The following is a 54,888-nucleotide window of genomic DNA, read 5'->3' on the forward strand; positions in this document are numbered from 1 at the left end:
GTCGCGGCGTTTCGCCCCCGTCGCCGGCGCCGCTTGCACGTCATGGAGGCGCTTGTAGAGCGACACTGCTACTCCTCACCTTCGGTTGTTGCCCCGCGCACGGCTCGGGATGACCTACCGGCGCTTCTTCTTGCCTTCGACCGGAATGAACAGGTCGGCTAGATCTTCCATCGACTTGGCCACGCCCGACTTGGGCGCGACGAGCACGACGGCCTCTCCCTTGTTCACCGCCTGGGGGACCACCACGTCGCTCGGGACCAGCGCCTCCGCCTGCACCCCGAGCGTGCGCTCCACCTCGCCCACGTCGAGCTTCACCTTGGAGTTCGCCCGGTTGAGGATGAGCTTGACCTTCTCCATCGGCGTGTTGAGCAGGCGCAACGTCTGCAAGCCGATCTTGACGTTCTTGATGTTGGGGATGTCCATGCCCGCGACGAGCAGGACGTCGTCGCTCTCCTCGATCAAGCCGAGCACCACGTCGTTGAAGTAGGCCGGCGTGTCGATCACGACGAACGCGCAGAACTGCCTGAGCAGCTCGACGATCCTGACCATCTCGGTCGCCCCGATCTGGTCGGCGAACGCCGGCTCCAGCGGTGCCGGCAGCACCCGCAGCCCGGACGGGTTGTGGGTGATGAGCAGGCTCTGCATCAGCGCGAGGTCGAGCCGGTCGAGCGCGGAGACCGCGTCGACGATCGTGTGCTGCGGCGCGAGCTTCAACATCACGGCGATGTCGCCGAACTGCAGGTCGGCGTCGATCAGCACCACTGGTCGCTCGCTCCGTTGCGCGAGCACTACGGCCAGGTTCGTGGCGATCACCGACTTGCCCGCGCCCCCCTTGGTGGAGAACACGGTGATCACCCGCCCGAGGCCCTCACCTTCGGCGAAGGAGGTGGGAACGGGGGCCGACACCGCCGGGGTGAGCGTGGCGGCCACCCGGGCCACGGCCTCGGCCAGTTGGCCGCTGTCGACGGGGGCCTGCAGCACGTCTTTGACACCGGCCCGCAGCGCCCGCTGGAGGAGCTCGGTGGTGAGCTCCGTCGTCACCATGATGGCGCCCACCTCCCGGCGGGCCGCCAGCAGCTGCTCCGCGGCCGTCAGCTCGACGGTGCCCGCGAACGAGGGACCGAGCACCACCACGACCGGCTGGCCGCTCAGCCGGGCGGTGAGGTCGCTCAAGGAGGGGAACGGCGTCGCACCCTGCCCGAGCTGCATGGCGAGCCGCGAACGCACGGCCTGGTCGGCGTCGACGACCACCACCGCGACCTGCGGCGCACCGCCACCGCTGACCTGGCCCCCCACGGGTCGGGGCATCGCCTCGCCCGGCTGACCCGAGAACGGACTGGTCACTCCTCGTTCCCCGCCGGTCCGTAGGGCGTCAACTGAGCCGGATCCTCGCCCGGGAGCGTCGAACCGATGGGGGCCGGCGGCGGCAGCGGTCGGGGCTGGTAGTCCTCGGCGACCAGGGTCAGGTAGATGCTCCCGCCCTGCTGGGCCATCGCGATCAGCTGCGCGGCCTGCGGGGGCACGTTGAAGGTGATGAGCCCGGTGTTGCCTGCCTGTGCCGCGCTGGCCTGGGTCCCGGTGGTACTGGCCTGCTCGCCCGGGGTCTGGAGGGCGTTCTGCCCGACGGCGAGGATCTGGACCTTCTGGTACAGGTACCGAGCGATCGAATCCAGCACGTAGGTGGCGGGCAGCTCGCCCGGAGAGGCGGCGGTCACCTTCGCCCCCTCCGTGTCGATGTCCTGGAAGACCAGGATGTTCACCTCGTCGCCAGGCTGTAGGAACCCGCCGACGCCACGCACCTGGTCGACCGAGACGGTGATCGCCACGTGATCAGGGTTCTTCAGGCGTGCCCGGAAGGTGACCTGCGCAGCAGCGGGATCCACGAACATCCCCTGGATGATCACCGCGCCCGCCGGGATGTCGAAGAGCGCCACCTTCTTGATGATCTCATCGGTGCTGGCGATGGCCGTCGACGGCTTGAACTCCTGGGGGATCTTCGAGGTCCCGATGGAGCCGTCCTCCACCGCCGTCTTCCCCGGGATCCCCCGCTTGATCGGCGCCTTGGCGGCGAACACGTCGACCCGCTTGGCGTTGTTGTTCGCCCGGTCCTCGATGCCGCGCACGTAGTTGAACAGCAACAGCGCGGCCACGACCCCGACGGCGATGGCGCCCAGCAGGATCAGCGTTCTCCGAGAGCTCACTCCGACCTCACTCCTCGTCCTTGGGCACGACCCCTGTCCAGCCTGCCCGTTCCCTGTCCGTGGTCGCCCGGTGCGGTGAGCCGCCGCCAGCGTCGAGCGCTGGGCGGGTCAGTACCCCCGAACCGCTTGCTGCCCCTATGTCGGCCGATTTCCCCGTAGGACTTAGTGGAACTCCCCGGAAAACCCCGAGAGCTCGACAGAATCCCGGGCGAACACTAGTCGATCCGGCCCATACGGGGTAGGGCTTCGACGCAGGGGGCGGTGTAGCTCGGCTCAGCTTTCCGCCGTGCTCGGTGGGTCGCCCGGTTCGGCCGGCTCGTCCGTGCCCGTCGCACCAACGCCTTCGGCACCGGCCACCTGCCCCTGCTCGGCGAAGTACTCCGCCCAAGCCTCCTGGCCCTCGGTCGCCTCGAACTCGGCTGCCCCGATGTAGTTGCCTTCTTCGTCGTACGCGTGCTCGCCGAAGTGCTCCTGGTACTCGGCGGCCACCACCCCACCTTCGGCGGCTTGCTTGATCGACAGGCTGATGCGGCGACGCTGGAGATCGAGATCGATGATCTTGACCCACAGCTCCTCACCCGGAGTGACCACCTGCTCGGGCAGGTCGACGTGGTGCGCGGACATCTCCGAGATGTGCACCAGCCCCTCGATGCCGTCGCCCACCTGCACGAAGGCGCCGAACGGGACCAGCTTGGTCACCCGCCCGTAGACCAACTCTCCCACCCGGTGGTTCGACGCGAACTCCTGCCACGGGTCCTGCTGGGTGGCCTTCAGCGACAGGCTGATGCGCTCCCGGTCGAGGTCGACGTCGAGGACCTGCACCTCCACCTCGTCGCCCACCTGGACCACCGAGCCGGGATGGTCGACATGCTTCCAGGACAGCTCCGACACGTGGATGAGTCCGTCCATCCCCCCCAGGTCGACGAAGGCGCCGAAGTTGACCACCGACGAGACGACGCCCTTGCGCACCTCGCCCGGCTTGAGGTTGTGGAGGAAGTCCTCCCGCTGCTCCTTTTGGGTCTCCTCGAGCCAGGCTCGGCGCGACAGCACCACGTTGTTGCGGTTCTTGTCGAGCTCGATGATCTTGGCCTCGAGCGTCCGGCCCACGTAGGGCTGCAGGTCGCGGACCCGTCGCAGCTCCACGAGTGACGCGGGGAGGAAGCCCCGCAGCCCGATGTCGAGGATGAGCCCGCCCTTGACCACCTCGATGACCGGGCCGGTGACGACGCCGTCTTCCTCCTTGGTCTTCTCGATGGCACCCCAGGCCCGCTCGTACTGGGCCCGCTTCTTGGACAGGACCAGCCGACCCTCCTTGTCCTCCTTCTGCAGGACGAGAGCCTCGACGCGATCACCCAACGAGACGATCTCCGCCGGATCGACATCGTTGCGGATCGATAGCTCGCGGGCCGGGATGACGCCCTCGGACTTGTAGCCGATGTCCAGCAGGACCTCGTCGCGGTCGACCTTGACGACCGTGCCCTCCACGATCTGCCCGTCCTCGACGTCGACCATGGTCTGGGTGTACGCCTCGTCGATCGACATGCCGCCCAGGTCGTCCTCGACGACCTGCCGGGGCACGTAGCGCCCCTCCTCGTCGAAGGTGCCCATCGACGATTCGTCGAGATCGGGCATCGTGCCGGTGAGGGTGGAGGAACCGTGATCTACATCGGGGCTGGTCTGGTCGGGCAACGGGATCTCTCTTCGGGACGGAACCGGTCGGGTGCTCGTCGAGCACATGGGACGTGGATGGAAGAGCGCGCCAGAGCGCGCACGGCGGGCCAGCGTAGCACCGCGCCGGCCGGATCCCGGCGGCCGGGCGAGCTCAGGGTCGGTGCGCGATGAGCAGCAGCTCCGGATGGTCCAGGTCGGGACGGTTGGCGGCGTAGGCGCCCGGGGTCACGGACCAGATGGACCGGACCGTCAACCCTGCTGCCACCGCGAGGAGTCGCAGCTCCCGCGGGGTGAAGCAGCTCGTCCAGAGCTCCGCGGCACGCTCCACCCCCGCGGGGTCTCTGATGCTGGTGCGCTCGTGGTTGACCCCGGCCTCCGCATCGAAGGTGTCCGACTCCTCGAGGAACCGGACCGCGAAGTACGCGGAGAATGCCGAGACGGCCACCGCACCACCCGGCCGCACCGCTCGGGCCATGCCCGCCAGGACCTCCCCGTCAGGGTCCACCCAGCCCGGCCCACCCAGCAGCGACGCGTCGTCGACGGGGCCGCCGGCGAGGCCGAAGGCTCCCTGACACAGCGAGATCGCCGCCTCGAACTCCCCGTCGAACGGCAGGGCCCGAGCGTCGAGCCGCTCGAAGGTCACGTTCGGCGGAGCACCCCGGCGCGCGAGGTCGACGAAGGTGGCGGAGATGTCGACCCCGTGCACGGCGATGCCCAGCTCGCCGAGCAAGTGAGCGTGCCGCCCGGGGCCACAGCCCACGTCGAGCACCCGATCGCCTGGCCGCAGGCCCAGCTGCTCGACCAGGAAGGTGACCTCCTGACGACTGCCCTTGGTGAACGAGTACCGCAGGTACGCCTCACCGAGGTGGTCGGCGAGCTCCTCGAACCAGTGCGACCCGCTCACGGCCGGCCACCGACGCCGCCGGCCGGAGCGTCAGAAGCGGTAGGCAGGGCACTCCCAGGTGGCCCGAGCCCAGTTCCAGGTCTTCGGCAGGTCGCCGCAGGCGTCTGCCGTCGCCACCGCTCTGAGGCCGTAGAACCCCGCCACGACGAGGGCCACGAGGAAGATGACGAACCAGACCGTGCTCCGTGTGTTCCTGTTCGGCACAGCCGCCCCCCGGTGCGCTGGGGATCGCCCGATCCACTCTCGTGGCGCGCATCGTACGCCTGACCGTGGCCTCGGGTGCTCATCCCTTGGCGTCGGCCCAGGTCGCGCCGTGGGTCAAGTTCACCTCGAGTGGCACCCGGAGGTCGAACGCACCACACATCGCGTCGAGCACCGCGGCCGTGACGGACTCCCGCTCCGCCGGGCGGCTCTCCACCAGCACCTCGTCGTGGACCTGGAGGACCAGGCGGGCATCGAGCCGCTGCTCCTCGAGGGCGGCGTCGAGCCGGACGAGCGCGACCTTGAAGATGTCGGCGGCCAGCCCTTGGATCCCAGCGTTCATCGCCTGCCGCTCACCTGCCTGGCGGATCCGGACGTTGCTCGAGCTCAGCTCCGGGATCTGCCGCCTCCGACCGAACAGGGTCTCGGTGTAGCCGCGCTCGCGGGCTTCGGCCACCGTGCGCTCCATGTACGCCCGCACGGCGGGGAAGGCCTCGAAGTAGGCGTCGAGGATCTCCTGCGCCTCGGAGGTGGAGATGCCGAGCCGCTGCCCGAGCCCGTAGGCCTCCATCCCGTAGGCCAGCCCGTACGAGACCATCTTGGCCTTCGACCGCTGGTCGAGGGTCACCGCCTTCGGGTCCACGCCGAACACCCGGGCCGCGGTGGCGGTGTGGATGTCCTCCCCGGACTCGAATGCCGCGATCAGGCCCGGATCCTCGGCGAGGTGGGCGATGCAGCGCAGCTCGATCTGGTTGTAGTCGGCGATGGTGAACTCGTAGCCCGGCGCGGGCACGAAGGCCTTGCGGAACGCCCGGCCGATCTCGCTGCGGACCGGGATGTTGTGCAGGTTCGGCGCGTCAGAGCTCAACCGCCCGGTCCGGGCCACGGTCTGGTTGAACGTGGCGTGGATGCGCCCGTCGGGTGCCACCTCGGCGAGAAGGCCCTCGCCGTAGGTGGAGCGCAGCTTCTCCACTTCGCGGTACTGCAGCAGGTGCTCGATGATGGGGTGCTCACCGAGCAGCTTCTCGAGGGACGCCGCGTCGGTCGAATAGCCGGTCTTGGTCTTCTTCTGCGGCGTGAGGCCGAGCTCCTCGAACAGCACCTGCCGGAGCTGCGGCGTGGAGTTCACGTTGAACTCGTGGCCGGCGTCGGCCCACACCTGCCTGCGCAGCCGCTCGCAATCGTCGACCAGGGAGTCGCTGAGCCGTCGCAGCTCGTCGACGTCGACCCCGATGCCCGCGATCTCCATCTTGGCGAGCACCCGGACCAGGGGCGTCTCGACTTCGTCGTTGAGCGCCCGCAGGCCGAGGGCGTCGAGCGTCGATGCCAGCGGGTCGACCAGGAACGCCAGCGCAAGGGCCCGCCTCCCCGCGTCGAGCCAGGCCGGCACCCCCCCGTCGCCGAAGTCCAGCTGTCCCTCGGCCGACCCGGCGCCCGCCGGCAGCCTCATACCGGTGAACCTTTCGAGCACCTCCGCCAGCGGATACCGCGACTCGGCGGGGTCGATCAGGTACGCGGCGATCATGGTGTCGAGCGCCAGCGAGCGCACGTCGACTCCGTAGGGAGCGAGCCCCCTCATCATCGCCTTGGCGTCATGGGTGGCGAGCGGCCGGCCGCCCCGACCGCTGAAGGTCGCCAGCGCATCCGTGACCGAAGGCTCGGCCAGCAGCGTCGCCGGCAGCCAGGCGACCTCGGCGGCAGCGGCATCGGTCACGAAGGCGATGCCTTCGAGGGGCGATCGCCCCTCGATACCGGCCCATGCCGGCGCCACGGCGAGGACCCCCGCCTCCGCTCGCATCGAGGCCAGCAGGTCCAGCGCCCCGGCGCGGTCCTCGAGCAGCCGGACCTCCGCCTCGAGCACGCCTCCGCCTCTCGCGCCCGTCCCCCCGATGGCCCGCTCCCCCAGCGCCTCGACCAGCCGGTCGAAGAGGGACCGGAACTCGAGGAACTCGAAGAGCTTGCGGACCTCATCGAGATCGACGACGCCGAGATCCAGCTCGTCCAGGTCGACGTCGAGGTCCACGTCGCACACCAGCTTCATGACCTCCGCGTTGCGGCGAACCTGCGCTTCGTGCTCGGCCAGGCTGGATCGCAGCTTCGGCGACAACTCATCGAGATGCGAGAAGATCCCGTCGAGGTCGCCGTAGGTGTTGACCAGCTTGGCGGCCGTCTTCTCCCCCACTCCCGGAACACCGGGGAGGTTGTCCGACGGATCGCCGCGCAATGCCGCGTAGAGCACGTACTTCGACGGAGGCACGCCGGTGCGTGACTCGATGCCGGCTTCGTCGTAGAGCGCGTAGTCCGAGACCCCTTTCCGGTTGTAGAGCACCCGTACGTGAGGATCCTCGACGAGCTGGTAGGTGTCGCGGTCGCCGGTGACGATCAGCACGTCGTGACCCGCGTCGCGGGCACGGGTGGCGAGCGTGGCGATGATGTCGTCGGCCTCGTAGCCGGACACCTCCAGGATCGCGATCCCGAGCTTCTCGACCACCTCACGCACCAGGCCGATCTGCTGTCGTAGGATGTCCGGCGCCGCCTCCCGGTTCGCCTTGTACGTCTCGACGACCTCGTGGCGGAACGTCGGCTCGGGCCGATCGAAGGCCACCGCCACCCGGTCCGGCCGGTGGTCCCTCATGAGGTTGATCAGCATCGAGGTGAACCCGTACACCGCGTTGGTGACCTGGCCCGAAGCGGTCGCCAGGTCCGTGGGAAGGGCGAAGAACGCGCGGTAGGTGAGGGAGTTGCCGTCGATGAGCATGACCGTCGACATCTCCGGTCAGCCTAGGCCGCCTCAGTGCGAGGTCGGAGGGGCGAGCTCCCCGGCGATGACCTTCTCGGCGATCGCCTTCATCGTCATCCGTTCCTGCATCGCCGTCTTCTGGATGAACGAGAACGCGTCGGACTCGGAGAGCGCGTACCGGTCCATCAGACGGCCCTTGGCCCGGTCCACCACTTTGCGCGTCTCGAGCTGGCCCTCGAGGGTCTGTGCCTGGTCATGGAGCGCCTTGATCTCGTTGAACCGACCGATCGCCACCTCGATGGCCGGGATGAGTTCGCTGCGCTGGAACGGCTTGACCAGGTAGGCGAGGGCGCCTGCGTCACGGGCCTGCTCGATGAGGTCCCGCTGGCTGAACGCGGTGAGGATCAGCACGGCCGCCCGCCGTTCGCCGGCGATCTCCCGGGCGGCGGAGAGCCCGTCGAGGCCCGGCATCTTGATGTCGAGGATCGCGATGTCCGGCTCGTGCTGCTTGACCAGCTCGACGGCCTCGTCACCACGACCCGTCTCGCCGACGACCTCGTAGCCCTCCTCCTCGAGGGTTTCCTTCAGGTCGAGCCGGATGATGGCCTCGTCCTCGGCGATGACGACGCGGGTCGGCACCGGCGTTCCCTTTCCCCTGTCGCGGTCCGTGAGTGGGCGCATCGTACTGGCTGAGCCGGTGGCGGCCGCTCAACGATTCCCGTCGGTGGCGATGAGCTTGTCGAGCAGCTCGTCCTGGGTGCCTTCCAGCCGCTCGATCGACGCCAGGAGCTCCGCCCGGTGCCGGCTCATGGCCTCCGCGTGCCGCTGGGCCTCCCGGTGTTCGCGCTCGGCGAGCGGGGTCTCCGAGACGAGGGACCGGAGCCTGGCCTCCTCGGCTTCGTCGACAAAGTGCGCCAGCTGCTCCTCCGCGACGGCGAGGTCGCGACGGAGCCGCTTGAGCTGCTCCGACAGCTCTGCCAGGCGCCGTTCCACCAACGAGCGGGTCACGTCGAAAAGTCTAGGACCACCTCTCCCGGCGGCCGGCGCAGGGCGGCCCGGCGCCCCCCGCTGCTAGCGTGAACCATCCTGCGGCGGTGCTGGAACCGGCATACAGGGCAGGCTCAAACCCTGCTGCCCGCAAGGGCTTGTGGGTTCGAATCCCACCCGCCGCACCATGGACCGACGCCGTCCCGCCCGCCGACCCCGTCGACGGATGCTCGTGCTCGCCGGCCTGGCCGGGCTGCTCGGCGGCCTGCTCGTGTACCGCCAGCGGGCGATCGACGCCAGCGCACGCCAGTTCCGCGCCATATACGACCAGCACGAGGAGCACGTTCCGGAGTCCTGAGCGGCGCCTGAGACGGACGCCACTGAAACCCCACGCTCACTCGGGGAGTCTCAGGGCGGTCGTCCGCGGAGAGGGGCCCTTGCATGATCGTGTTCACCTTCCCCGGCCAGGGCTCACAGAAGCCCGGGATGGGAGCGCCGTGGGTCGGGCACCCGTCCTGGGAGCTCGTCGGCGAGGCGAGCGCCGCCGTCGGCCGTGACATCGAGCACCTGCTGCTCGAGGCACCGGCCGACGAGCTCACCGAGACCCGTAACGCCCAGGCGGCCACCTTCGTGTTGAGCCTCGTGGTGCTCGACGCGATCGAGCGCCTCGGCGTCGAGCCCGCAGCCGTGGCCGGTCACAGCCTGGGCGAGTACACCGCGCTGGTCGCCGCCGGCGCGCTCGCCTTCGAGGAGGGCGCCACCCTCGTCGCCGAGCGAGGCGAGGCCATGCAGGCCGCGGGCCGCGAGCGGGCCGGCGGGATGGCCGCGGTCCTCGGCCTCGATGACGACGCCGTCGAGGTGGCCTGCGCTCGGGTGGACGGTGACGTGTGGGTGGCGAACTACAACGCGCCCGGCCAGGTGGTCGTCGCCGGTAGCCCCGAGGCGATCGACGACCTGGCCGCGCTGGCGAAGGAGGCGGGAGCCAAGAAGGTGCTGCCCGTGCCGGTGAGCGGCGCCTTCCACACCCCGTTCATGGCCCCGGCTCGCGAGCGCCTGCGCAAGGCGCTGGCCGCGACCGACGTACGGGACCCGGAGCTGCCCACCTACGCGAACGTCGACGCCGCCCCCCACACCGACGCCCGTGAATGGCTGGGGCTGCTCGGCGCGCAGCTGTGCAGCCCGGTGCGCTGGCGCCAGACCCTGCACCGCCTCCACGACGACGGCTTCGGCACCTACGTGGAAGTCGGTCCCGGCACCGTGCTCACCGGCCTCGCCAAGCGCACGGTCAGCGGCGCTCGGGTGCTGTCGGTATCGACGCCCGCTGATCTCGACCGGCTCTTGGAGGCCCTCGCCGCGCCGCCGGCCGGCGCCGTCGGCGCCCACGAGGGCGAGCACCTGTTCGCCACGGAGCGGCTGGTGGTGAGCCCGGCTGCGGGGCTGTTCTCCCCCGCCGGAGGCCTCGACCCGGGGCTGCGCCTGGAACCGGGCGATGTGCTCGGCACGGTCGGTGACCACGAGGTGCGCTCACCGTTCTCCGGCGTGGTGATGGGGGTGCTCGCCGTAGACGGGGAGCGGGTCACGGCCAGCCAGCCCATCGCCTGGTTGCGTACGAGCTGATGGCGGGCGCCGTGATCGTCGGTTGGGGCACCGCCCTGCCCGACCGGGTCGTCACCAACGCCGATCTCGAGGCCACCCTCGACACCTCCGACGAGTGGATCACCGAGCGGACCGGCATCAAGGAGCGGCGGGTGGGCGGCACGACCGCCGGGCTCGCCGTGGCCGCGGGCGCCCGGGCACTGGAGCGAGCGGGGCTGCACGGTTCCGACATCGACCAGGTCCTGCTCGCCACCACCACGCCGGATCGGATGATCCCCTCCACCGCCTCCGACGTGCAGCACGCCCTCGGCATCAAGGGGGGCGCGTCGGACCTGAACGCGGCCTGCTCCGGCTTCGTCTACGGCCTGGTGCACGCCCACGGCCTGATCGCCCTCGGTGCCCGCCGGGTGCTGCTCATCGGCAGCGAGACCCTGAGCAGGGTCACCGACTGGAGTGACCGCAACACGGCGATCCTCTTCGCCGACGGGGCCGGGGCGGTGGTGCTGGAGGCGACCGCGGGCGCCGGTCAGCTCCTGGGTTGGGACCTCGGATCGGACGGGTCGGCCCGGGACCTGCTCTACGCCGACATCGGCGGCTACCTGCAGATGGATGGGCGCGAGGTGTTCCGCCGAGCGGTGCGGGCCACGGTGGACTCTGCGCTGCGATCCCTGCAGCGAGCAGGCGTTCGGGCCACCGACGTCGCGCTCGCGGTGCCCCACCAGGCCAACATCCGCATCATCGACGCGGCCTGCCAGCGGCTCGGCATCCCGATGGAGCGAACGGCGACCGTGCTCCACGCCACCGGCAACACCTCCTCGGCGTCGATCCCCCTGGCGTTGGTTGATGCGATCGACCGGGGACGGCTGCACCGCGGCGACCTCGTGCTGCTCGTAGGGTTCGGTGCCGGGATGAGCTGGGCGAGTGCCGTGATCCGCTGGGAGGCCGACACGTGAACCGGGTGGTGCTGGTGACCGGAGGAGCACGGGGCATCGGGCTGGCGACGGCGCGAGCGTTCGCCGAGAGCGGAGCGAGCGTGGCGATCACCTACCGCTCGACCCCACCGGACGAGACGCAGACCGCAGGCCTGCTGTGCCTGCCGTGCGACATCACCCAGCCCGCCGAGGTGGAGGAGACCTTCGCCCGGGTGGAGGCGGAGCTCGGCCCGGTGGAGGTGCTCGTGGCCAACGCGGGCATCACCGTCGACATGCTCGTGCTGCGCATGTCCGACGACGACTTCGCCCGGGTGCTCGACACGAACCTGACCGGCACCTTCCGGGTAGCCAAGCGGGCCCTCCAGAAGATGATGCGGGCCCGCTGGGGTCGGGTGGTCCTGGTCGGCTCGGTCGTCGGCACCACCGGCCAGGCAGGCCAGGCCAACTATGCGGCGTCGAAGGCCGGTCTCGTGGGGCTGGCGCGGTCGCTGGCGCGCGAGTTCGCCTCGCGCCACGTCACCGTGAACGTGGTGGCCCCCGGCCCGATCACCACCGACATGCTGGCCGCCGTCGGTGACGACCGCCGCGAAGCCATCGCGGCAGCCGTGCCGCTCGGTCGCCTGGGCGATCCCGGCGAGGTGGCGGCGGCGATCCGGTTCCTCGCGTCCGACGACGCGGGGTACATCACCGGTGCCGTGCTCCCCGTCGACGGCGGCCTGGCCATGGGGCCGTGGTGACCCCTCGGCTCCCGTCGAGCCAACCGCCTACCATCACCTCCGTCGATCCCCGACGGAGCGCAGCCAACCAGAAACGGAGATCAGGGAACCGTGAGTGACGACACGTTCGACCGCTTCAAGAAGTGCGCCGTCGAGGTGCTGGCCGTCGAGGAGGACCAGATCACGCCCGACGCCCGCTTCGGCGACGACCTCGACGCCGACAGCCTGGACCTGGTCGAGCTGGTGATGGCCCTCGAGGAGGAGTTCGACATCAGCGTCGACGAGTCGGAGCTGGACGGGATCGAGACCGTCGGCCAGGCACTCGAGCTCGTCCAGTCGAAGCGCTGATGGAGGCCTCGCCGGCACGGGACCGCCGCCGCGTCGCGGTCACCGGCGTCGGGGTCGTCTCGCCGTGCGGTATCGGCGCCGAGGCCTTCTGGGCCGGCCTGCTCGGCCCGCCGCCGGAAGGCGAGCGCCGGGTGTACGACTTCGACCCCGCCCGGTACTTCGACAACCCCAAGGAGGCTCGGCGCACCGACCGGTTCACCCAGTTCGCGCTGGCCGCCGCAGCAGAAGCGCTCGAACAGTCCGGCCAGCCCGAGGCTGCGCCCCTCCGGCGAGGAGTCTGGGTCGGCACCGGCGTCGGGGGGCTCATCACGGTGGAGGACCAGGTGGTCGTCCGTCATGAGAAGGGCGCGCGGCGGGTGTCCCCGTTCCTCGTGCCGATGATGATGGCGAACGCCGCAGCCGCGGCCATCTCGATGCGCTATGGCTGGCAGGGCCCGTGCGAGACCACGGTCACCGCGTGCGCTGCCGGGACCCACTCGATCGCGAACGGCGCCCGCCTCATCAGCAGCGGGCGCTGCGACGCGGTGATCGCCGGCAGCAGTGAAGCGGCGATGACCGCCACCGGCATCGCCGGGTTCACGAACATGACGGCGCTGTCGAGCTCCGGCGTGTCACGCCCCTTCGACCGCGACCGGGACGGGTTCGTGATGGCCGAGGGCGGCGCGGTGCTCGTGCTCGAGGAATGGGAGTCAGCGCAACGCCGGGGCGCCACCATCCTGGCGGAGGTGCTCGGCAGCGCCAGCACCGCGGACGCCCATCACATCACGGCGCCCTCCCCGGACGGGAGCGGCGCCATCGCCTGCATGCAGCTGGCCTTGGAGGATGCCGGGGTCGATCCGTCCGACGTCCGCCACGTGAACGCCCACGGCACCTCCACCCCGCTGAACGACGCGGCCGAGGCCGAGGCCATCGCCAAGCTATTCGGCACCCCGGGCCCGCCGATCACCTCCATCAAGGGCGTCACCGGTCACTCGCTCGGGGCGGCAGGTGCGCTGGAGGCCGTCTCGGTGGTCCTGTCGATGGTGAAGGGGCTGCTACCGCCCACCGCCGGCTACGAGCACCCCGACCCGGAGCTGCCCCCCATCGACGTCGTCCACGGCGAGCCCCGCCCGTGGCAGCCCGGACCGACCTTGTCGAACAGCTTCGGCTTCGGCGGCCACAACGGCTGCCTGGTGTTCGGGCCGCCTGATCGCCCTCAGGGCTGATCGCTCGGGCTTCGCCCCGACAGGTAGCCCTCAAGGCTCAGCAGCCAGACCTTCTTGCGCGGGTCGTCCCCGTAGTTGCCGAGCACGCCCCCGCTCCGGATGACCCGGTGGCAGGGAACCACGACGGCCAGCGGGTTGGTGGCCATCGCCGATCCCACCGCCCGAGCGGCGCCGGGACGGCCGGCCCGCGAGGCCAGCTCACCGTAGGTGACCACCTCGCCGTAGGGCACCGAGACCAGCTCGGTGAGCACGGCCCGGCGGAAGCCGGTCATGGCCGGCCAATCCAGCGGCACGGTGAAGGAGCTGCGCTCCCCCGCGAAGTACTCCTGCAGCTCGCGCTCGGCGAGGGCGAGCTGGTGAGCGGCGGTGGGCGACCCGTTCCGGCCACCCCGACCACCGCCGAAGGTGACCGAGCGCAGGCCTGAATCGGTGGCCTCGAGGGTCAGCGGGCCGATGGGGGTCGAGATCGTGGAGACGGCGCGCACGCTGGCACGGTAGCCTGGTGGGCCGTCTCAGGCGTCGACGAGCACGAAGAGCAGGTCCGCCTCACACGCCGTAGCCCCGCCGACCGATGCCCGCCCGTGGCCCTTGCCCGCCCGGGCGGACATCCGGCCGAGCTCCACCTCCAGCTCCAGCACCTCGCCGGGCGTGGCCTGGCGCCGGAAGCGCACCCCGTCGACCCCACCGAACAGCGGGAGCTTGCCGGTGTGATCGTCGCCGGCCAGCACCGCGTAGGCCCCCAGCTGGGCGATGGCCTCCACCATCAACACGCCGGGCAGCGTCGGTCGCCCCGGGAAGTGGCCGGCGAAGAACCACTCCTCGCCGGTGAGGCGCCAGCTCCCCGCGGCGCGGACACCCGGCTCCAGGGAGACCACCTCGTCCAGGAACAGGAATGGAGGCCGGTGAGGCAGGACGTCGATCGGGGCCGGGTGGGTGGCCATCACCCGGCCGCGAGCGCCTGGGTCAGCCGCACGGGCGTGTCCTTGGGACTGATCTTGTACCAGGCCTCGGCGATCCGACCCGACTCGTCGATCAGGAACGCCGAGCGGATGATCCCGAGATACTTCTTGCCGTACATGCTCTTCTCGCCCCACACGCCGTAGCGCTCGGCCACTGCGTGGTCGGTGTCGGCGAGCAGCGGGAACCCCAGCGAGTACTTCTCGTCGAACTTCTTCTGGCGCGCCGGCTCGTCGGGGCTGATGCCGACGATAGCGGTGTCGCCGATGTCACCGGCGACGTCCCGCAGGCCGCACGACTGGGCCGTGCATCCCGGGGTGTCGGCCTTCGGGTAGAAGTACACGAGGACCTTGCGTCCCTTGAAGTCCGACAGCTTGACCTTGTTGCCGTGCTGGTCGACCAGCGTGAAGGCAGGGGCCTTGTCCCCGGGTGCGAGATGCGTGCTCATGGCCCGAACCTAGCGCCCGGGCGTCATCGACCCGAGATGCGCGCCCCGCAGGCGCCTGTGGGGAGCGCCCGGTGGGCTCCCCACAGGCGGACGATCCTGCGCTGTCAGGCCGGGGCGGGCACCTCCCCCTTTGCCACCTTCTTCAGGGTCGCGCCCGCGCTGACCTTCACGGCCTTGCTGGCAGGGACGTTGATGGTCTCGCCGGTCTGGGGGTTCCGGCCGGTCCGAGCGGCGCGCTGCACCTGCTCGAAGGACAGGAATCCGGGCAACGAAAGCTTCTCGCCACCCTTGGCGACGACCTGCTGCACGACCTCCTCGAACCCCTTCAGGGTCTTCTCGACGTCGCTCTTGGAGACGCCGGTTCGCTCGGCGATCTGGGCGACCAACTCCGCTTTGGTCATGATGATCCTCCTCATGGCCCGGCACCGCCGGCGGCGCCGGCAGGGGTGGAACCGGGCTGTTCGAGTCCGCTTCACGGGCCCCACCCGGAGACCAGCATGACCAACTCCGAGCCGCGAACGGTGGATTTCCGCCGTTCGCGGCTCGGAGGGCTCACCCGGCGTGGTTGATCAGGTGGCGGGCCGCTCGCCGGAAGTAGTCGAGCACCAGCGCCTCGTCGTCGGGATCGAGCCCACCGTCGCGCACCGCCGACTCCATGTGCAGGTACCACGCGGCCGCCTCCACCGGGCCGATGGCGAAGGGCGCGTGGCGCATGCGCAGTCGCGGGTGGCCCCGCTGCTGGCTGTAGGTGGCGGGACCGCCCCAGTACTGGACCAGGAATGCCGCCAGGTGCTCCCGTGACTCCCGCAGGTCCTCGGGGTAGAGCGGACGCAGGACCGGATCGGTCGCCACCCCGCCGTAGAACCGCTCCACCAGCGCCTCGAACCAGGCTCGGCCCCCCACCCGCTCGTACAGGCTCCCGGCGACGAACTCCTCGCTCACGGGCGCGCACGGTAGCGTGCCGGCCGATGGGGGCCTCACCACCGACCACGATCGACCCGCGGTCGGAGGCGTTCCGCGCCAACCGGGAGGCGATGATGGCCCTGCTCGACGAGGTACGCGCCGCCGAGGCCCGGGTGCTCGCCGGCGGCGGCGATCGCTACGTCCGGCGCCACCGCCAACGGGGCAAGTTGCTCGTGCGAGAGCGCATCGACCTGCTCGTGGACCGCGACAGCCCGTTCCTGGAGCTCTCCGCGCTGGCCGGCTGGGGCACCGACGACCCGCTCGGCGGGGCGATGGTCACCGGCATCGGGCAGATCGCCGGGGTCGAGTGTGTGATCAGCGCCAACGACCCGACGGTGAAGGGAGGCACCTCCTCCCCCACGACCATCGCCAAGTCCCTGCGGGCTCAGGAGATCGCGCTCCGCAACCGCCTGCCGGTGGTCAACCTGACCGAGTCCGGTGGCGCCGACCTCCCCAAGCAGGCCGACGTGTTCGTCCCGGGCGGCGCCACCTTCAAGAACCTCACCCGCCTGTCGGCCGCCGGCATCCCGACCGTCACCCTGGTGTTCGGCTCGTCGACGGCCGGTGGGGCCTACGTGCCGGGCATGAGCGACTACACGGTGTTCGTGGAGGGGGGCGCCAAGGTGTTCCTGGGCGGCCCTCCCCTGGTGAAGATGGCCATCGACGAGGACGCCGACGAGGAGCAGCTCGGCGGCGCCGAGATGCACGCCCGGGTCTCCGGCCTCGCCGACTTCCTGGCCGCGAACGAGCACGACGCCCTCCGCCTGGGCCGCACGATCGTTCGACGGTTGGGCTGGCGGAAGGCTGGTCCCCCACCGAGGGGTCCGGGCGCGCCGCCGCGCCTGGACCCCGAGGAGCTGCTGGGGGTCGCGCCGGCCGACGTGCGGATCCCCTTCGACGCCCGGGAGGTGCTCTGGCGGGTGGTCGACGACAGCAACTTCGACGAGTTCAAACCGCTCTACGGGAGCCAGCTCGTGTGTGGCTGGGCCGAGCTGTGGGGCTACCCCATCGGCATCCTGGCCAACAACGGGATCTTGTTCTCCGAGGAATCGCAGAAGGGTGCGCAGTTCATCCAGCTGTGCAACCGCAGCGACACCCCGCTGCTGTTCGTGCAGAACGTCACCGGGTTCATGGTGGGCACCCGCTACGAGCGAGGCGGGATCATCAAGCACGGCTCGATGCTCATCAACGCGGTCTCCAACTCCCGGGTCCCCCACCTCACCCTGATGATCGGGGCCTCCTACGGCGCCGGCAACTACGGGATGTCCGGCCGGGCGTACGACCCCCGGTTCGTGTTCAGCTGGCCCAACCACCGCAGCGCGGTGATGGGCCCGAAGCAGCTCGCGGGGGTGATGTCGATCGTCCAGCGGGCCGCGGCCACTCGGGCCGGGCGGGACTACGACGAGGACGCCGACCGCACGATGCGGGCGGCGATCGAAGACCAGATCGAGCGGGAGTCGACCGCCCTGTTCGCCACGGGTCGCCTGTGGGACGACGGCATCATCGACCCCCGCGACACCCGCACCGTCCTGGGCATCGCCCTGTCCGTCACCCACTCCGCTCCCGTGCAGGGCGCGGAGGCCTTCGGCGTGTTCCGGATGTGAGATGAGCCGCATCGACACCCTGCTGATCGCCAACCGGGGCGAGATCGCCGTGCGCATCATCCGCGCCGCCCGGCGCCTGGGCATGCGCACCGTGGCCGTGTACGCCGAGCCGGACCGCGACGCCCTCCACGTCCGTGCCGCCGACGTGGCCGTCCCCCTCGGAGGCTCCTCGGCCGCCGAGTCCTACCTGGACGTCCGCAAGATCGTGGCCGCGGCCGAGCGCACCGGCGCCGGCGCGGTGCACCCCGGCTACGGGTTCCTGGCCGAGAGCGCGCCGGCCGCGGCCGCGGTCGAGGCGGCCGGCCTCACCTGGGTCGGCCCCCACGTCGAGGCCATCCGGCTGATGGGAGACAAGCTGGAGGCCAAGCGGGTGGCTGCCGGCGTCGGGGTCCCCACGCTTCCGAGCGCCGCGCTCACCGGCGACACCCCGTTCGTGCTCCACGAGCAGGCCGCGGCGGTCGGCTACCCGCTGCTGGTCAAGGCGGCCGCCGGCGGAGGGGGCAAAGGCATGCGGCTGGTCGAGACCCAGGACGGGCTGGCCGGCGCGGTGGCGACGGCCCGCCGGGAAGCACAGGCCTCGTTCGCCGACCCGCGGGTGTTCGCGGAGCGGTGGCTGGTCGGCCCGCGGCACATCGAGGTGCAGGTGGTCGCCGATCGCCACGGCCACATCACCCACCTGGGTGAACGCGAGTGCTCGATCCAGCGCCGGCACCAGAAGCTCATCGAGGAGGCACCCTCCCCCGCGGTCGACCCGGCCCTGCGCCGACGCCTGGGGGAGGCCGCGTGCGCGCTGGCCCGGGCCATCGGCTACGACAGCGTGGGCACCGTCGAGCTGCTCGTGGACCCCGACACCGGCGAGTTCTTCTTCCTGGAGATGAACACCCGCCTCCAGGTCGAGCACCCCGTCACCGAGGAGGTCACCGGCGTCGACCTGGTCGCCCTCCAGCTCCGGGTGGCCGAGGGTGAACCGGTGGTCCGCGATCTGTCGGACGCCGCCGCCGAGGGGCACGCCATCGAGGCCCGGCTGTACGCCGAGCGGCCGGGAGCGGGCTGGCTGCCCGCCTTCGGGACCCTCCATCGCTTCCGCTGTCCGGATGAGCTGGTCCGCTGCGATGCCGGCGTCGACGACGGGAGCGAGATCAGCACGTTCTACGACCCCCTGCTGGCAAAGGTGATCGCGCACGGCACGACCCGCGACGAGGCGATCGGCCGGCTGGTGCGGGCGTTGACCACCATGCAGATCCACGGGGTGGAGACCAACCGCGACCACCTCGTGGCGGTGCTCGAGGACGCCGACTTCCGCGCCGGGCGGACCCCGATCTCCTACGTCGAGGATCACCCGTTGCTGCTCGATGCGTCACCCGGGCAGTCGGTGCGCACCGCTCACGCCATCGCCGCCGCCCTGGTCGGGCGCCACCGGAGGCGGCTGGCGGACGAGCACTGGCGGCACGCCCCCGGGGGCTGGCGCAACGTCGACCGCGACCACCATGAGGTGGTGGCGTTCGACACCGGCGGGGCCACCCTCGAGGTCACCTACCGGGTGGGTGCCGACGGGTCCTTCGCCGCCACGGTCGGCGACGAGACCCTCGAGGGGCGGCTCCTCGAGATCAGCCCGGACCGAGCTCGGCTGGAGATCGGTGCGGTGATGGTCTCCTGTGCCGTCAACCAGGTGGGCGCCCGGATCTGGGTCAACTCCGCGGCCGGCCAGACGGAGCTGCGCGAGCTCTCCCGGTTCCCCGAGCGGCGCGCCGCCTCGGCCGCCTCCGGTCCCACCGCTCCCGTCCCCGGTCGGGTGGTGCGGGTGGAGGTGGAGGTCGGCTCGAGGGTGACCGCCGGCCAGACGCTGGTGGTCCTCGAGGCCATGAAGGTGGAGCACCGCATCGCCGCGGCAGCCGATGGGCGGGTGGCCGAGATCCTGGTGGGCGAGGGAGCCAACGTCGATGCCCACCAGCTCCTGGTGCGAGTGGAGGAGCAGCCATGACCGCAGGATCCGATGCCCCGCCCCGGGAGCCGCTCCGGGTCGCCAACTGCAGCGGCTTCTACGGCGATCGCCTCTCCGCTGCCCGAGAGATGGTCGACGGCGGCCCGATCGACGTGCTCACGGGTGACTGGCTGGCGGAGCTCACGATGCTCATCCTGGCCAAGGACCGACTCAAGGACCCGGACCGGGGCTTCGCCGGGACCTTCCTCACCCAGCTCGAGGAGGTGCTCGGCACCTGCCTCGACCGCGGTATTCGGGTGGTCACCAACGCCGGTGGCCTCAACCCGGCCGGCTGCGCGGGCGCGGTCGAGCAGCTCGCAGCCCGGCTGGGGCTGGCGCCCAAGGTGGCCTACGTCGAAGGTGACGACCTCATGGGACGGCTCGGCGAGCTGCGAGCCGCAGGCATCGACCTCGCCAACCTCGACACGGGCGAGACCCTCGACGAGGTCGGGGCCGAGCCCATCACCGCCAACGCCTACCTCGGTGGGTTCGGCATCGCCGAGGCCTTGACCAGAGGTGCCGACGTGGTGGTGACCGGCCGGGTCACCGACGCGGCCCTCGTCGTCGGGCCCGCCGCCGCGCACTTCGGCTGGTCCCGCACGGACTGGGACCCCTTGGCCGGCGCCGTGGTGGCCGGGCACGTCATCGAGTGCGGCGCGCAGTGCACCGGTGGGAACTACGCGTTCTTCCAGGAGGTGCCGGGCATCGAACGCTGCGGCTTCCCCATCGCGGAGGTCCACCGGGACGGCTCCAGCGTCATCACCAAGCACCCCGGCACCGGTGGGCTGGTGTCGGTGGGCACGGTCACCGCCCAGCTCCTCTACGAGATCCAGGGGGTCCTCTACGACAACCCCGACGTGGTGACGCGCTTCGACACCATCAGGCTGGAGCAGGAGGGCCCGGACCGGGTGCGTATCTCAGGGGTGCGCGGGCTGCCCGCGCCGGCCCACACCAAGGTGGCGATCAACTACCTCGGCGGTCACCGCAACACCATGACCTTCGTGCTGACCGGCCTCGACATCGAGGAGAAGGCCGCCGTCGCGGAGCGCACCCTCTGGTCGCTCATCCCCGGCGGCAAGGCGTCCTTCGACGCCGTCGACGTGCGGCTGGTGCGCACCGACCGGCCCGACCCGCGAACCAACGAGGACGCGCTCGCCCAGCTCCGGATCACCGTCATCGACCGCGACCCGGCGAAGGTGGGCCGCGCCTTCTCCAACAAGGTGATCGAGATGGTGCTGGCCAGTTACCCCGGTCTGTTCACCACCAGCCCGCCGTCGGAGGCCACCAGCTTCGGCGTCTACTGGCCCGCGCTGGTGCCCGCCGACCTACCCCGACACGAGGTGGTCGTGGAGGGCGAGCGGATCAGGATCGACCCGGTCCGCCCGGACCACCGACCAGCGAGCCCGCCGCCGGTGCTGGACGGCGATTCCGGGCTCGCACCGCCACCGCTGACACTGAGCGGCGAGACGGTGCGCGCGCCACTCGGGTTGGTCGCCGGTGCGCGCTCGGGAGACAAGGGCGGCAACGCCAACATCGGTGTCTGGGCTCGCCACCCCGACGCATGGCCCTGGTTGACCCGCACGTTGACCGTCGACGCGCTGCGGGAGCTGATGCCCGCCGAGACCGACGGGCTGGAAGTCGAGCGGGCCGAGCTGCCGAACCTGTATGCGCTGAACTTCGTGATCCGAGGTCTGCTGGGACGCGGGGTCGCCGCCTCGACCCGTACCGATCCCCAGGCGAAGGGGCTCGGCGAGTACCTGCGGGCCAAGCTGCTCGACATCCCCATCGAGCTGCTGCCCAGCGAGGCCCGCTGACCCCGCCGCCTCGGCGGGGTCAGGTCACCAGAACGAGAGGATGCGAGCCGCATGGTCGCCTTCACCGACGAGCACGAGATGTTCCGCCAGACGGTGCGCGACGTCGTCGAGCGGGAGATCAACCCCCACGCCGACGACTGGGAACGGGCGGGCTCCTTCCCCGCCCACGATCTGTTCCCGAAGCTCGGTGCGCTCGGGATCCTCGGCCTGGAGTACGACCCCGCCTACGGCGGCCAGGGCGCCGACCACCTGTTCACCGTGGTGTACGGCGAGGAGATGGGACGCTGCGAGACCGGCGGGGTAGCCATGGCGGTGAGCGTCCAGACCGACATGGCGACCCCGGCGCTGCACCGGTTCGGTAGCGAGGAGCTCAAGCGTCGCTTCTTGGCGCCGGCCATCCGGGGAGAGATGGTGGCGGCGATCGCGGTGACCGAGCCCGACGCGGGCAGCGACGTGGCCGGCTTGCGCACCAGGGCCGTGCGTGACGGGGACGAGTGGTTGATCAACGGGACGAAGCTCTACATCACGAACGGCACGCAGGCCGATTGGCTCTGCCTGCTCGCTCGGACCTCGGACGAGGGCGGCCATCGGGGCATGAGCCAGATCATCGTGCCCACCTCGACCGAGGGGGTCTCGGTCAGCCGCAGACTCGACAAGCTCGGGCAGCGCTCCTCCGACACCGCCGAGCTGAGCTTCGTGGACGTGCGGGTCCCGGTCGACCACACGATCGGGACGATCGGCCGGGGCTTCCAGCAGCAGATGGCGCAGTTCCAGAACGAGCGGCTCATCGCGTCGTACATGGCCGTCGGCAACCTCGGCCTGGCGCTCGAACGGACCATTGCCTACGTGCGCGAACGCCAGGCGTTCGGTCGCTCCCTCGCGGACAACCAGTGGATCCAGTTCAAGCTGGCAGAGCTGCTCGCCGAGGTCGACCTGCTGCGCCACTACAACTATGCGTGCGCGCAGGCCATCGTCGACGGCGCCGACCAGCTCACGATCACCAGGATGGCCTCGATCGCCAAGCTCAAGGCTGGCCGGCTGCAGCGGCAGGTGGCCGACACCTGCATCCAGTTCCACGGCGGCATCGGCTACATGGAAGAGACCTGGACGGCGCGTTACTTCCGCGATAGCCGGCTGCTGTCCATCGGGGGTGGCGCGGACGAGGTGATGCTGCGGATCCTCGCCCAGCTCGAGGGCATCGGGAGGGCGTAGGTCGCCCGTCTCACTCGCTTGCCGGCTCGGTGCACCGGGCCCAGTACCTGGTGCGCTGCCCGGACCGGCTCAGCTCCTCGATGAGGCAGTGCGCATCCGCCGAGGTCAAGCCGGCGTGCAGGCGGGTGGGCCGCCCCCGCCCATCGTCGCTCCAGACCTCCCAGGCTGCGGGCGCCGGGTCGCCCACGAGCTCGCGGTAGCGGGCGGGGTCTGTGTCTCGGAGCAGCTCGACCTCAGACAGCTCCACCGCCAAGTGGCGGCGGGCGTGCCCGATCTCGTCCCCACCGAGGCGCACGGCCAGCCGTTCATCGAGCTGGTGCAGCTCGATGCCCATCACGAGACCGCACGGCCAGACCAGATCCCAGTAGAAGCACGGGTCTTCCGCCATGGGTTCGCTCGCCTGGGTGGGCGGGCCGAGGCGCTCGAGGAGCCCGAGCTCGCTGATGCGGGCCGTGAAGAGCGGCTCCTCGATCAGCTCGCCACGCGGGAAGGCGGAGAGCCTCCGGACCCCATCCCCCATGGCCCACCACCATAGGGGTCAGCGATGACCCACGCACAGGGGTCAACCGGCGTCGAGTGCCCGGCGAATGCCGGCCATGAACCCGTGCGCCCCGCTCGCACCCTCCCCGTCCAGCAGGCGGCGCACCAGGGCCGAGCCGATCACCACCCCGTCGGCCTCCTGGCAGGCCTCGACGGCCTGCGAGGCGTCGGAGACGCCCACCCCGACCAGCACCGGCGTGTCGGTGACGGCCTTCAGGCGGCGGGCGATGACCAGTGCGCTCGACGCCAGCGCGTTGCGTTCGCCGGTCACCCCAAGCAGGCCCACCGCGTACACGAACCCCCGGGCTCGCTCGCAGATGCGGGGCAGGCGCTCGTCGGGAGCGGTGGGGGCCGCGAGCATCACCGTCTCGACCCCGGCCTCGTCGGCCGCGGCCGCCCACGGACCGACCTCCTCGAGCGGCAGGTCGGGGAGGATCGCAGCCGCCACACCGGCGTCGACGAGCGAGCTGGCAAAGCGCTCGTGACCCATGCGGAAGCAGATGTTGTAGTAGGTCATCACCGCCAGCGGCACCCCGGCGTCCACGTCGCGCAGGGTGTCGAGCACGGACGCAGGGGTCGTGCCCCGCCGGAGGGCCCGTTCGCTGGCCGCCTGGATCACCGGGCCGTCCATCACCGGGTCCGAGAAGGGCACCCCGATCTCGATCGCGTCCGCTCCGGCGTCGGCGACCGCCCGCACGACATCGGGCCACTCCGGTACCAGCCCGCCCGTGACGTAGGGGACGAGGAGCTTGCGACCCGCGCTGCGGCGCTCTCGAAGGACGGCTTCGAGCTTGCCGACCGGCACGGCCGTCATCCCAGGATGTCCATCATCTGGGCGACGTCCTTGTCACCCCGACCGGAGAGGTTCACCAGCACCGTGCGACCCGCGAGCTGTCCACGGTCACGACTGACCCAGGCCAGCGCGTGCGCCGGCTCCAACGCGGGGATGATGCCCTCGGTTCGCGACAGCATCTGGAACGCGTCAATCACCTCCGCGTCGGTGACCTGCTCGTAACGGGCTCGGCCGATGGCCGCCAGGTGGGAGTGCTCGGGCCCGACCCCGGGGTAGTCGAGACCGGCCGATATCGACTGTGCTTCGAGCACCTGCCCCCACTCGTCCTGCAGCAGGTACGACTTCATGCCGTGGACCACTCCGGGCACACCCCGGCCGACGGCCGCTCCACCGGCGGGCTCCACGCCCACCAGCTCGGCATCGGTGTCCACGAAGCCGGAGAAGATCCCGATGGCGTTGGACCCACCACCGACACACGCGGTGACCACGTCGGGGTCCGCGCCGTCGAGCACCTGGCGGGCCTGCGCTCTCGCCTCGTCACCGATGACCCGGTGCAGCTCTCGCACCATCCACGGGTAGGGATGCGGGCCCATCACCGAGCCCAGGCAGTAGTGCGTCGTCTCGACGGTAGCCACCCAGTCGCGCATCGCATCGTTCACCGCATCCTTCAGGGTGCGGCTGCCGGACACCGCGGGGACCACCTCGGCGCCGAGCAGGCGCATCCGGAACACGTTGAGCGCCTGGCGCTGCATGTCGACCTCGCCCATGTACACCGTGCACGCCATGCCGAGCAGCGCCGCCGCGGTCGCGGTGGCCACGCCGTGCTGGCCGGCACCGGTCTCGGCCACCAGACGGGTCTTGCCCATCCGCCGGGCCAGCAGTGCCTGGCCGAGCACGTTGTTGATCTTGTGGGAGCCGGTGTGGTTGAGGTCTTCCCGCTTGAGGAGCACGCGCACCCCCAGCTCCGCGGAGAGCCGCTCGCACTCGGTCAAGGGCGAAGGCCGGCCCGCGTAGTCGCGCAGCAGTGTGTCGAGCTCAGTCCGAAAGGACACGTCGGCCCACGCCGATCGGAACGCCTGGTCGAGCTCCTCGCAGGCCGGAACCAGGGTCTCGGGGACGAAGCGCCCGCCGAACTCGCCGAACCGGCCGGAGGCGTCGGGTGGACCGAGAGGCATGAGGGCCGAGGCTACGCGGCCCGCTCCCGCCGCGGTAGCCGGAACGTATCCCTCCACCAGCCGGCGAGGTGCGACGACGCCGCGTCCGGACTCAACCGGTGAAGGTGTCCTCTTCCCAGTCGTAGGGCTGGACCTCGTGACCCGCACCGATGTCGATCACCGGCTCCGGGCCGTCGTCCTCGGACCCCTTGGCAGCGTTGACGAACCGCATCACGGCCAGCGCGTCCTTGTGGCCCGGCGAGGACTCGACCCCGCTGGCCACGTCGACACCCCACGGGTTGAACCGGCTGATGGCCTCCGCCACGTTGTCGGGGGTCAGGCCACCAGCCACGATGATGCGCTTGTGCAACGGCAGGTGCTCGGCGACGGACCAGTCGAAGACCTTGCCGGAGCCCGGATCGGCCGAGTCGACCAGGAGCGCGTCCACCTCGTAGTCGTCCATGCGGTCGAACATGCGGTCACCGGCGGCGAAGGCCTTGATGACGAACGGCACCCGCCGGCGGACCCACTCGGCCTCCGCGGGTGACTCGTGCCCGTGGAGCTGGGCGCCACGCAACCCGATCTGGTTGACCGTCTCCACCACCTGCTGGGCGGACTGGTCGCGGAACACGCCCACCGTGAGCACCTCGTGCGGCAGGCGTCGCACGATGTCACGGGCCGCCGCCGGCGCGATCTGCCTGGGGGAGGGCGCGAACACGAAGCCGAGGGCGTCGGCGCCCATGGCCACCGCCAGCAGCGCATCCTCCTCGTTCGTGATGCCGCAGATCTTCACGAACACACGAGCACGGTACCAACGCCCACCCCGCGACCGGCGGCAATCCCGAGGTGGACGAAGCTCAGGCGTCGACCAGGCGGCCGTTGAGGAAGTCGTCGTAGGCGGACAGGTCGAGGTGCCCGTGACCGGAGTAGTTGAACAGGATGACCCGCTCCTCGCCGGCCTCCTTCGCGGCGAGCGCCTCGTCCACGACCGCCCGGATGGCATGAGCGGTCTCCGGCGCGGGGATCTTCCCCTCGGTACGAGCGAACTGCACCGCGGCCTCGAAGACCTTGCCCTGCGGGTAGGCGACGGCCTCCATGCGACCGTCCCGCACCAGTTTGGAGACGATCGGCGAGTCGCCGTGGTATCGCAGGCCGCCAGCGTGGATGCTCGGGGGCATGAAGTCGTGCCCCAGCGTGTACATCGGGAGCAACGGGGTCATGCCGGCCACGTCCCCGAAGTCGTAGTCGAACGAGCCCTCGGTGAGCGTGGGGCACGATGCCGGCTCCACCGCGACCAGCCGCACCCCGTCGTCCGGGACGAACGGGAACGTGATCCCACCCAGGTTGGACCCACCGCCGCACGACGCGAGCACGACGTCGGGGCGCTCCTCGCCCGCCAGCGCGAGCTGCTCTTTGGCCTCGAGGCCGATGATCGTCTGGTGCAACAGGACGTGGTTGAGCACCGAGCCCAGCGCGTAGTGGCTGTCGTCGCGTCCCGCGGCGTCGCGCACCGCGTCGCTGATGGCCGCTCCGAGAGAGCCGGGGTTGGCCTCGTCGTCCACCGGTGAGGGCACGACGTTGCCGCCCCACACCTCCATCATCACCCGCCGGTACGGCTTCTGCTGGTAGGAGGCCCGCACCATGTAGACCATGCACTCGAGGTCGAACTGCGCGCAGGCGAACGACAACGACGACCCCCACTGACCGGCGCCGGTCTCCGTCGTCAGCCGGCTGACGCCTTCTTGCTTGTTGTAGAAGGCTTGCGGCACCGCCGTGTTCGGCTTGTGTGATCCGGCCGGCGAGACCGACTCGTCCTTGAAGTAGATGCGGGCCGGCGTGCCGAGCGCGGCTTCCAGCTTCTCGGCTCGCACCAGCGGTGTGGGGCGCCACAGCTTGAGGATGTCGAGGACCTCACCGGGGATGTCGATCCACGGCTCGGTGGACATCTCCTGCGCGATGAGCGCCATGGGGAACAGCGGGGCCAGGTCGTCGGGACCCACCGGCTCCCGAGTGGCCGGGTGCAAGGGCGGCTGGAGCGGTTCAGCCAGCCGCGGCAGGAGGTTGAACCACGCGGTCGGGAGCTGGTCGGTCGTCAGGTCGAATCGCGCCATGTGGGCCTCCGTCGATCGGGATGGTCGCGGCGAGCCATCCGCGTGCGCGGATCATACGGCCCGCCGCAGGGCGGCGACGGCGCCCGCCGGATCGCCCGAGCGCACGATGGACTCCCCCACCAGCACCGCGTGGTAGCCCGCGCCACGCAAGATCGCGGCATCAGCAGGGCCAGTGATGCCCGACTCCGCCACCCGGACCACCTCCCCGGGCAGGAGCCCTGCCAGCCGCACGGCTCGTTCGGTGTCCACCTCGAAGGTGACCAGATCCCGCTGGTTGACCCCCACCAGGTCGGCGCCGGCAGCCAAGGCTCGGTCGAGCTCCGCCTCGTCGTGGACCTCCACCAGCACGTCCAGGTCGAGATCCCGGGCCAGGCGCCACAGCCGTGCCAGCTCGGCGTCGCTGAGGGCGGCCACGATCAGCAGCACGCAGTCCGCCCCCATGAGCCGGGTGTCGCAGACGTCGCGCTCGCACACGGTGAAGTCCTTGCGCAGCACGGGCCGTGAGCAGGCCGCCCGGGCCGTTCGCAGGTCGTCGGCCGAGCCTCCGAAGAACTCGTGGTCGGTGAGCACCGACAGGCAGGCCGCACCCCCCTGCTCGTACCGGCGGGCCAGCTCGGCAGGATCCAGCCCGGGGCGCAGGTCTCCCTTGGACGGTGAGCGGCGCTTCACCTCGGCGATCACCGCCAGCTCGTGCCGGGCCGCCTCGGCGAGTGCGGCCCGGAACCCCCGAGGCTCGGGCGCGGCGGCGGCCCGGGCGACGAGCTCGTCGAGTGGCCGGTCGTCGGCCGCCGCGGCCGCGCGGTGCGCGGCCAGGATCCGGTCGAGGTAGGTGGCCGTCACGGCCGGCGAGCCTACCGGGGCCTCAGTCGCGCTCGGCCCGATAGCTGCGGGCCACCGCCAAGGCGGGCGCCGCGGCGAAGGCGATCCATCCCAGCACGAAACCGATGGCGCCAACCGCCAGCAGGGGCGCGAAACCGGCCACCAGCCCGCTCACCACACCGAGCAGGCCGATGACCCACAGCGCCGCGGGGAGCACCTGGAGCCAGCGCGGGATGCTCGCCCCCACCACTGGCGTCTGGTCGAGCAGCGCGGCGTAGTCGGTGTCGTCGTCCATCACCGGAACGAAACCCGGGCTCGGCCCGCCGCGCGGTCCCGCAGCAGGCGTGGCGCGCCGACGCTGCTCGTCGTAGGTCCGGCGCCGGCGCTCGTCGCCGACGATCGCCCACGCGGCGTTGATGCGGCGCATGCGCTCGTCGGCCGCGTGGCGCTCGCCGTGGGGGTGCAGGTCCGGGTGGGCATCGCGGGCCAAGCCCAGGTAGGCGCGACGGATCTCCTCCATCGATGCCGTCGGTGCCACGCCGAGCACCTCGTAGGGCGACGGGTCGCTCATCCCACCACCAGCGGCAGTGACCGGATCGAGCCCGGTAGCTCCCGACCGTCCCATCGCACGAGTGCGTCGACGGGTGGTTCGACCGCCCGCCCCACGTAGCCCAGTGCCACCACACCGCCCGTGCGAGGCGAGGGGGCCGCACTGGTGATCCGCCCCACGTCCCGCTCCCCCACGACCACCGCCGCCCCCGGCGGGGGCAGCTCCGACCCCGCGAGCTCGAGGCCCCGGAGGTGCCGGGGGACGTGAGCGCCCCGGGCGTCGATGCGCGCCACCAGCTCCTGACCGGTGTAGCAGCCCTTGGTGAAGCTGACCGAGGACTCCACCACCCAGGCCCCTGCCTCCGCCGGGATCGTGCGCTCGTCGAGCTCGGCTCCCATCCGCGGCACCCCTGCTTCGATCCGGGCCACCTCCAGCACGGCGGCCGGCACCTCCAGAACCCCGTCGGGGACCCGCACCGCCGGCCCGACCAGGTCGGCTCCCGCCAGCCCCGGCCAGTCGGCGGGGAGGATCAGCTCCGCGGCGGCGGACCCGAGGTCGACCCCGCCCAGCCCCGGCCCTCGGAGCGCCACCCAGCTCCACCCCTCAATCGGCTGGATGTCCACCTTCACCCGAAGCTTGAACCGTTCGAGGCGCTCCACCGCCACCTGGCCCCAACCGGCGTCGACATCGAGGACGAAACGGTCGGCACCCAGGCGGGCGATCCGCAGCCACGCCACGACCTTGCCGTCGGGTCGGAGCAGGAAGGACCACGACGGCCCGGCGACGGCGAGGGTGGAGACGTCCTGGCTGAGCTGGCCCTGCAAGAACGTGTCCGCGTCGGGCCCCGACACCAGGAGCAGATCACGCTCGATGGGCACCGCGGCCACGTCGGCCCGTATGGCGTGGTAGCCGTGGGCGATGGGGCCGAAACCGGTCATGGCGCCAGTCTGCCGTGACGGTCAGGCGCCGGCGCGCGCGGCCCGCATCCGCCGGGCGCCGGGCACCGCGGACAGCAGGGCCCGAGCCTTGTTGTGGCACTCGAGGTCCTCCTGCTCGGGCACGCTGTCGGCCACGATGCCCGCCCCGGCCTGCACGCTCGCCCGGCCGTCCGGTGCGACAACCAGCGTCCGGATAGCGATGGCGGTGTCGATGGTGCCGGAGAAATCCAGGTAGCCGACCACCCCGGCGTAGGGCCCGCGCTTGGTCGGTTCGAGCTCGTCGATGATCTGCATCGCCCGCACCTTCGGTGCCCCCGACACCGTGCCGGCGGGAAGGGTGGCCCGGAGCACGTCGATCGGGGTACGCCCCTCAGCCAGCTCGCCCGAGACCTGGGAGGTCAGGTGCATGACGTGGCTGTAGCGTTCCAGGGTCATCATCTCGTCCACCCGCTCGGTGCCGAAGCGCACCACCCGGCCGACGTCGTTGCGAGCCAGGTCCACCAGCATGACGTGCTCCGCCACCTCCTTGGGATGCTCCCGCAGCTCGGCGCCCAACCGGCGATCCTCCTCGTCGGTGCGGCCGCGCCGTCTGGTCCCGGCGATCGGCCGGGAGATGACCCGGCCGTCCACCAGCCGCACCATCGGCTCGGGCGACGAACCGACCAACGTCAGCTCCGGCATCCGCACGAAGTACATGTAGGGGCTGGGGTTCACCTGGCGCAGCACCCGGTAGTAGTCGAACGGATCAGCGCCCAGGTCGAAGTCGAACCGCTGCGAGAGCACGACTTGGAAGATGTCTCCCTCGAGGATGTGCTCCTTGGCCACTTCCACGGCGTGCCAGTACCGCTCGGCCCCCATCGACGAGCGCACCTCCGGCAGCGGGCCGTCGAGGTCAGGAGGCTCCATGACCGGCTCGGGCAGCGGGCTCGCCCCGTCGAGCGCGAGCCGCTCCACGCCCGCCACCGCTTCGTCGTAGATCTGGTCGAGCTCGGCGGGGGTGGCCCCCGGTGGGATGAACGCGTTGGCGATCAACGTCACCCGCTGGCGGAAGTGGTCGAAGGCCGCGAGCTCGCCGATGGTCGCCATCACGGCGTCGGGATGCCCGAGGTCGTCCGGTGGCACGTGGGGGAGGTGCTCCACCTCCCGGACCACGTCGTAGCCGAGGTACCCGACCAATCCGCCGTGCAGCGGCGGCAGGTCCTCGAGTGCCGGCGACCGGTAGCGCGCCAGCAGGCCCTCGACCGCGGCGAGGATGCCCCGGTCGAGGGGGACCCCTTCGGGGACGGCGCCTCGCACCTCCACCTGCCGCCCTCGCGCCACGAGGGTCGCGGCAGCCCGGCGACCGACGAAGGACCACCGGCTCCAGCGCTCGCCGTGCTCGACGGACTCGAACAGGAACCCCGGCTCGCCGTCACGGGTGAGTCGGGCGAACGCCGCCACCGGTGTGATCAGATCCGCGAGGACCTCCCGCCACACCGGCACGACGGTGTAGTCACGCGCCAGCGCGTGGAAGTCCTCTCGGCTCGGCGCGACCATGGCCCGCGTCCTGCCTGCCGGGTCAACCGTCCGAGCCGAAGGCCCGGAAGAAGCAGGAGTACTCACCGGTGTGGCAGGCACCCTTGCCTTCCTGCTCGACCACGAACAACAGCGTGTCGCCGTCGCAGTCGTAGTACGCCTCGCGCACGTACTGGCGATCGCCCGAGGTCTCGCCCTTGCACCAGTACTCCTGGCGCGACCGACTCCAGAACCACGTCCGCCCGGTCTCGAGGGTCCTGGCGAGGGACTCGGCGTTCATCCAGGCCATCATGAGCACCCGCCCGGTGCCCTCCTCCTGCACGATGGCCGGCACCAGCCCGTCGGCGTCGTAGCGGATGGCGGCGAGCTGCTCGGAGGTGGCGGAGATCGGGGTGATGACCGGCATGACCGACAAGCCTAGAGGTCAGAGATAGAGGCCGGTGCTGCCTTCTTCGAGCCGCCTGGCGGCCACGGCGTGCACGTCACGCTCCCGGAGGATGATGTAGTCCTCGCCGCGCACCTCGACCTCGTAGCGGTCCTCGGGGTTGAAGAGCACTTGGTCGCCGGACTCCATGTTGCGGACGTTGGGCCCGACCGCGACCACCTCGGCCCACACGAGTCGCTTGCCCATCTGCGCCGTGGCGGGGATGAGGATGCCTCCGGTGGAGCGCCGCTCCCCTTCGGGCCCGCCCGTCTTCACGAGGATCCGATCGTTCATCATCTTGATCGGAAGCTTCTCGTCGTCGCCCGACCCGGTCTCCGCTGTCACGGCTCCGACGGTACCGTCTCTGCCCGTGGCTGACGACTCGCTGGTGTTGCGCACCGCCGACGGCCTGGCCCTGGAGGCCGAGATGCGGGCACCCGAGCACGCCACGGCGTCGGTGGTGCTCGCCCACCCGCACCCCCTCCACGGCGGCTCGATGCGCTCAGTGGTGACCAGCGAGCTGTTCCGGTTGCTGCCCGGATCGGGGATCGTCGTCCTGCGGTTCAACTTCCGGGGGGTGGAGGGTTCGGAGGGCAGCCACGGCGGTGGGGTCGACGAAGCGCTCGACCTGGTCGCGGCCCTCGACGCCCTGGAAGCGGCCGGCGCCCCGGCGCCGCTCGGCGTCGTCGGATGGTCCTTCGGTGGCGACGTGTCCCTGAGCGTGGTCGACGAGCGGATCGACGGGTGGGTGCCAGTGGCGCCCACGCTGCGGGTGCTCCCCCCCGAGGCGCTGCTGGCCGCTCGTGACCCCCGCGCCAAGCACCTGATCGTCCCCGAACACGACCAGTTCCGCCCTCCGGCGGCCGCCACGGAGGCCACCGCGGGTTGGCTGAACACCACCATCGACACCGTGGCCGGCGCGGATCACTTCCTGCTGGGGCGGACCGACGTGCTGGCCTCGCTCGTGCGCCGGCGCGTCGGCGACCTGCCCCGCCGCGCAGGCTGAGCGTCACACCGGGCGCACCGTGACGCCCCGCGCTGCGAGGTGCCGCTTGGCCTCCGCGATGGTGTGCTCGCCGAAGTGGAAGATCGACGCCGCCAGCACCGCGTCGGCATGGCCGTCGAGCACGCCCTCGGCGAGGTGCTCGAGGCTCCCCACACCACCGCTGGCGATGACCGGCACTGCCACCGTGTCGGACACGGCTCGGGTCAGCTCCAGATCGAACCCGTCGCGAGTCCCGTCCCGGTCCATCGAGGTGAGCAGGATCTCGCCGGCGCCGAGCCGGACGGCCTCCCGCGCCCACCAAAGCGTGTCGATGCCGGTCGGGGTCCTCCCACCGTGGGTGAACACCTCGAAGCCCGACGGGGTCGCAGTCCCCGCGCCGGGCGCGCACCTCCGGGCGTCGATCGCCACCACCACACACTGGGCGCCGAACTCCTCGGCGAGCTCGGCGATCAGCTGCGGGCGGGCCACCGCGGCCGTGTTGACCGACACCTTGTCGGCCCCGGCCCGCAGCAGCTCCCGGGCGTCGTCGACGCTGCGGATGCCGCCGCCGATCGTGAAGGGGATGAACACCTGCTCGGCGGTGCGGCGCACCACATCGACGATCGTCGCCCGGTCGTCGCTCGATGCGGTGATGTCCAGGAAGACCAACTCGTCGGCGCCCTCCGCGTCGTACCGGGCCGCCAGCTCCACCGGATCACCAGCGTCCCGGAGGTCGACGAAGTTCACCCCCTTGACGACCCGTCCCCCGTCGACGTCCAGGCAGGGGATGACCCGAGCGGTGCGCACCTCAGCAACCCCCTGCCTCAGCCAGCGTGGCCAGCGCCTCGGCCACCGTGAAGCGCTCTTCGTAGAGCGCCCGGCCGACGATCACCCCGGCCAGGGCGCGACCGCGGCGACCACGCAGCGCGGCCAAGGTTCGCAGGTCGTCGAGACTGCCCACACCCCCCGAGGCGATGACGTCAAGCGAGGTCGCGTCGAGCACCTCGGCCAGCCCCTCCACATCGGGACCCTCAAGGGTGCCGTCGCGGCCGATCTCGGTGACCACCAGCGCCTCCACCCCCTGGTCCTCGAAGCCGCGGGCCACGTCCAGCAGGTCGTGGCCGCTGCTGCGGACCCAGCCGCGAACCGCCACGTCGCGACCGCGGGCATCGAGCCCCACGGCGACCGGGTACCGCGCCGCGAGCCTCGCCACCAGGGCGGGCTGCTCCAGCGCCGCGGTGCCCAGCACGACCCGGGCCGCCCCGGCCTCGAACAACGCGTCCGCGGCGGCCTCGTCGCGCACCCCTCCCCCGGTCTGGACCCGCACGTCCACCGCGCTGGCGATCCGCGCCACGGCGTTGCGGTTGGCGGGGTGTCCTGTGCGGGCCGCGTCGAGGTCGACCACGTGCAGCCACCCGGCGCCGGCGGCAGCGAACACCCGGGCCTGTGCGACCGGGTCGTCGTGGTACACGGTCTCTCGGGCGTAGTCGCCCTGGAAGAGCCGTACGCAGCGACCGCCGCGCAGGTCGATGGCGGGATACAGGTCCATCAGGCGGCCGCCCGCCCTGTGGCGGCACCGACGAAGTTGCGCAGGACGGCCAGCCCCGCCGCCCCCGACTTCTCGGGATGGAACTGGGTGGCCCAGACGTGGTCCCGCTGGACCGCGGCGACCACCGGCCCGCCGTAGTCGCAGGTGGCGATCACGCCCCCGCCGTGGTCGGCGGCATAGGAGTGCACGAAGTACATCCAGATGGGCTCGGACAGCGAATCGAGCATGGGCGAGGGCCGCACGATGTCGAGCACGTTCCACTGCATCTGTGGCCGCTTAACCCCTTCGGGAAGCGCCCGGACCTCCCCCTCGAGAACCCCGAGGCCGGCGACGCCCGGTGACTCCTCGGAGCGCCCGTACAGCAGTTGCATCCCCACGCAGATGCCGAAGAACGGCGTGCCGCGCTCGATCGCCTCCAGCGCGGCCACGTCGAGCCCGCTGTCCCGCAGGGCCTCCATGCAACGCCCGAACGAGCCGACCCCCGGCAGCACCACACCTGCCGCCTCGCGCACCAACCGGGGGTCGGCGGTCAGGCGGGCATCGGCCCCCACGTGCTGGAGGGCCTTCTGGGCGGAGCGCAGGTTCCCGATGCCGTAGTCCAGGACGGCGATGAGGGTCACCTCAGCACCTCGACCCTCACAACACACCCTTGGTGGAGGGCACGCCCGTGCCTTCGACCCGCACGGCGTCCCGCAGCGAGCGGGCCACGGACTTGAACGTGGCCTCGACGATGTGGTGCGTGTTGCGGCCGCGGACCAGCGTGATGTGCAGGGTCAGCGCCCCGGCGGTGGCAAAGGCCCGCCAGAACTCCTCCACCAGCTGCGGATCGAACGGCGGCTCCCCGAGGATCTTCTCCCCAGGGAACGCCACCTCGTAGTGCAGGTACGGACGACCCGACAGGTCGAGGGCCACGTCGACCAGGGCCTCGTCCAACGGCACCCGGTTGGACGCGAACCGGCGAACGCCGGCCTTGTCGCCCAGGGCGTCCCCGAAGGCCTCGCCGAGCACGATGCCGACATCCTCGACCGTGTGGTGGGCGTCGACCTCCAGATCCCCCGCTGCCCGCAGGCTGAGGTCGAACCCACCGTGACGGCCGAGCTGGGTGAGCATGTGGTCGAAGAAGGGGATGCCCGTGGCCACCTCGACCGCGCCGGTGCCGTCGAGGGCGAGCTCAACGGACACCTCGGTCTCCTTGGTGGTGCGATGGCGGGAGGACCGCCGGGCCGAGCCGGAGGAACTGGTCGTCATGTGAGGATCTCCGTGAGTGCGGTGAGGAACGCGTCGTCCTCCTCGGTGGTGCCGATCGTGACCCGGAGGCAGCCCTCCAGACGTGGCCACGAGCTGCAGTCCCGCACCAGCACCGAGCGCTCCACGAGTGCCTCCCACACCGCCCGACCATCGCGCTCGATGGGCCGGAAGAGCACGAAGTTGGCCCCCGACGGCCACACTTCCACGGGCAGCTCACCCAGCGCGGCGACCAGCCGACCGCGCTCCTCCACCAGGTGCGAGACCCGGGCTTCCATCTCGTCGACGTACTCCAGGGCCAGACGGCCCGCGAGCTGCTTGAACGAGTCAAGGTGGTACGGCAGCACGACCTTGAAGAGCTGCTCGACCACGGCTGCCGGCCCGACCAGGTAACCGAGTCGACCCGCGGCCATGGACCAGGTCTTGGAGAAGGTGCGGGTCACCACCAGCGGCTGGTCGTCGGCCACCAACTCGAGGGCCGACCAGGGCGCGAACTGACCGTAGGCCTCGTCGACGACGAGCAGGCACCCACGGGCCCGGGCCAGCGCGAGGACCTCCCGAACGGCGTCGGGCGAGTCGACCACCCCCGTCGGGTTGTTGGGTGAGCAGAGGAACGCCACCGATGGCGGATCCGGATCGTCGAGGAGCCGGCGGACCTCCGCCAGGTCCAGCGAGAAGTCCGGGCCCCGTTCCCCCTCCACGACGGTCGAGCCGACCAGCCGGGCGATGTGGCCGTGCAGGGCGTAGGTCGGCTCCCAGACCGCGACCCTCCGGCCTGCTCCCGCGTACGCCAGCAGCACCGTCTGGAGCACCTCGTTCGAGCCGTTCGCCGGGAACACCTGGCCGGGATCCACACCGTGGAGCCGGGCGATGGCGGCCCGCAGCTCGGTCGCGTCCCGGTCGGGGTAGCGGTTCCAGGCGATGGTCCGGGCCGCCCGTGCCAGCTCGTCCACCCAGGCTGCGGGCGGGGGCTCCGGTGACTCGTTGGTGTTGAGGCGGACGGCCACTTCGAGCTGTGGTGAGTGGTACCCGTCCATCAACGCCACATCGGCGCGAGGGGTCGGGGTCACGGGGCGGCCTCGCCGGCGGGAGCCGTGGTGCGCAGCAGGATCGACCGGGCGTGGGCGTCGAAACCTTCGATCTCGGCGAGGGTGTGCACGTACGGCGCCACCTTCTCGAACGCCGCCCGGTCGAGGCTGATGACGTGGAGCTGCTTGAGGAAATCGCCGACCGTCAGCGCGCTGGCGAAGCGAGCGGTACCGGCGGTGGGCAGGACGTGGCTCGGGCCGGCGAGGTAGTCACCCACGGAGGCCGGTGAGAAGGGGCCACAGAACACCGCGCCGGCGTGACGGACCAGCGGGACCAGCCGGTCGGGATCCGACGCCATGAGCTGGAGGTGCTCGGGGGCGATGAGGTTTGCCAGCTCGATGGCCTGCTCGGCGTCGTCGACCAGGGCCAGGTGGCCGCCGTTGCGGAGTGTCGATTCGATCTCGGTCCGCCGGGGCGCGACCCTGGCCAGCCGGGCGACCGCCCGGTCGATCGCCTCGGCCGCTGACTCGGACCAGGTGATCAGCCAGGCCGCGCCGTCGGGCCCGTGCTCGGCCTGGACGATGAGGTCGATCGCGGCCAGCTCGACCGGGGTGGAGTCGTCGGCCACGACCACGATCTCCGAGGGCCCAGCGAACGCCGACGGGACGCCCACGATGCCCGCCACCTCCTGCTTGGCGAGCGCGACGTAGACGTTCCCTGGACCGGCGATGACATCCACCGGGCGGATCGACTCGGTGCCGTAGGCCATCGCGGCGACGGCCTGCGCGCCGCCCACCGCGTAGACCTCCTCGACCCCGGCGAGGGCGGCTGCCGCCAGGGTCACCTCGGCCACCGCCCCCCGCTCACGGTCGGGGGGCACGCACAGCACGAGCTCGGGCACGCCGGCCACCCGGGCGGGGACCGCGGTCATCAGCACCGTCGAGGGGTAGGCCCCCCGCCCTCCCGGCACGTACAACCCGGCCCGGTCCACGGGGACCGCCCGCTCCCGCACCACGATGCCGTCACGCTCGTAGATCCTCTCCGGGTGCCGCTGAGCCTGGTGGAAGTCGCGGATGGCGTCGTGGGCGGCGGCGATCGCCTCCCGGACCGGGTCGGGGATCGCGCCCAGCGCCCGCTCGAGCTCCCGGGCCGGAACGCGCAGGTCCTCAAGGGCCACGCCGTCGAAGCGCTCGGTGTACTCGCGCAGGGCGGCATCGCCGCGGTCACGCACGTCGTCGAGGATCGCCCGCACGGCTGCCAGCGGCGGCTCACCGGTGCTGACCGGCCGCGGCAGAGCGCCGCGGAGATCGGTGACACCACGGAGATCGACACGGTTCAGCACGGCGCCCAACGGTAGCGGGCGTGCCCGCCGGGGCCGGCACCGGTTTGACTGAGGGAATGGATCCCGATCGCGCCGAGCTGTCGTCCGTGTCCACCAGCCTCGATGACCTCTCCGCCCGGGTGGAGCGGCTCGCCGGCAGCCTGCAGCGCCGGCGCCAGGACGCCCTCGCCGCCGACCTCTACGAGGTCGAGCGGGCGTTGCGGATGGCCGAGCGCCGGCTGGCACAAGTCCTGCGCCGGCTGGGTTGACGGCGGACGGCTGGCGCAGGGCGGGCAAGCGGATCCCGCCAAAAACGAGGGCCGGCGCCCCGTAGGGCGCCGGCCGGGGCGACACTGGGCGGCGGATCCCAGACGTGTCGCCGGGTACCAGGTGGCGGGAACCTGGTAACGCGTACCTTACAACGACTCGGGGCCGGGTTGGTACCTCTCGGGGAGGATTTTCTGCTGCCGGCTCCTGCGGGCTCGGCCGGCGCCGACCATCGTCGAGGGGCCATTTTCCGAGCTGACGGAGCTGGACGGACACCATCCCTCCTGAGCCGTGAAGAAATTCACACGGCTCAGACGCCGACCTTCGGGCAGAAGTCCGCCAGCACACACGCCTCGCAACGCGGCCGCCGGGCGACACAGACCCGGCGGCCGTGGAGGATGAGGCGCAGGCTGAACGGACCCCTTTCGGCGGGGGGGATCATAGCGTTCAGCTCGTGCTCGACCTTCACCGGGTCACTCGAGGTGGTGAGGCCCAGCCGCTTGGCCAGCCGGAGCACGTGGGTGTCGACCGGCAGCCCCGGCAGGCCCAGCGCGACGCTGCGGACCACGTTGGCCGTCTTGCGGCCCACGCCGGGGATCGTGACCAGATCCTCCATCGCCCCGGGGACCTCGCCCCCGAAGCGCTCAGTCAGCGCGGCGGCCATGCCCAGCAGGCTGCGGGTCTTGTTCTTGTAGAACCCGGTGGAGCGGATCAGTTCCTCGACGTCCTCCGGGCGGGCCGACGCCAGGTCCTCGGGGGTCGGGTACCGCGCGAACAGCGCCGGGGTCACCTGGTTCACCCGGGCGTCCGTGCACTGAGCCGACAGGATCGTCGCCACCAGCAGCTCGAACGCGTTGGTGTGATCGAGCTCGCAGCGGGCCTCGGGGTACTCCTCGGCGAGGCGCCGCATCGTCTCTCGCGCCCGCCCGGCAGGCGTACGGGGTCGACCCATCGGCGCTGCAGGCTAGCGATCACCCGACCGGCGCTCTGCCGCCCCGGACCTCCCCACTACTGTCGCCTCCCATGCTCGCGCTGGCCGCCGAACCACCTCTGGCAGATGCCCGCCCGGCCAACGAGCTCGCCGCCATCGAACAGGCCCTCGCCGAGCTCGACCACCGGGACCTCCCGGACCGTGGCGCGGCGCTCCTGCGGCAGGCGGCCGAGCTGGCCCGAGCCGCGGGCTCGGTGCTGCGCCTGGAGGCGCAGCCCTCACCGGCCGAGCTCGACGCCGCCGCCACCAGGGCAGGCCTCCAGCTCACCCGTGACCTGCTCCAGCTCCGGCGCCCGCTCCCGATCGCCGAGCACACCGACCTGCCCGTTCGGGCCTTCGTGCCCGATCAGGACGAACCGGCGTGGCTCGAGCTGAACAACCGGGCGTTCGCCTGGCATCCCGACCAGGCGGGCTGGTCGGTCGCCGACCTTCGGACCCGCGAGCGTGAGCCCTGGTTCGATCCCCGGGGCTTCCTCCTCCACGAGCGCGACGGCCGCCTCGTCGGCTTCTGCTGGACCAAGGTCCATCGGGACGAGCAGCGACCGATCGGCGAGATCTACGTGATCGCGGTCGACCCGGCCTTCCACGGCCGGGGGCTCGGCCGGGAGCTGGCCATCGCCGGGCTCGAGCACCTCGGTTCGCTCGGACTCGACACGGCCATGCTGTACGTGGAGGCCAACAACGAGCCGGCCCTGGCGCTGTACCGGTCCCTGGGCTTCGAGCACCACCACTCCCATCGCTGGTACCGCTCCGGCGGGCCGTAGCCTGAGGGGCCGTGGTGTCCCTGTACGACCTGGACCGGGCCGACCTGGCGCGGGTGCTCGACGGCGAGCCGCGCTACCGGGTGGACCAGGTCTGGTCGGGCCTGCACCGCAAGGCCCGGTTGCCCGAGGAGCTGACCGACGTGCCGAAGGCGATCCGGGCGTCGCTGGCGGCGGCCCACCCACCCGCGCTGGTCGAGATGGGCCGGATGGTGACCGACCAGGGTGACACCGTGAAGTGGCTCTGGCGGTTGCCCGACGGCAAGCGGGTCGAGACCGTGCTGATGCACTACCCGGACCGCTCCACGGTGTGCGTGAGCACGCAAGCCGGCTGCGCGATGGGCTGCGGCTTCTGCGCCACGGGGCAGGCAGGGTTCGATCGGCAGCTCAGCACCGGTGAGATCGTGGAGCAGGTGATCCGGGCCGCCCGGGAGGCGGCGCCACGCCGGGTGTCGAACGTCGTGTTCATGGGCATGGGTGAACCGCTGGCCAACTACGACGCCACCTGGGCGGCGATCGAACGGCTCCACGATGCCGTGGGCATCTCGGCCCGCCACCTCACGGTGTCGACTGTCGGGATCGTCCCCGGCATCCGCCGGCTCGCCCGAGAGGCGCTCCCGGTGAACCTCGCGGTCTCGCTGCACGCCGCGAACGACCGGCTGCGCGACGAGCTGGTGCCGATCAACCGCCGCTACCCGCTGGCCGACCTGGCGGCGGCGTGCCGGGACCACGTGGCGGCGACGAACCGGAGGCTGTCCTTCGAGTGGGCCCTCATCGACGGGGTCAACGACCGGCTTGACGATGCCCGGGAACTGGCCGCCCTGGCCCGTGAGCTACGGGCACACGTGAATCTGATCCCCCTCAACCCCACACCGGGCTACCCCACCCGCGGCACGCCCCCGGCCCGGGTACGGGACTTCGCGGCGCGGCTGCGATCGCTCGGCGTGAACGCGACGGTGCGGGCCAACCGGGGTGGCGACATCGACGCCGCCTGCGGACAGCTGCGCGCCGCCCAGGCCGGCTCACCCCGGGAGCCGGGCCAGCCAGTGACCCTCAGCGAACGAGCACGGTGACCCGCTCCGCGGCCCGGACCGCCCGCTCGAGTAGTTCTGCAGGCGCCACCTCCACACCGGCCCAGAGCACCGAGTCCCGCACCGTCCCGGCCACCCTGGCCTCCTCGCCGATCACCGACCGCTCGACCGACCCGCTCACCTGCGCAGTGGGGGCGACGATCGACCCCGCGCTCCGATCGGCGGCGAGCAGGTTCGCCCGGAGGTACCCGGCGGGGGTCCCGCAGTCCACGACCGGGCCGGGATGACCGACGACCTCGACCCGCCCCGCGTCGTCGGCGGCCGCCCAGCACCGCTCGTAGAGCCCCGAGGGCTCCGGGCTGAGCGCCGCGACGTCGGCCCAGGGCATCAGGGCGGCCGCCACCACCATGCGAGGGCCGAACACGGGCTGGCCCCCCACCAGCAGACGGACCCGCTCACCGTCCCAACCGGCCACGAAGGCGGCGAGGTCCGCCTCGGCCCAGGTGTCTGCGTTCACGACCAGGGTGCCGCGCCCGCCGATCCAGTCCCGCAGCTTCCCCAGCGCTCCGGCCGTGCCCAGCGCCTGCTCCGCCTCCACCGACAGGTGCACGCCGGGATGGTTGGCGGCGAGGTGGTCCTCTAGAGCCGCCCGGCCGTGATGGACGTTCACCGAGCAGGCTGCCGCGGCACGCCCGGCGCGCTCGAGGGCCAGGTCGAGCAGTGGAACCCCCCCGACGGGGCACAGTGGCTTCGGCCGCACCAGGGTGAGAGGGCGGAGCCGCCGGCCCTCGCCGGCCGCCAGCACCACGGCGACCACCTCGCCGAGGTACGCAGACCGGTGGCTTGCTGCCAGACTGTCACCCATGGAAACCCGCCGGTGGACCAATCCATCGCAACCCCAGACCCTGTACGTGGCCGTGATCCTGCTCTACCTGAACGCGGTGTTGGGGTTGCTGTTCGGCGGGTTCGCGAGCCCGATCGCCCTGCTGGTCATCATCGGGCAGATCGCCGGCGGCCTGGGCATCGCCAACGAGAAGAAGTGGGGCTACGTCCTCGCGGTGGCGGTGGCCACCGTGTCGCTGCTGTTCGGGGTGGTGCTCCCGCTCGTCGGCAGGCTCACCATCATCTTCGACCCGGTCTTCCTGATCGGCGCGATCTTCCCCATCGCGCTGTTCGCCCTGCTCGTGCACCCCATGAGCCGCGACTACCAGCGGGTCTGGTTCAAATAGCAGCCCACCGCGATGCCGGGGCATGATGCCCCCATGACCACCACCGTGAACGGCATCGCCGGCCTCAAGGAGAAGGTCGGCCAGCACTTGGGCTTCAGCGACTGGGTGGAGATCACCCAGGAACGGGTGAACCTCTTCGCCGACGCCACCGGCGACCATCAGTGGATCCACGTCGATCCCGAGCGGGCGGCGAAGGAGAGCCCTTTCGGTGGCCCCATCGCGCACGGCTACCTGACCCTGTCGCTCGGCCCGATGCTCATGCCCCAGATCCTGCGGGTGGAGGGCATCAGGATGGGGGTCAACTACGGCTGCGGGAAGGTGCGCTTCCCCGCCCCAGTCCCCGTCGGGGCGAAGCTGCGCCTGGGCGCCGAGCTGGTCGGAGTGGAGGACATCCCCGGCGGAGCGCAGGTGACGATGACCTTCACCTTCGAGTGCGAAGGGGCCTCGAAGCCCTCCTGCGTGGCCGAGATCATCTTCCGCTACTACGACTGACCGCCCCGGCCGCGCCGCTCGCATCGCCGGCCCGGGTCAGCGCAGCTCGGGCATGACCTTCTCGGCCAGCAGGGTGAGGGTCTCGGTCTCCGGATAGTCCGAGCACCACGGGACGATGCCGCCCACCCCGAGCGCCTCGTAGGCCTTGATCTTCTCGTAGACTTGTTCAGGGGTGCCCACCAGGTTCCCCTCTCGCCACGAGTCGTAGGGCTCGCCCCAGAACGAGCGGGTGCCCCCGGCTTCGATCTCGCGCTCGTCCTCCCGGATGAACACCTCGGGCGACCAGGTCTTGAGGATCTCGTCGTAGTCCCGCCCGACCGCCCGGCAGTGCTCCTTGAGGACCTCGCACTTGTGGGCGAACTCGTGCGGCTTGCCACCGAAGTTGCTGCGGTCGGCGTGGCGGGCCACCACTCGGAGCGTGAGCTGCTCTCCCCCGCCCCCGATCCAGATCGGCGGGTGCGGCTGCTGCAGCGGCTTGGGGTCGCACTGCGCTCCGGCGATGGTGAAGAACTCACCATCGTAGTGGGCGTCGGCCTCGCTCCACATCAGCTTCACGATCTCGACGGTCTCCCGCAGCATCCGGATACGGTCCCGAGCCGGGGGGAACTCGTAGCCGTAGGCCCGGTACTCGTGGTCGTACCAGCCCGCGCCGATCCCCCAGTCGAGGCGCCCCCCGCTGATCACGTCGAGGTTCGAGGTGATCTTCGCCAGCAGGCCGGGGTTGCGGTACGAGGCGCAGCCCACCATCTGGCCGAGCCTGATGCGGCTCGTCCGCTGGCTGATGGCCGCCAGGGTGGTCCAGCACTCGAAGACGGTCTCGTGGGCGGGAACCGGCACGTTGTGGAAATGGTCGTAGACCCACACCGAGTCGTAGCCGAGTTGCTCGGCCAGCTCCGCGACCTCGACCGCCTTGGCCCACTTGTCCTGGGGATCGGCGATCCCGGCGAGCTCCATCTTCCAGCCCTGCGGCACGAAGGTTCCGAAGATCATGGTGACGAACCCTACCGAGACGGTCCTCGTAGCATCTTCGCCCATGCGTGTCCGGCGCTGCGCTCGCCTCGTGGCGGTCGGGCTCCTGCTCGCCACGGCGAGCTGCGCCAGCGATGAGCCCCGGCCGGTGGTGCGCGGCGAACCGGTGCCGACCACCAGCGCAGCACCGGCCCCGAGCGCCGCGCCGAGCCCGCCCCCGATGCCGGACCCTGCGCCGGTCCGCTGGCAGCCCTGTGGCGAGCTGGAGTGCGGATCGGTGGAAGTGCCGGTCGACTACGGCGACCCCGATGGGGGCACGATCCGCCTGGCCGTGGCCCGCCGGCCGGCACCCGACCCCGGACGGCGCCTCGGCCCGCTGCTGGTGAATCCCGGGGGCCCCGGCGGCTCGGGCATCGGATTCCTCGAGAGCGGGAGCCTCGCCGAGCTGACCGACCGCTTTGATCTCGTGTCCTGGGATCCTCGGGGGGTTGGCGGCAGCGAACCCCTCGAGTGCGGCGCCGGCCACGCCGGCTTCCTCGGGCTCGACCCGCACCCCGACACCCCCGAAGAGCGAGCCGCCCTGGAGCGCGAGGCGGAGCGGCTCGCCGCCCGCTGCGGGGCCGAGGACCCGGGGCTGCTGGCCAACATGGACACCACGATCAACGCGATGGACCTGGAGATGATCCGGCGCGCCCTTGGCGACGAGCAGCTCAACTACCTCGGGTTCTCCTACGGGACGCTGATCGGGCTCGAGTACGCGCGCCGGTTCCCGTCCCAGCTACGGGCGCTGGTCCTCGACGGTGTCGTGGACCCGGCGCTCACCGTGGAGGCGATGCTCACCGACCAGGCCGTGGCGATGGAGCAGCACCTGGCGGAGGTGAGCGACCTCTACGACCGGGTCCTGGCCCGGGCCGAGACCGACCCGATGGTGCTCGCGGACGGCAGGCTCGTCGGCCCCGACGTGGTCGTCCTCGCCGCCATCGCGGCCACCTACCGCGGCGACGGGCGCGACGAGCTGCGCCGGGCGCTGCTAGCCGCCGACGGCGGCGACGCCCGCCGGCTGGCCGTGCTGGCGGACGCCTACCTCACCGCCTCGGACTCGTTTGGCGCCTACCTGGCCGTGGTGTGCACGGACAGCCCGAGGCCGTCGGGGCTCGACGGCTGGCGGGCGATGGCCGACCGGGTCGCCCAGCGCGCCCCCAGGCTAGGAGCGGCGGCGGTCAACGAGGTGCTGGCCTGCGGGTTCTGGCCCATCGAGCCCACCCGCCAGCCCGCGCCGGTCGCACCACGAGGCCTGGCTCCGGCGCTGGTGATCGGTACCACCGGCGACGCGGCCACGCCCTACGGCGAGGCGGTGGCGGTCGCCGCGAACCTGCCGGGCGCGGTGCTACTGACCTTCGACGCGGACGGCCACACCGCCACCGGGCGAAGCCCCTGTGTGGCCGGCGCCGTACGCAGGTACCTGGAACGATCGGAGCTGCCCGAGCCCGGCTCGGTGTGCGGGTAGAGCCCCCCGGGGACTCCGGTCATCTCCGGTGCCCGAGAGCGCCCCCGTTAGGATCGCCGGCCATGGAGTTCAACCTCGCCGTCCTCAACGAAGCCATCGCCAGTGAGATCGGCGACCGCGAAGCGATCGTGTGGCGCGATCGCCGCATCACCTACGCCCAGCTGGCGGAGCGCACCCGGCGGCTCGCGAACCTGCTGCTCGACCGCGGCTTCGAGGTGCGCGCCGAGCGGGACCGCCTCGCGGGTTGGGAGTCGGGCCAGGACCACCTCGCGCTCTACCTCCACAACGGCAACGAGTACCTGGAGGGCATGCTCGGCGCCTACAAGGCCCGGGTCGCGCCCTTCAACGTGAACTACCGCTACGTGGCCGAGGAGCTGCGCTACCTGCTCGACGACGCCGGGGCGCGCGGGATCATCTACCACTCGGCGTTCGCCCCGACGCTCGAGGAGGTCCGTGCCGACCTCCCCAGCCTCGAGCTGTTGCTGCAGGTGCCCGACGAATCCGGCCACGGGCTGCTACCCGACGCGGTGTGGTACGAAGACGCCCTGGCTGCAGCCAGCCCCGCCCCCCCACCGGTGCAGCCCTCACCCGACGACCTCTACATCCTCTACACCGGCGGCACCACCGGCATGCCGAAAGGGGTGCTGTGGCGGCAGGCCGACATCTTCCCCGCCGCGATGGGCGGGCGGGACCTGGCCACCGGGGAGGAGTGGCCGGACCTCGACGCCGTCGTGGCGAGTGCCCGCAATGGCGGCGCCAAGCTCATGCCGGCACCCCCGTTCATGCACGGCGCCGCCCACTGGATGGCGTTCACCGCCTTCAACTGGGGGAACACCATCGTGCTACCGGCCAACACCCGAAGCCTCGATGCCGCCGACGTGTGGGCCACGGTGCAGGCCGAGGCGGTGAACATCCTGCTCATCGTGGGTGACGCCTTCGGCCGCCCACTGCTCGACGAGTTGGAGCGAGGCGACTATGACCTCAGCTCGATGCTCATGCTGGTCAGCGGGGGCGCGGCGCTGAGCGCGCCGGTGAAGAACCGGTTCGTCGAGCTGCAGCCGTCCATGGCCATCTTGGACGGGCTCGGCTCCTCGGAGACCGGCCAGCAGGCCTCCCAAGTGAGCGCCGCCGGCGCGCAGGCCACGACCGGCACCTTCACCCCAGGGCCGGGGATGTGCATCGTGAGCGAGGACCTGACCCGGGTGATCGAACCGACCAGCGACGAGCTGGGCTGGCTGGCCCAGAAGGGTCGGGTGCCGCTGGGGTACCTCGGGGACGAGGCCAAGACCCGCAAGACCTTCCCGGTCATCGACGGGGTGCGCTACTCGGTGCCCGGTGATCGGGCCAACTACACCGCCGAGGGCTTGCTGCAGTTGCACGGCCGCGACTCGGTCACCATCAACTCCGGGGGCGAGAAGATCTTCGCCGAGGAGGTGGAGCAGGCACTGGCCCACCATCCCGCCGTCTACGACGTGGTGGTCACCGGCCGGCCGAGCGAGCGGTGGGGCAGCGAGGTCGTGGCCATCGTGCAGCTCCGCGACGGTTTCGAGGCGGACGTGGCCAGCCTGCTCGCCGAGTGCGAGAAGCACATCGCCCGCTACAAGCTGCCCAAGGACGTCGTGTTCGTCGACCGCATCGTGCGCAGCCCGGCCGGCAAGGCCGACTATCGCTGGGCCAGAGAGGTCGCGGCCGGGTCACCGACCTCCTGACCCGTCGAGCCCGGGTGACCCGGCGCCTTCTCGGCGCCAACTCCTCACCCGTTCGTTGGCGAGGGCCCGCCGTCAGAGCGGCAGGTTGCCGGTGGCCGGCTTGGTGGTGCCGTGGTCCTTGTAGGCCGCGATGGTGCGCTGCGCGATCCGCATCTGGTGGATCTCGTCCGCGCCGTCGGCGAACCGGGCCCACCGGGCCTGCTTGAGCATGTCGGCGAGTGGCGTGTCGGTGGAGTAGCCGAGCGCCCCGTGCACCTGGATGGCCCGGTCGATGATCCGCCACAGGGAGTTGGCGACGAAGTGCTTCGCCATCGAGACCTCGGTCTTGAAGTCCAGGCCCCGGTCGATCAGGTACGCGGCGTGCAGGACCATCAGCTTGCACTGGTACAGCTCCATGGCCGAGTCCGCGATGAGCCACTGGATGCCCTGCTTCTCCGCCAGCAGCGACCCGTGGCTGTAACGCTCGAGGGCCCGGTCGACCATCATGTCGAGTGCCACCTCGGCCTGGCCGATCCAGCGCATGCAGTGCGCCAGGCGAGCGGGCCCGAGCCGAGCCTGCCCCAGCAGGTGGCCCTGCCCCCGCCCGCCCAGCATCTTCGACTTGTGTACCCGCAGGTCGGTGATGCGGATCTCGCAGTGGTTGTGGCTGCCGGACATGGTCTCTACGTCCCGGACGATCTCCCAGCCCTCGCTGGGGATGTCGACCAGGAAGGCCGAATTGGCGGCCTGGGGCAGGTCGGGATCGTCCTCGGTGCGGGCGATCAGGATCGCGAACTGCGCGCCCCGGGCGCCGGAGATGAACCACTTGTGCCCGTTGATCACCCACTCGTCGCCGTCCTCGTAGGCGCGGGTCTGGATGAGTGTGGGATCCGATCCCGCGACCTCCGGCTCCGTCATGGCGAAGCACGACCGGGCGTAACCCTCGCACAGCGGCCGCAGGTACTGCTCCTTCTGCTCGTCGGTGCCCCAGTGGAGGAGGGTGTGCATGTTGCCCTCGTCGGGGGCCTGCGCGTTCAGGGCGAAGGGGCCCATGCGGGTCTTGCCGGCTTCGGCCGAGACGCTGGCCATCGCCACGTGGCTGAGCCCCATGCCGCCCCACTCCTTCGGCATGTGCGGCAACCACAGCCCCCATTCCTTGGCTGCGGCGCGCATCTCGATGATGGCCTTGATCCAGTCGTCTCTCGACCAGCGTTGCTCCTCGGCCCGAGCCTCCACGGGGCGCACGACCGTGTCACAGAAGTCGCGGACCTTGAACCGGACCTCGTCGATCTCGGGCGGGAAAGTGAAGTCGATGGCCATGGCGCCAGTCTTACAGGCGCGCCAGCAGCTGCCCGACCGAGAGCGCCTCGGCCCGGTAGCCGGCGTGCTCGAGGAGCTGGCGGAGCAACCCCGCGGCCTGCACCCCGGGCGGGCCGATCAGCAGCAGCTCGCGAGCCACGGCCATCGCCTGACCTGATCCGGCGGCGGCGACCGCTGCGAGGCTCTTCGCCGGTCCCGGCGGTTCGTTGGCCAGCGCCCAGGCCATCAGCGCCACACCCTCGTCGGTGCGCCCGGCGGCGAGGGCCTCGGCAGCCCGGTAGCAGTGCGACGGGACGGCCGCGGGGGCGCAGCGGCGGAGGACGAGCTCGGCCCCAGCAGAGTCGCCTCGCCACAGCCGGGCCCAGGCGGCGAGCTCGGCCGCCCAGGCGAGGGTGTCCCCGGTGGGCCGGGAGGCGAGCACCCGCTGCACCACCTCCTCGGCGTCCTCCGGCCGGTGCGCGAGCAGGAGCCGGTGCGCATCCTGCAGCTGCGCGGCCAACTCGTCAGAGCGGGCCCGCGCCAGCGACGAGAGGTTCATCGCCGCGAACATCGCGGCCAGCACCGCCCCGACCACCAGCCCCGACCGGAGGGCCCAGATCCCGAGCACGGCGGCTAGCGCGACCGAGAACACCTCGGCCACCCGCCGGCCCCGGCCACCGGTGAGCAGGTCGGCGACGGCGGCGAAGACCTGCCCCCCGTCGAGGGGGAGGATCGGCAGGAGGTTCAGCAGTGACCAGCCGATGTTGATCCACACCACCTGCGACACGATGGTGCGGGCCTCGACGGAGCTGAGCACGCCGCTGAGATCGAGCCACAGCGCGGGCAACCCCAGCATGGCCAGGGCTGAGAGCGGACCGGTGAGGCTGACCACGATGCGGCGGGCCGGCGACAGCACCCCGTTCCCGGCGGTGAGCCCGCCGAAGCCGTGCAGGGTGATGGAGGGCCGGATCCCGTAGAGCCGGAACGCCGCCGCGTGACCGAGCTCGTGCACCAGGATCGAGACGAAGGCGATGGCGATCCACGTACCGATGAAGAGCAGGTCGGGATCGAGGGGGTTGACGCCCAGGAGGGCGATGATCACGAAGAAGGTGGGCTCGACCCGCACCGGGATGCCGGCGATGGTGAGCTGGGGTCGCCTGGCCATCCCCCACCAGGGTAGGCAGTACGGTGCCCGCCGTGACCGGCGCGGTGAGGCAGGCGACCGAGGCCGACGCAGAGGCCATCGTGGCCCTGGCCGTGGAGGCCTTCGGGGAGTCCGACGGCCCGGCGGTGCGGGCCTACCACCGCTTCGGCGAGGGTGTGGCCATGTGGGCGGTGGTCGACGACGGCGACCGCGTGGTGTCCGCCTCGGCCCGGATCCCCCACACCTTCTCCCTCGATGGGGTGGAGCTGCCGGGAAGCCAGATCGAGTACGTCGCCACCGCGGCGGGCCATCGCCGGCAGGGGCTGGTGCGGGCCCAGTTCGAGCACCACCACGCCCGGGCCGCGGCCGGCGGCGAGCTGATCCAGTTCATCGGCGGCATCCCCTACCTCTACCGGCGGTTCGGCTACGGCTACGGCCTCGACCACCCGCTGCTGTTCCTCCCCGACGAGACCCTCCTGGCCCGCCAGATGGCGTCGTCGGGCTCGCCGCCACTGGTGCGCGACGCCACCCCCGACGACCTCGATGCCCTCTTGGCGCTGGAGTCCCGGCGACCCGAGGCGGGCATCCGCACCGTGCGTGACCGGGCCCGCTGGCAGCTCCACTTCGACCTGGCGGCGTCCGGTCCGTTCGAGCGCCTCCTCGTGACCGAGCGCAGCGGCCGGGTCACCGGCTGGGCGAGGCTCCACCACCGGCCCGAGGAGCGCCAGCTCCACCTCCTGCCCAGCGTGTGCGCGGAACCGGGCGCGCTGACCGCACTGGTGCACGCCGCGCTGGACCTGGCGGAGGACAGCGTGGGCCCGCCTCAACGCCTCCCCCGACGCGGGCCGCAGCGGCGAGCTGGCGATCTCCCTCTACACCTCGGGGGTGCGCATCGCCTTCGAGAAGGGCGAGGTGGTAGGCGTCGACCGGGCGCCCGCGGTGGAGGACCCCACCGTCGTGCAGGGCGTTGGCATCGCGCCCGACTGGTTCCCGGCGCTGGTGCTCGGGCGCTGGGGGGCCACGAGCCTGGCGGAGCGGGTGAACGACGTGTTGCTCGGACGGCACCGGGAGCTCATGGAGGTCTTCTTCCCCCGCCGGCCCGCTGACGTCGCCGGCGACTTCTGACCAGCCGTAGGCTCGCCCCCATGGCGACCCGGTCCCGGCTGCCGGTGGGTGAGGAGAAGGTGCGCGCCGTGCGCTCGATGTTCGACGCCATCGCTCCCCGCTACGACCTGGTCAACCGCCTCATGACCTTCCGGATGGACGTGGGGTGGCGGCGGCGCACCGTCCGGCGGTTGGGCCTGCGCCCCGGATCCCTGGTCGCCGACCTGGCCTGCGGCACCGGCGACCTGTGCCGGGAGCTGCAGCGCGGCGAGCTGCGGCCGGTGGGCGTCGACCTGTCGATGGGGATGCTGGCCGCCGCCCGCACCGACGCGCCGCTGATCCAGGGAGACGCCCTCCGCCTCCCGCTACCCGACGGCGTCGCCGACGGGGTCACCTGCGGGTTCGCGCTGCGCAACCTGGTCGACCTCGGGGCGTTCTTCACCGAGCTGGCCCGGGTGGTGCGGCCCGGCGGGCGGATCGCGCTGCTCGAGGTGGCGGAGCCACCGAACCCGGTCCTGCGTGCCGGTCACCGCATCTACTTCGGCAGGGTCGTCCCCCGAATCGGCGGGCTGCTCTCGGATGCCGACGCCTACCGCTACCTGCCCGAGTCCGTGGCCTACCTCCCGCCGACCGCGGACTTGCTGGGCTCGCTCGCCCGGGCGGGGTTCACGGACGTCAGGCGGGAGCTGCTGTCGGCCGGTATCGCCCAGCTCATCACCGCCACCCGCACCAGGGCCGAGTGGGCGTGAGCGACCGGCTCGTGGCGGTCACCCGCCGCCTCGACACCGACGTCGACCTGCTCGACGTGGCGGGCGAGGACGGCTGGCTGTTCCTGCGGCAGGAGGAAGGGCTGGCGGGACAGGGCACGGCCGTCGAGATCCACCTCCCCCGACACGAGCCTGCCCGGGCCGCCGAGGCGGTGCACGAGGTGCTCGGCACCATCGAGTGCGACGACGACGTCCGCCGGCCCGGCACCGGCCCGGTGGCCCTCGGTGCGCTGTCCTTCGCCCCTGATAAGGAGGGGGTGCTCGTCGTGCCCCGCACGATCGTCGGGCGGGCCTCCGACGGGACCCGCTGGATCACCGCGGTCAGCGCGGACGGTCGCCCGCCCGCCCTGCCGGCCCTGGCCGGTCAGCCCGAAGACGAGCCGTCACGGTTCACGATCCGAAGCGAGCGGGATCCCGAGGAGTGGTGCCGGGCGGTCACCGCGGTCCGCGAGGAGATCCGCTCCGGCGACGCCCGCAAGGTGGTGCTCGCTCGCGCGGTCAGCGTGGAGGCAGACCGCGCGTTCTGCCGGCGAGCAGTCCTCGATCGCCTGCGAGCCGCGTACCCGTCGTGCATGTTGTTCGCCGTCGACGGGTTCCTGGGCGCCAGTCCCGAGCTGCTGGTGGCCCGAACCGGGGACCTGGTCCGCTCGCACCCGATGGCCGGCACGGCTCCCCGCAGCGCCGACCCCTCCACCGATGCCCGGCTCGCCGCCGGGCTGCTGGCCTCTGCCAAGGACCGGGCCGAGCACCGCTACACCATCGACATGGTCCACGACACACTGCTGCCGTGGTGCTCGTACCTCGACGAGGAGGCCGAGCCCCGGGTGGTGGCCATGGCGAACGTGCAGCACCTGGCCACCCGGGTCGAGGGTCGCCTCTCCTCGCCCCCGGCGTCGGTGATCGAGCTCATGGTGGCCCTCCATCCCACACCGGCGGTGGGCGGTGTGCCCCGCGACCGAGCCCTGGCGGCCATCGGGCGGTTCGAAGGCCTCGACCGGGGCCGGTTCGCGGGGCCGGTCGGCTGGGTGGACGCGGCCGGCAACGGGGCCTGGGCGGTGGGGATCCGCAGCGCCGAGCTCGAGGGCACCCGGGCCCGGTTGTTCGCCGGCGTCGGGGTGGTCGAGGATTCGGACCCGGAGCTGGAGCTGGCGGAGACCCGGGCGAAGCTCCAAGCGCTGCTCAGCGCGATCGTGCGGCCCTGATCGCGGCGTGCAGGCCGTCGTGGACGGCGACGTTGGCCGCGCGATCGGTCCCGGCCACCACCACGTGCGGGCCGCCGGCAGCCAACCGGTCCCGGATCGCGTCGCGCAACCCGGCGCGATCCTCCACCTGCACCGCGGGGAGACCGTGGACGGCAGCCAGCGAGCACGGGTCCACTCCGTGCGGGGTGCCGAACAGTCGCTCGAAGACGGGCTGGGGCAATGACCGGGCCTGGGGGAGGAAGGAGAAGATCCCCCCGCCGTCGTTGTGCACCACGATCACCACCAGGTCGACCGGGCGAGTGGCCAACCCGAGCAACGCGTTGGCGTCGTGCAGGAAGGCGAGGTCACCCACCAGCGCAGCGGTGGGCCCTGCGCCCAGGGCGACACCCACCGCGGTGGAGACCACTCCGTCGATCCCATTCGCACCCCGGTTGGCGAGGACCCGCAACCCGTCCCGGGGAGCGGCGTACCACTCGACGTCGCGCACCGGCATCGAGGAGGACACCACCATCGTGGCCCCCTCGGGCAGCGCCGCGGCCACATCCCGGGCGATCGCAGGCTCCGAGAGCCCGTCGCCGAGCGACGCCTCGATCGCTTCGGCGGCAACCCGGTCGAGGTCCTGCCAGAGGCGCGACCACTCCCGATCGACCACCTCCCCTTCGAGCTGTGCTGCCAACTCGAGACACACCCAGGCCGGATCGGCGGCGGCGACCATGCCCGCGTCGTGATCGGGATCGAACCACCCGCCGTGCGCATCGATCACCACCTGGAGGGCGTCGCTGCGGGCCAGCCACGAGGCGAGCGCCTTGGACGCGGGCGGCATGCCGAGCCGCAGCACCACCTGCGGCTGGAGCTGGTCGCCGTCTCGCAACAGGGCGTCGAAATGAGCGACCACTGCCCGATCGGGGATGCGACACCCGCTGCGCGGGTCGGCCAACACCGGCCATCCCAAGGTGTGCGCGAGCACGAGCACCGCCTCCGGGCGGCTGATACCCGCTCCGGCCACGAGCACCCCGCGCAGGCCCCGGCAGTGCTCCGCCAGCCGCCGGAGGGAGGCGTGATCGAGATGGCGCTCCGTGACCAGGCCCTCGTGCCAGGGCAGCCCTGCTTCCCGGCCGGCGGGGAGCTCGCCGGGATCCCCGAGAAGCGGCTCCCGGAACGCCAGGTTCAGGTGCACGGGACCGGGGGGCGAGCCGGTCGCCTTCACGTACGCCCGGGAGGCGAGCGAGCGCCAGGTGCCTGCGGTCGCGGCATCGGGGGGGCCGGGGTCGGCGGCCCACCGCACCACGCCACCGAACAGCCCGGTCTGCTCGATCGTCTGCGGGGCGCCGACCCCGTGCAGCTCCGGGGGACGATCGGCCGTGCAGGCGATCAGCGGCACCCGGTTGTGGGCGGCCTCGACGACCGCGGGATGCAGTTCGACGGCCGCGGTTCCGCTGGTGGTGAGAACCACCGCCGGGCGCCCGGTCGCCGCCCCGACGCCGAGGGCGATGAAGGCCGCCACCCGCTCGTCGTGGTGCACCTCCACCTGCAGGCGCCCGTCCCGGGCCAACGCCAGCGCCAGGGGGGTGGAGCGAGACCCGGGGCAGACCACGGCGTGCGTCACCCCACAACGGACCAGCTCGTCGACGAGCGTTGCGCAGAAGCTGGCCGCGACGGCTGTCACGACGACAGCCTACGGTTTCGCACCATGGCACCCGTGCTGCACACCGAGGTGAGGGGGCAGGGCGGCCCACGCCTGGTGCTGGTCCATGGTTTCACCCAGACCGGGCACTGCTGGTCACCGATCGACGAGGACCTGGCCCGGGATCACGAGGTCGTGGTGGTCGACGCGCCGGGCCACGGCGGGTCGTCGCAGGTGCGGGCCGGCGTCGCCGGAGCCGCCCAGCTGCTCGGCCGCGCCGGCGGCCGGGCCACCTACCTCGGCTACTCGATGGGCGGACGGATCGCACTCTTCCTGGCGGTCGAGCGCCCCGAGCTGGTCGAGCGACTGGTGCTGATCGGGGCGTCGCCGGGCATCGAGCGAGCGGACGAGCGTGCCGCCCGGCGAGACGCCGACGAGCGGCTGGCAGCACGCCTCGAGACGATCGGGCTGGCTGCCTTCCTGGACGAGTGGCTCTCGCAGCCTTTCTTCGCCGGGCTCGACGAGCGAGCCGCGCACCGCCGAGAGCGGCTCCGCAACACCGTGGAGGGCCTCGCCGCCAGTCTCCGACTCGCCGGTGTCGGAACGCAGCCGTCCCTCTGGCACCGGCTGCCCGAGCTGTCGATGCCCGTCCTGCTGGTGGCGGGGTCCCGCGACCAGAAGTTCCGCTCCCAGGCAGAGCGGGCGGGCGACCTGATCGGCGAGCGGGCTTCCGTCGCGATCATCGAGGGGGCGGGCCACGCCGCCCACCTCGAACGACCCGACGCCTTCGTAGCGCTGGTGCGGGACTGGCTGGTGCGGACCCCCGTCAGGCACTGAGCCAGAGACCGGCGGCGAGCAACACCCCGAACACCAACTGGATCCGACCGGTGGCGCCGAGCACCGGGATGAGCGCCGAGCCACGAGCCCCTTCGAGCACGGCCAGCACCGGTTTCGGGACCAGCAGCACCGCGAGCAGCGCCGCCGCGCCGAGCAGGCGTCCCCCCAACCCGGCCACGAACGGCACCGTGGCGAACGGCAGGAACATCAGGACCGCGTAGAGCACCCGGGTAGCCGGCTCGCCCAGCCGCACCGCCAGGGTGCGCTTGCCCGCCGCGGCGTCGGTGGGGATGTCCCGCAGGTTGTTCACCACCAGCAAGGCGGTGGCGAGCAGCCCGACGGGCACCGACGCCCCGAACGCCAACCAGCTGAGCGACTCCGACTGGACGAAGGCGGACCCGACGGTGGCCACGACCCCGAAGAACACGAACACGAACAGCTCCCCCAGCCCCGCGTAGCCGTACGGGCGTGGTCCGCCGGTGTAGAGCCAGCCGGCCGCGAACGACACGGCCCCCACCACGAT

The 54,888-nt window shown here is 71.6% G+C and carries 60 protein-coding genes and 1 tRNA gene (2 of these 61 running past the window's edge); 23 read left to right on the forward strand and 38 right to left on the reverse strand.

Annotation, left to right across the window (positions count from 1 at the left end):
- The 9 genes from HZF19_RS06325 to HZF19_RS06365 all read right to left on the reverse strand — a co-directional run.
- A protein-coding gene (locus HZF19_RS06325) for a TadA family conjugal transfer-associated ATPase (RefSeq protein WP_208027915.1) crosses the window boundary here: on the reverse strand, positions 1–66 show its 5' end (the start). 1,293 nt of this gene lie to the left of the window's left edge; the window shows 66 of its 1,359 coding nt (coding positions 1–66); the start codon lies at positions 64–66; its stop codon lies beyond the left edge, outside the window.
- A gap of 48 nt (positions 67–114) precedes the next feature.
- Complete coding sequence (locus HZF19_RS06330) at positions 115–1,308, reverse strand: CpaE/TadZ family protein (RefSeq protein ID WP_208027916.1); 1,194 nt, start codon at positions 1,306–1,308, stop codon at positions 115–117.
- A 32-nt stretch (positions 1,309–1,340) separates the two neighbouring features.
- A complete protein-coding gene (cpaB, locus tag HZF19_RS06335; protein ID WP_208027917.1) occupies positions 1,341–2,201 on the reverse strand; it encodes a Flp pilus assembly protein CpaB in 861 nt (286 codons plus the stop codon).
- Positions 2,202–2,474: 273 nt separating this feature from the next.
- On the reverse strand, positions 2,475–3,809 hold the full coding sequence (gene rpsA, locus HZF19_RS06340; RefSeq protein WP_208028042.1) for a 30S ribosomal protein S1: 1,335 nt from the start codon (positions 3,807–3,809) through the stop codon (positions 2,475–2,477).
- A 214-nt stretch (positions 3,810–4,023) separates the two neighbouring features.
- Positions 4,024–4,776, reverse strand: coding sequence for a class I SAM-dependent methyltransferase (locus HZF19_RS06345; protein ID WP_208027918.1), 753 nt, complete (start codon positions 4,774–4,776; stop codon positions 4,024–4,026).
- 30 nt (positions 4,777–4,806) lie between these two features.
- A complete protein-coding gene (locus HZF19_RS06350) occupies positions 4,807–4,980 on the reverse strand; it encodes a hypothetical protein (RefSeq protein ID WP_208027919.1) in 174 nt (57 codons plus the stop codon).
- Between the two features lie 79 nt (positions 4,981–5,059).
- Positions 5,060–7,747 carry a DNA polymerase I gene (gene polA / locus HZF19_RS06355; RefSeq protein WP_208027920.1) on the reverse strand — a complete coding sequence of 896 codons (2,688 nt, stop codon included), beginning with the start codon at positions 7,745–7,747 and terminating at the stop codon, positions 5,060–5,062.
- A gap of 21 nt (positions 7,748–7,768) precedes the next feature.
- Complete coding sequence (locus tag HZF19_RS06360) at positions 7,769–8,398, reverse strand: ANTAR domain-containing response regulator (protein ID WP_208027921.1); 630 nt, start codon at positions 8,396–8,398, stop codon at positions 7,769–7,771.
- Positions 8,399–8,425: 27 nt separating this feature from the next.
- A complete protein-coding gene (locus HZF19_RS06365; RefSeq protein WP_208027922.1) occupies positions 8,426–8,725 on the reverse strand; it encodes a hypothetical protein in 300 nt (99 codons plus the stop codon).
- Between the two features lie 80 nt (positions 8,726–8,805).
- Here HZF19_RS06365 and HZF19_RS06370 point away from each other — a divergent pair.
- From HZF19_RS06370 to HZF19_RS06400, 7 genes are all read left to right on the forward strand, one after another.
- Positions 8,806–8,892, forward strand: a tRNA-Leu gene (locus HZF19_RS06370).
- Positions 8,892–9,062 carry a hypothetical protein gene (locus tag HZF19_RS06375; protein WP_208027923.1) on the forward strand — a complete coding sequence of 57 codons (171 nt, stop codon included), beginning with the start codon at positions 8,892–8,894 and terminating at the stop codon, positions 9,060–9,062. The genes HZF19_RS06370 and HZF19_RS06375 overlap by 1 nt, the downstream gene beginning before the upstream one ends.
- Before the next feature lie 83 nt (positions 9,063–9,145).
- Complete coding sequence (gene fabD, locus HZF19_RS06380) at positions 9,146–10,321, forward strand: ACP S-malonyltransferase (RefSeq protein WP_208027924.1); 1,176 nt, start codon at positions 9,146–9,148, stop codon at positions 10,319–10,321.
- The gene (locus HZF19_RS06385) at positions 10,321–11,253 is read left to right on the forward strand and encodes a beta-ketoacyl-ACP synthase III (RefSeq protein WP_208027925.1); all 933 of its coding nucleotides are present in this window, start codon (positions 10,321–10,323) and stop codon (positions 11,251–11,253) included. The genes fabD and HZF19_RS06385 overlap by 1 nt, the downstream gene beginning before the upstream one ends.
- The gene (gene fabG / locus HZF19_RS06390) at positions 11,250–11,969 is read left to right on the forward strand and encodes a 3-oxoacyl-ACP reductase FabG (RefSeq protein ID WP_208027926.1); all 720 of its coding nucleotides are present in this window, start codon (positions 11,250–11,252) and stop codon (positions 11,967–11,969) included. The genes HZF19_RS06385 and fabG overlap by 4 nt, the downstream gene beginning before the upstream one ends.
- Positions 11,970–12,059: 90 nt before the next feature.
- Positions 12,060–12,296: an acyl carrier protein gene (acpP, locus tag HZF19_RS06395; RefSeq protein WP_208027927.1), complete on the forward strand. Its 237-nt coding sequence runs from the start codon at positions 12,060–12,062 to the stop codon at positions 12,294–12,296.
- Entirely contained in the window at positions 12,296–13,501 is a 1,206-nt protein-coding gene (locus tag HZF19_RS06400) for a beta-ketoacyl-[acyl-carrier-protein] synthase family protein (protein ID WP_208027928.1), read from the forward strand. Before acpP ends, HZF19_RS06400 begins: the two co-directional genes overlap by 1 nt.
- Here HZF19_RS06400 and HZF19_RS17080 read toward each other — a convergent pair.
- From HZF19_RS17080 to HZF19_RS06425, 5 genes are all read right to left on the reverse strand, one after another.
- Positions 13,492–13,986 (reverse strand): methylated-DNA--[protein]-cysteine S-methyltransferase, encoded by a 495-nt coding sequence (locus tag HZF19_RS17080; protein WP_208027929.1) that lies wholly within the window; start codon positions 13,984–13,986, stop codon positions 13,492–13,494. The two genes, HZF19_RS06400 and HZF19_RS17080, sit on opposite strands and share 10 nt — an antisense overlap.
- A 27-nt stretch (positions 13,987–14,013) precedes the next feature.
- A complete protein-coding gene (gene fabZ / locus HZF19_RS06410) occupies positions 14,014–14,442 on the reverse strand; it encodes a 3-hydroxyacyl-ACP dehydratase FabZ (protein WP_208027930.1) in 429 nt (142 codons plus the stop codon).
- The gene (gene bcp / locus HZF19_RS06415; RefSeq protein ID WP_208027931.1) at positions 14,442–14,906 is read right to left on the reverse strand and encodes a thioredoxin-dependent thiol peroxidase; all 465 of its coding nucleotides are present in this window, start codon (positions 14,904–14,906) and stop codon (positions 14,442–14,444) included. The genes fabZ and bcp overlap by 1 nt, the downstream gene beginning before the upstream one ends.
- A 104-nt stretch (positions 14,907–15,010) precedes the next feature.
- The gene (locus HZF19_RS06420) at positions 15,011–15,307 is read right to left on the reverse strand and encodes an HU family DNA-binding protein (protein WP_208027932.1); all 297 of its coding nucleotides are present in this window, start codon (positions 15,305–15,307) and stop codon (positions 15,011–15,013) included.
- A gap of 151 nt (positions 15,308–15,458) precedes the next feature.
- Complete coding sequence (locus HZF19_RS06425) at positions 15,459–15,848, reverse strand: globin domain-containing protein (RefSeq protein WP_208027933.1); 390 nt, start codon at positions 15,846–15,848, stop codon at positions 15,459–15,461.
- Positions 15,849–15,874: 26 nt separating this feature from the next.
- Between HZF19_RS06425 and HZF19_RS06430 the strand changes: the two genes are divergently transcribed.
- The 4 genes from HZF19_RS06430 to HZF19_RS06445 are packed head-to-tail and all read left to right on the forward strand — an operon-like array spanning position 15,875 to position 22,480.
- On the forward strand, positions 15,875–17,473 hold the full coding sequence (locus tag HZF19_RS06430) for an acyl-CoA carboxylase subunit beta (protein WP_208027934.1): 1,599 nt from the start codon (positions 15,875–15,877) through the stop codon (positions 17,471–17,473).
- Position 17,474: 1 nt separating this feature from the next.
- The gene (locus tag HZF19_RS06435) at positions 17,475–19,454 is read left to right on the forward strand and encodes an acetyl/propionyl/methylcrotonyl-CoA carboxylase subunit alpha (protein WP_208027935.1); all 1,980 of its coding nucleotides are present in this window, start codon (positions 17,475–17,477) and stop codon (positions 19,452–19,454) included.
- Positions 19,451–21,268, forward strand: a complete 1,818-nt coding sequence (locus HZF19_RS06440; RefSeq protein ID WP_208027936.1) for an acyclic terpene utilization AtuA family protein — start codon at positions 19,451–19,453, stop codon at positions 21,266–21,268. Before HZF19_RS06435 ends, HZF19_RS06440 begins: the two co-directional genes overlap by 4 nt.
- A gap of 51 nt (positions 21,269–21,319) precedes the next feature.
- Positions 21,320–22,480 (forward strand): acyl-CoA dehydrogenase family protein, encoded by a 1,161-nt coding sequence (locus HZF19_RS06445; RefSeq protein WP_208027937.1) that lies wholly within the window; start codon positions 21,320–21,322, stop codon positions 22,478–22,480.
- Between the two features lie 10 nt (positions 22,481–22,490).
- Here HZF19_RS06445 and HZF19_RS06450 read toward each other — a convergent pair whose 3' ends face one another.
- The 11 genes from HZF19_RS06450 to HZF19_RS06500 form a co-directional block, all read right to left on the reverse strand.
- Positions 22,491–23,000, reverse strand: coding sequence for a hypothetical protein (locus HZF19_RS06450; RefSeq protein WP_208027938.1), 510 nt, complete (start codon positions 22,998–23,000; stop codon positions 22,491–22,493).
- A 42-nt stretch (positions 23,001–23,042) separates the two neighbouring features.
- On the reverse strand, positions 23,043–23,834 hold the full coding sequence (gene trpA / locus HZF19_RS06455; protein WP_208027939.1) for a tryptophan synthase subunit alpha: 792 nt from the start codon (positions 23,832–23,834) through the stop codon (positions 23,043–23,045).
- On the reverse strand, positions 23,831–24,988 hold the full coding sequence (trpB, locus tag HZF19_RS06460; RefSeq protein WP_208027940.1) for a tryptophan synthase subunit beta: 1,158 nt from the start codon (positions 24,986–24,988) through the stop codon (positions 23,831–23,833). Before trpB ends, trpA begins: the two co-directional genes overlap by 4 nt.
- A 91-nt stretch (positions 24,989–25,079) precedes the next feature.
- Positions 25,080–25,766 (reverse strand): phosphoribosylanthranilate isomerase, encoded by a 687-nt coding sequence (locus tag HZF19_RS06465; protein ID WP_208027941.1) that lies wholly within the window; start codon positions 25,764–25,766, stop codon positions 25,080–25,082.
- A 58-nt stretch (positions 25,767–25,824) separates the two neighbouring features.
- A complete protein-coding gene (locus tag HZF19_RS06470) occupies positions 25,825–27,078 on the reverse strand; it encodes a TrpB-like pyridoxal phosphate-dependent enzyme (RefSeq protein ID WP_208027942.1) in 1,254 nt (417 codons plus the stop codon).
- A 51-nt stretch (positions 27,079–27,129) separates the two neighbouring features.
- Positions 27,130–27,918: an indole-3-glycerol phosphate synthase TrpC gene (gene trpC / locus HZF19_RS06475; RefSeq protein WP_208027943.1), complete on the reverse strand. Its 789-nt coding sequence runs from the start codon at positions 27,916–27,918 to the stop codon at positions 27,130–27,132.
- Between the two features lie 22 nt (positions 27,919–27,940).
- Positions 27,941–28,468, reverse strand: a complete 528-nt coding sequence (locus HZF19_RS06480) for a J domain-containing protein (RefSeq protein ID WP_208027944.1) — start codon at positions 28,466–28,468, stop codon at positions 27,941–27,943.
- The gene (ygfZ, locus tag HZF19_RS06485) at positions 28,465–29,385 is read right to left on the reverse strand and encodes a CAF17-like 4Fe-4S cluster assembly/insertion protein YgfZ (protein WP_208027945.1); all 921 of its coding nucleotides are present in this window, start codon (positions 29,383–29,385) and stop codon (positions 28,465–28,467) included. The genes HZF19_RS06480 and ygfZ overlap by 4 nt, the downstream gene beginning before the upstream one ends.
- A 21-nt stretch (positions 29,386–29,406) precedes the next feature.
- Positions 29,407–30,921: an anthranilate synthase component I gene (gene trpE / locus HZF19_RS06490; protein WP_208027946.1), complete on the reverse strand. Its 1,515-nt coding sequence runs from the start codon at positions 30,919–30,921 to the stop codon at positions 29,407–29,409.
- Between the two features lie 22 nt (positions 30,922–30,943).
- The gene (gene hisI / locus HZF19_RS06495; protein ID WP_208027947.1) at positions 30,944–31,306 is read right to left on the reverse strand and encodes a phosphoribosyl-AMP cyclohydrolase; all 363 of its coding nucleotides are present in this window, start codon (positions 31,304–31,306) and stop codon (positions 30,944–30,946) included.
- Between the two features lie 18 nt (positions 31,307–31,324).
- Positions 31,325–31,621, reverse strand: coding sequence for a GroES family chaperonin (locus HZF19_RS06500; protein ID WP_208028043.1), 297 nt, complete (start codon positions 31,619–31,621; stop codon positions 31,325–31,327).
- 73 nt (positions 31,622–31,694) lie between these two features.
- On the opposite strand from HZF19_RS06500, the gene HZF19_RS06505 reads away from it, so the two are divergent.
- Positions 31,695–32,330 (forward strand): alpha/beta hydrolase, encoded by a 636-nt coding sequence (locus HZF19_RS06505; RefSeq protein ID WP_208027948.1) that lies wholly within the window; start codon positions 31,695–31,697, stop codon positions 32,328–32,330.
- A gap of 3 nt (positions 32,331–32,333) precedes the next feature.
- On the opposite strand, the gene hisF is transcribed toward HZF19_RS06505, so the two are convergent.
- From hisF to hisD, 6 genes are read right to left on the reverse strand one after another with little or no spacing between them, the layout of a single operon-like run.
- A complete protein-coding gene (gene hisF / locus HZF19_RS06510) occupies positions 32,334–33,116 on the reverse strand; it encodes an imidazole glycerol phosphate synthase subunit HisF (protein WP_208027949.1) in 783 nt (260 codons plus the stop codon).
- Position 33,117: 1 nt separating this feature from the next.
- Positions 33,118–33,858: a 1-(5-phosphoribosyl)-5-[(5-phosphoribosylamino)methylideneamino]imidazole-4-carboxamide isomerase gene (gene hisA, locus HZF19_RS06515; protein ID WP_208027950.1), complete on the reverse strand. Its 741-nt coding sequence runs from the start codon at positions 33,856–33,858 to the stop codon at positions 33,118–33,120.
- The gene (gene hisH, locus HZF19_RS06520) at positions 33,858–34,478 is read right to left on the reverse strand and encodes an imidazole glycerol phosphate synthase subunit HisH (protein ID WP_208027951.1); all 621 of its coding nucleotides are present in this window, start codon (positions 34,476–34,478) and stop codon (positions 33,858–33,860) included. Before hisH ends, hisA begins: the two co-directional genes overlap by 1 nt.
- A 16-nt stretch (positions 34,479–34,494) precedes the next feature.
- Entirely contained in the window at positions 34,495–35,106 is a 612-nt protein-coding gene (gene hisB, locus HZF19_RS06525; protein ID WP_208027952.1) for an imidazoleglycerol-phosphate dehydratase HisB, read from the reverse strand.
- Positions 35,103–36,173 carry a histidinol-phosphate transaminase gene (hisC, locus tag HZF19_RS06530; RefSeq protein WP_307781158.1) on the reverse strand — a complete coding sequence of 357 codons (1,071 nt, stop codon included), beginning with the start codon at positions 36,171–36,173 and terminating at the stop codon, positions 35,103–35,105. The genes hisB and hisC overlap by 4 nt, the downstream gene beginning before the upstream one ends.
- Positions 36,170–37,474 carry a histidinol dehydrogenase gene (gene hisD, locus HZF19_RS06535; protein WP_208027953.1) on the reverse strand — a complete coding sequence of 435 codons (1,305 nt, stop codon included), beginning with the start codon at positions 37,472–37,474 and terminating at the stop codon, positions 36,170–36,172. The genes hisC and hisD overlap by 4 nt, the downstream gene beginning before the upstream one ends.
- A 56-nt stretch (positions 37,475–37,530) precedes the next feature.
- On the opposite strand from hisD, the gene HZF19_RS06540 reads away from it, so the two are divergent.
- Complete coding sequence (locus HZF19_RS06540; RefSeq protein WP_208027954.1) at positions 37,531–37,722, forward strand: hypothetical protein; 192 nt, start codon at positions 37,531–37,533, stop codon at positions 37,720–37,722.
- A gap of 308 nt (positions 37,723–38,030) precedes the next feature.
- On the opposite strand, the gene nth is transcribed toward HZF19_RS06540, so the two are convergent.
- A complete protein-coding gene (gene nth / locus HZF19_RS06545; RefSeq protein ID WP_208027955.1) occupies positions 38,031–38,672 on the reverse strand; it encodes an endonuclease III in 642 nt (213 codons plus the stop codon).
- A 71-nt stretch (positions 38,673–38,743) separates the two neighbouring features.
- Here nth and mshD point away from each other — a divergent pair, with 71 nt between their 5' ends.
- The gene (mshD, locus tag HZF19_RS06550) at positions 38,744–39,475 is read left to right on the forward strand and encodes a mycothiol synthase (protein WP_208027956.1); all 732 of its coding nucleotides are present in this window, start codon (positions 38,744–38,746) and stop codon (positions 39,473–39,475) included.
- Positions 39,476–39,486: 11 nt separating this feature from the next.
- On the forward strand, positions 39,487–40,545 hold the full coding sequence (rlmN, locus tag HZF19_RS06555) for a dual-specificity RNA methyltransferase RlmN (protein ID WP_208027957.1): 1,059 nt from the start codon (positions 39,487–39,489) through the stop codon (positions 40,543–40,545).
- Here rlmN and HZF19_RS06560 read toward each other — a convergent pair.
- Positions 40,526–41,320 (reverse strand): nucleotidyltransferase family protein, encoded by a 795-nt coding sequence (locus HZF19_RS06560; protein ID WP_208027958.1) that lies wholly within the window; start codon positions 41,318–41,320, stop codon positions 40,526–40,528. The two genes, rlmN and HZF19_RS06560, sit on opposite strands and share 20 nt — an antisense overlap.
- A 46-nt stretch (positions 41,321–41,366) precedes the next feature.
- Between HZF19_RS06560 and HZF19_RS06565 the strand changes: the two genes are divergently transcribed.
- Positions 41,367–41,732, forward strand: a complete 366-nt coding sequence (locus HZF19_RS06565) for a hypothetical protein (RefSeq protein ID WP_208027959.1) — start codon at positions 41,367–41,369, stop codon at positions 41,730–41,732.
- Between the two features lie 33 nt (positions 41,733–41,765).
- Positions 41,766–42,224 carry a MaoC family dehydratase gene (locus tag HZF19_RS06570; RefSeq protein WP_208027960.1) on the forward strand — a complete coding sequence of 153 codons (459 nt, stop codon included), beginning with the start codon at positions 41,766–41,768 and terminating at the stop codon, positions 42,222–42,224.
- A gap of 36 nt (positions 42,225–42,260) precedes the next feature.
- Here the strand turns inward: HZF19_RS06570 and HZF19_RS06575 are convergent, their stop codons facing one another.
- Positions 42,261–43,214, reverse strand: a complete 954-nt coding sequence (locus HZF19_RS06575; RefSeq protein ID WP_208027961.1) for an LLM class F420-dependent oxidoreductase — start codon at positions 43,212–43,214, stop codon at positions 42,261–42,263.
- A gap of 43 nt (positions 43,215–43,257) precedes the next feature.
- Here HZF19_RS06575 and HZF19_RS06580 point away from each other — a divergent pair, with 43 nt between their 5' ends.
- Both HZF19_RS06580 and HZF19_RS06585 read left to right on the forward strand, forming a co-directional pair.
- Positions 43,258–44,700 carry an alpha/beta hydrolase gene (locus tag HZF19_RS06580; protein ID WP_208027962.1) on the forward strand — a complete coding sequence of 481 codons (1,443 nt, stop codon included), beginning with the start codon at positions 43,258–43,260 and terminating at the stop codon, positions 44,698–44,700.
- A 62-nt stretch (positions 44,701–44,762) separates the two neighbouring features.
- A complete protein-coding gene (locus HZF19_RS06585; protein WP_208027963.1) occupies positions 44,763–46,409 on the forward strand; it encodes an acyl-CoA synthetase in 1,647 nt (548 codons plus the stop codon).
- A 72-nt stretch (positions 46,410–46,481) separates the two neighbouring features.
- Here the strand turns inward: HZF19_RS06585 and HZF19_RS06590 are convergent, their stop codons facing one another.
- A complete protein-coding gene (locus HZF19_RS06590) occupies positions 46,482–47,708 on the reverse strand; it encodes an acyl-CoA dehydrogenase family protein (RefSeq protein ID WP_208027964.1) in 1,227 nt (408 codons plus the stop codon).
- Positions 47,709–47,718: 10 nt separating this feature from the next.
- A complete protein-coding gene (locus tag HZF19_RS06595) occupies positions 47,719–48,852 on the reverse strand; it encodes a site-2 protease family protein (protein WP_208027965.1) in 1,134 nt (377 codons plus the stop codon).
- A gap of 32 nt (positions 48,853–48,884) precedes the next feature.
- Between HZF19_RS06595 and HZF19_RS06600 the strand changes: the two genes are divergently transcribed.
- The 3 genes from HZF19_RS06600 to HZF19_RS06610 are packed head-to-tail and all read left to right on the forward strand — an operon-like array spanning position 48,885 to position 51,904.
- Complete coding sequence (locus HZF19_RS06600) at positions 48,885–49,937, forward strand: GNAT family N-acetyltransferase (protein WP_208027966.1); 1,053 nt, start codon at positions 48,885–48,887, stop codon at positions 49,935–49,937.
- 39 nt (positions 49,938–49,976) lie between these two features.
- Positions 49,977–50,684: a ubiquinone/menaquinone biosynthesis methyltransferase gene (locus HZF19_RS06605; protein ID WP_208027967.1), complete on the forward strand. Its 708-nt coding sequence runs from the start codon at positions 49,977–49,979 to the stop codon at positions 50,682–50,684.
- Positions 50,681–51,904 carry an isochorismate synthase gene (locus HZF19_RS06610; protein WP_208027968.1) on the forward strand — a complete coding sequence of 408 codons (1,224 nt, stop codon included), beginning with the start codon at positions 50,681–50,683 and terminating at the stop codon, positions 51,902–51,904. The genes HZF19_RS06605 and HZF19_RS06610 overlap by 4 nt, the downstream gene beginning before the upstream one ends.
- On the opposite strand, the gene menD is transcribed toward HZF19_RS06610, so the two are convergent.
- Entirely contained in the window at positions 51,882–53,570 is a 1,689-nt protein-coding gene (gene menD / locus HZF19_RS06615) for a 2-succinyl-5-enolpyruvyl-6-hydroxy-3-cyclohexene-1-carboxylic-acid synthase (protein ID WP_208027969.1), read from the reverse strand. The genes HZF19_RS06610 and menD overlap by 23 nt on opposite strands.
- Before the next feature lie 24 nt (positions 53,571–53,594).
- On the opposite strand from menD, the gene HZF19_RS06620 reads away from it, so the two are divergent.
- Positions 53,595–54,365, forward strand: coding sequence for an alpha/beta fold hydrolase (locus tag HZF19_RS06620; RefSeq protein ID WP_208027970.1), 771 nt, complete (start codon positions 53,595–53,597; stop codon positions 54,363–54,365).
- On the opposite strand, the gene HZF19_RS06625 is transcribed toward HZF19_RS06620, so the two are convergent.
- A protein-coding gene (locus tag HZF19_RS06625; RefSeq protein ID WP_208027971.1) for a 1,4-dihydroxy-2-naphthoate polyprenyltransferase crosses the window boundary here: on the reverse strand, positions 54,355–54,888 show its 3' portion. It continues 354 nt past the right edge of the window; 534 of the gene's 888 nt are visible here — the last part of the coding sequence; its start codon lies off the right edge, out of view; the stop codon is at positions 54,355–54,357. The two genes, HZF19_RS06620 and HZF19_RS06625, sit on opposite strands and share 11 nt — an antisense overlap.

The organism is Rhabdothermincola sediminis (assembly GCF_014805525.1).
GTDB classification, from domain to species: Bacteria; Actinomycetota; Acidimicrobiia; order Acidimicrobiales; family Acidimicrobilacustridaceae; genus Rhabdothermincola; species Rhabdothermincola sediminis.

Bases quoted from the DNA above. Each gene is read 5' to 3' on its own strand.
- polA (WP_208027920.1), bottom strand. From the start codon at position 7,747: ATGTCGACGGTCATGCTCATCGACGGCAACTCCCTCACCTACCGCGCG.
- HZF19_RS06420 (WP_208027932.1), bottom strand. From the start codon at position 15,307: ATGACCAAAGCGGAGTTGGTCGCCCAGATCGCCGAGCGAACCGGCGTC.
- ygfZ (WP_208027945.1), bottom strand. From the start codon at position 29,385: ATGACCGGTTTCGGCCCCATCGCCCACGGCTACCACGCCATACGGGCC.
- bcp (WP_208027931.1), bottom strand. From the start codon at position 14,906: ATGAGCACGCATCTCGCACCCGGGGACAAGGCCCCTGCCTTCACGCTG.
- fabD (WP_208027924.1), top strand. From the start codon at position 9,146: ATGATCGTGTTCACCTTCCCCGGCCAGGGCTCACAGAAGCCCGGGATG.
- HZF19_RS06620 (WP_208027970.1), top strand. From the start codon at position 53,595: ATGGCACCCGTGCTGCACACCGAGGTGAGGGGGCAGGGCGGCCCACGC.
- HZF19_RS06330 (WP_208027916.1), bottom strand. From the start codon at position 1,308: ATGCCCCGACCCGTGGGGGGCCAGGTCAGCGGTGGCGGTGCGCCGCAG.
- HZF19_RS06540 (WP_208027954.1), top strand. From the start codon at position 37,531: ATGGATCCCGATCGCGCCGAGCTGTCGTCCGTGTCCACCAGCCTCGAT.
- mshD (WP_208027956.1), top strand. From the start codon at position 38,744: ATGCTCGCGCTGGCCGCCGAACCACCTCTGGCAGATGCCCGCCCGGCC.
- HZF19_RS06445 (WP_208027937.1), top strand. From the start codon at position 21,320: ATGGTCGCCTTCACCGACGAGCACGAGATGTTCCGCCAGACGGTGCGC.
- HZF19_RS06500 (WP_208028043.1), bottom strand. From the start codon at position 31,621: ATGATGAACGATCGGATCCTCGTGAAGACGGGCGGGCCCGAAGGGGAG.
- trpE (WP_208027946.1), bottom strand. From the start codon at position 30,921: ATGGTCGCGCCGAGCCGAGAGGACTTCCACGCGCTGGCGCGTGACTAC.
- HZF19_RS06375 (WP_208027923.1), top strand. From the start codon at position 8,892: ATGGACCGACGCCGTCCCGCCCGCCGACCCCGTCGACGGATGCTCGTG.
- HZF19_RS06360 (WP_208027921.1), bottom strand. From the start codon at position 8,398: ATGCGCCCACTCACGGACCGCGACAGGGGAAAGGGAACGCCGGTGCCG.
- hisA (WP_208027950.1), bottom strand. From the start codon at position 33,858: ATGGACCTGTATCCCGCCATCGACCTGCGCGGCGGTCGCTGCGTACGG.
- nth (WP_208027955.1), bottom strand. From the start codon at position 38,672: ATGGGTCGACCCCGTACGCCTGCCGGGCGGGCGCGAGAGACGATGCGG.
- trpB (WP_208027940.1), bottom strand. From the start codon at position 24,988: ATGCCTCTCGGTCCACCCGACGCCTCCGGCCGGTTCGGCGAGTTCGGC.
- HZF19_RS06585 (WP_208027963.1), top strand. From the start codon at position 44,763: ATGGAGTTCAACCTCGCCGTCCTCAACGAAGCCATCGCCAGTGAGATC.
- rpsA (WP_208028042.1), bottom strand. From the start codon at position 3,809: ATGGGCACCTTCGACGAGGAGGGGCGCTACGTGCCCCGGCAGGTCGTC.
- HZF19_RS06480 (WP_208027944.1), bottom strand. From the start codon at position 28,468: ATGAGCGACCCGTCGCCCTACGAGGTGCTCGGCGTGGCACCGACGGCA.
- HZF19_RS06570 (WP_208027960.1), top strand. From the start codon at position 41,766: ATGACCACCACCGTGAACGGCATCGCCGGCCTCAAGGAGAAGGTCGGC.
- HZF19_RS06385 (WP_208027925.1), top strand. From the start codon at position 10,321: ATGGCGGGCGCCGTGATCGTCGGTTGGGGCACCGCCCTGCCCGACCGG.
- fabZ (WP_208027930.1), bottom strand. From the start codon at position 14,442: ATGGCCACCCACCCGGCCCCGATCGACGTCCTGCCTCACCGGCCTCCA.
- HZF19_RS06470 (WP_208027942.1), bottom strand. From the start codon at position 27,078: ATGGCGCGATTCGACCTGACGACCGACCAGCTCCCGACCGCGTGGTTC.
- HZF19_RS06435 (WP_208027935.1), top strand. From the start codon at position 17,475: ATGAGCCGCATCGACACCCTGCTGATCGCCAACCGGGGCGAGATCGCC.
- HZF19_RS06580 (WP_208027962.1), top strand. From the start codon at position 43,258: ATGCGTGTCCGGCGCTGCGCTCGCCTCGTGGCGGTCGGGCTCCTGCTC.
- HZF19_RS06595 (WP_208027965.1), bottom strand. From the start codon at position 48,852: ATGGCCAGGCGACCCCAGCTCACCATCGCCGGCATCCCGGTGCGGGTC.
- hisB (WP_208027952.1), bottom strand. From the start codon at position 35,106: ATGACGACCAGTTCCTCCGGCTCGGCCCGGCGGTCCTCCCGCCATCGC.
- HZF19_RS06575 (WP_208027961.1), bottom strand. From the start codon at position 43,214: ATGATCTTCGGAACCTTCGTGCCGCAGGGCTGGAAGATGGAGCTCGCC.
- hisI (WP_208027947.1), bottom strand. From the start codon at position 31,306: ATGCCGGTCATCACCCCGATCTCCGCCACCTCCGAGCAGCTCGCCGCC.
- trpA (WP_208027939.1), bottom strand. From the start codon at position 23,834: ATGACGGCCGTGCCGGTCGGCAAGCTCGAAGCCGTCCTTCGAGAGCGC.
- HZF19_RS06565 (WP_208027959.1), top strand. From the start codon at position 41,367: ATGGAAACCCGCCGGTGGACCAATCCATCGCAACCCCAGACCCTGTAC.
- HZF19_RS06440 (WP_208027936.1), top strand. From the start codon at position 19,451: ATGACCGCAGGATCCGATGCCCCGCCCCGGGAGCCGCTCCGGGTCGCC.
- HZF19_RS06590 (WP_208027964.1), bottom strand. From the start codon at position 47,708: ATGGCCATCGACTTCACTTTCCCGCCCGAGATCGACGAGGTCCGGTTC.
- HZF19_RS06450 (WP_208027938.1), bottom strand. From the start codon at position 23,000: ATGGGGGATGGGGTCCGGAGGCTCTCCGCCTTCCCGCGTGGCGAGCTG.
- HZF19_RS06430 (WP_208027934.1), top strand. From the start codon at position 15,875: ATGGGGGCCTCACCACCGACCACGATCGACCCGCGGTCGGAGGCGTTC.
- HZF19_RS06605 (WP_208027967.1), top strand. From the start codon at position 49,977: ATGGCGACCCGGTCCCGGCTGCCGGTGGGTGAGGAGAAGGTGCGCGCC.
- HZF19_RS06400 (WP_208027928.1), top strand. From the start codon at position 12,296: ATGGAGGCCTCGCCGGCACGGGACCGCCGCCGCGTCGCGGTCACCGGC.